The organism is Komagataeibacter europaeus, assembly GCF_002173515.1.
GTDB lineage: Bacteria > Pseudomonadota > Alphaproteobacteria > Acetobacterales > Acetobacteraceae > Komagataeibacter > Komagataeibacter europaeus.
In genome coordinates, this window is record NZ_CP021467.1 from 926,204 (window position 1) to 983,605 (window position 57,402).

Here is a 57,402-nt window from a genome sequence, read left to right on the forward strand (position 1 = left end):
GTAACCGCCAGACTTTCTCCCCCGAAGGCATGGCAGGTTCCGGGGAACCCCGCCGCCATCACGGTCGCGGTGGACACCACGGCGGTGGCCGCCGGGGCGGGCGTCACCGGCTGTTCGATTATGGCGAAATGCGGCTTCTGGTCCTCTCGCTGATCGCGGAAAAACCGACCTACGGCTACGAACTGATCCGCATGATCGAGGAAAAGTTCGGTGGCAGCTACGCCCCCAGCCCTGGCGTGATCTACCCCACGCTGACCTGGCTGGATGAAGCGGGCTATGCCCGGATTGTCGAAGCCGAAGGCCGCAAGAACTATCACATCACGCCGGAAGGCGAGGCGTTCCTGGCCGCCAGCCGTGCGGCCCTTGATGAAATCCTGGCCCGCGCGGCGACCGGTGCGGCAGAGGGCAGGGGAGGTCGCAAGGATGTCCCGATGCCGGTCATGCGCGGCATGGAAAACCTGCGCACGGCACTTCGGCTGAGGCTGCGCAACGGCGGCCTTGATAAAGACGCCGAGGAAAAGATCGCAGCCCTGCTGGATGACGCCGCCCGGGCGATTGGACAGGTCTGAACCAAGCTTTCCGGCGCGGTCGGCCAACAGGTCGTCCGGTCGGGGAACGCTCCATAATCCCGCTATGTACAAGATCTGTTTTTATGGAATGTCATGGCGTGGTTTGTGAGTGACCGGGCAAAGGTTACTCACGTTCCAGAATACGCGTTCGGATATCTGGAACATTAACTGGAATATTACCGGTCCATGAAGAAGTATAAACTTTGGACCAGATATTCTCGATACTATTTTTCACATCGTTCGACCTCACATGTCCGCTGATGCGGGACGATGGATCAGAGGCCGAATCAAAGGATATATCATGAAGCGTTCAATTCTGTTTGCTCTTGCCCTTGGCATCTCCCTTCCGCTGGCAGCCTAGGCCCAGTCCCCTGACCAGAACCAGGGCAGTGGGCAGGGCGAACATCGTGGCCATGGCCATCACGGTGGCAGGCATAGCGGCCACGGCAACCATGGGAGCCAGGGCGGCGGTCACCAGAATGGTGGTGACCAGAACGGCGGTCCCGGTGGCGAACGGGGCGATCGCGGTGGTGACAACCACGGCGACCAGAACAATGGCCCCGGCGAGCGTGGCAACCATGGCAGCGACGGCCAGAACGGTAACTGGGGTGAGCATGACGGTAGTCATGGCGGCGACCGCAATGGCGGCTGGAACCAGAACAGCAGCAATTCCAACTGATCACGTCCCTCCAGCGGAAGGCCCGGCGTATTGCCGGGCTTTTTTGTTGAAAAGACCAGGCCCGCACTATCTGAACATAACCGGCAGAAAAGCACGCTGACAGGCAGTGCCGTGCATGCAACCTGTCACCGGTCCTTTCCGTTGCACGTGGACCTGTTGGAGGAGGAACGTCATGTTCAGGATGCAGGTCAGAGATAAACCGGACATTCCCGTGCCATCTGAACCGCCGACCACGGTGCCACCACCCACACCCATTCCGGATCCCGGACCTGACCCGGATGACGATCCGCTGGATGATCCCCGACCGGATATACCGGACTGGGGCAGTGATGACGAACCGGTTGATCCGCCCACGGATGACCCGCTTGATCCGTTTGCACCCGATGAGAAAGACAGGGGAACCGTCGAAGACTGGTAAGCTGGGGCTTACATTTTGTGACGGGAACACAGCCGGTTAGCGGATTAAGGTTGGGGTCCCCACAGGTGAGATGCCGCTACTGTCCATGTCCAACCATAATACAGGACGTGCCATCACGTTCTTCCTGCCTGTCCTCATAGTAGCGATGTCAGGCTGTCACCAACCGCCAGACCGTACCGATAAATGCTGGCGCCCCCCATCGTCGCACAATAGTAGCGTGCATGGCAGCATAACCACCGGCTTTGGCGTCGGCAGCGGACGCGGCATGATGGGTGGTTTTCCCATGGGCGGCATGACAGGCGCAGGCGGTATGCCCGGCCCGATGCCGACGGGTATGGGGCCTGGCATGGATCAGAGTAGTCCCTTCACGGAAGAACAGACCGCCAGGAACAGCCTACCCAAAGACTGCATGCCGCCTGATTTCCCCGCGCACGTACAAAGTTCGTCCCGCCAGACGACCACGCTGCCAGCCCCGCCTGCGGTCCAGCAGGTGCCCGATACGGTAGACGTATCCGGCATCCGCATCGGTCCGTGAACTGATCCATGTCTTATGTCCATTCTGAATGGAAATGATCAGTTTTCATGTCGCATATACAGTACAGTCGCGACATAAAGTCAGAGGGCTGCGCGAGAGTTCGTGACGGGATGAGAAGAGGGGAGGGAGGCTCGCCTGCGCCCGTCAGGGAGTTCACCGCCATGACGATCCGAATGCCTGGATCAGACAGGATCCTACCTGATCCGTTAAAACCGATGTGCGATATCCGATTTCTGCCTCATCAGTCAGGCAGTCGGCCTGCAATCCGAAAACTCGGGGCAGGACATCCGGCACAGCCGTTTTTCAGACCGAAACTGGACAGGATTGCCGTGGAGGTCCTGCAGTCCGCGCAGGCTGCCGCCTGCAAGTCTTTCCATCCGGTTCCCCTATCACCGGCCAGATCGGTTGCGGCCGCACAGCTCCGTGCCGTCTTAATCAGTTCCGTTCCGTAACTGCTTCACAGGCAGTCGGGAACACTCCTGTACGCCCCGGAAGCAGCGTGGCATCACCATTCATACCGGGAAGTCCTGCAGACATCAGGAACACGAAACAGATTGATCCCAACAGACAAGACATGGAGGACCTGAACATGGACGCAACGGAATACAGACCCGACAACAGACTTTTACGTCTACGGGAGGTTACTGAAAGAACCGGACTGAGCCGGGCAACCATTTACCGGCATATCAGTAAAGGGACGTTCCCCAGACCACGCAAACTGTCCAGCGGCACAATCCGCTGGCATTCCGGCATTATCGAGGACTGGATCAATACCGCCGGTACGCCAGACAACTGACCGGTTTCTTGTTGCAATCAGTTCCCCGAGGCTGACCTGACCTTCTCTGACCAGGTCAGCCCAGACCTGCGCCAATTCACGCCGCCGCTCCAGATAGATCGCCCGATTGTACGCGCCTTCCACTTTATCCTTGAGCGAATGGGCCAGCATCACATCGGTCACCTGCCGGTCACTTCTGAAACCCTCGTTCATGATGGTGGACCGGAAGCCATGCGGTACATGGTAGTGATGGAAACCCGCGCGGTTAAGCAGATAACCCAGCGCGTTTTCACTCATGACCTGTCTGGGGCGACGCGTATTGGGAAACAGATGCGGCCATCGCCCGCTGAATGGCCGGAGCGCCACCGGGAATTGCAGGCATCCTGACCATACTGGCCGAAACCGGCATGCGCATGAACGAAGCCGTGAAGCTGGAACGCTGGCAGGTGGACAGCCGAAGCCGCCAGATCCTGCTGACCAAAACCAAGACCAGCAGGCCGCGCACCATCAGCTGGCACACGCCCGGCGGCAATGCCACCAGGGCGCTGGAGGAGGGGGCAGCAAATGGCTTCCTTTACACCAGCGGCACCACCGGCAGGCCGTTTGCCAATTTCTCATCCAACCATGCCCAGATCATGCGGCGCATCCTGCGTGACAATCCGCTATTCCGGCGCTTCGGGGTGCATGGCCTGCGACATGCCTTTGCCGTGCGGTGGCTGAAGGCAGGGGGAAACATCTATCGCCTGTCCCGGCATCTCGGACACAGTTCCGTGAAGGTGACCGAGCAGAACTATCTGGGCTTCCTGACCGTGGAGGAACAGGAACGGGTCCAGTTCCAGGCGGAGCAGATTTTTGCGGGGGTCCCCACAAATTCCCCCACAGCAGCCTGAAAAACCATCCTGAAACGACCAAAGCGCCCCGGAGGGCGCTTGGCAATTTCTTGTTTGTTTACAATAAGTTCTGGCGGAGGGGAAGGGCATCATTTATCTGTTGTAATACGCTGAAATACATAGATTTCAACATTCCACATTTATCGCCATACCCGGCATTATACCCATAAAATATTTTCACGATGCCACACCGACAGCGATGCATTTTGACCTGCCCATAGGCTGCGCCTCTATACAAACCGGAACCGCCATCAAACCAAGTGCGCATCCCACGCTTTGGAAAAGCGTTTTCCTGCCATGCTGGTTCAAAAGAATACATATCCAGAAATTATCATACATAATGTTTTTTAAATCCCGTTGCCAACGGGGAAATCGATGCTCTTTTCTCAGCAGAAAAATAGTCATCTCGCGTATAGGAAAAGTCATCCATAGCGAAAGCCGCATAAATGGTAGAAGCTCAATCCTGTCGCATCTGGCCTCAGAAAAGCCCGGTAAATCAATGTTGGGAGAAAAGGACCATGCCGCAGGTTTCAGAAGAACATGAGAGGAACAATAGCTTGCTCTCTGGGAAGGATTCTGCCATTAGGGCAGATACAGTCCTAGTCCACCGATATCGGAAACACCTTCATGCCCACGCGAACAGAATTCAGTCTCCTGCGTGACCGGGCAGGCCTTACGTTACATCAGGCAGCAGAAGAACTGGGGCTGGGAGAGCGGACGGTATATCGTTACGAGAACATGCCCGGTGCGGCGAGCCGCACGGCACTCAAACTGCTACGCCATATCGCCAATGAACGGCTCCGTGCGTTCGAAAAGGAAAGGGTCAACTTCCGCTTCATTGACCTGTTTGCCGGTATTGGTGGTCTCAGGATCGGCTTTGAAGGGATTGGCGGTCGATGCGTCTTCACCTCGGAGTGGGACCGGTTCTCCCGACAGACCTATGCACTCAATTATCCGGACAATCACGAAATCAGTGGGGATATCCGGCCGTTTGCCGATGATCCGTCGCTGATCCCCGAGCACGATATCCTTCTTGCCGGCTTTCCCTGCCAGCCTTTTTCGATCGCCGGCGTTTCCAAGAAAAATTCTCTGGGCAGACCCCATGGCTTCCTGTGCGACACCCAGGGAACCCTGTTTTTCGATACGGCCCGGATCATCGCCCATCACCGGCCAGCAGCATTCCTCCTGGAAAACGTGAAAAATCTGGAACGGCATGACAGGGGGCGTACCTTCGCCACCATCATGCACGTTCTTCAGGAAGAACTGGGCTATCATGTCCAGACGCGGGTGATCAGCGCGGCGTCTTGGGTTCCCCAGAAGCGGGAACGTATTTTTATCGTAGGTTTTCGTGAAAAAACGGAGTTTGAACTCGCGTCCCTGGCGATTCCGCCCGCGGAGCAGGGGCCCCGGCTCGGCTCAATCCTTCTGCCCCATGATGAAGTAGACCCGAAGTACACCCTCACGGAACATCTCTGGACCTATCTCCAGAATTACAAGGCCAAACATGCTGCAGCCGGTAACGGCTTCGGTTTCGGGCTGTTCGGACCGGACGATGTCGCCAGAACGCTGTCAGCCCGGTACCATAAGGATGGCTCCGAGATCCTGATCAGACAAGAAGGCAAACGTCCACGTCGCCTGACCCCGCTGGAATGTGCACGTCTGATGGGGTTTGACCGGGGAGCACGTCGTTTCCGCATCGGCGTTTCGGACACGCAGGCCTATCGCCAGTTCGGAAATGCGGTCGTGGTACCGGTCATCGAGTTTCTGGCCAACGCGATGAAACCCTATATCCGGTCAGCCCTGGCGCAGCAGTCTGCCGTGCCGGTATGGTCCCAGCCTGATATCCCGGGGCTGCCTCATGCGCATCAGCAGGTTGCCGTTGCCTGATATCGTCTCCCCCGAACAGCGGAGCCGGATGATGGCTGGTATCCGCGGGAAAGACACGAAGCCGGAAATGGTCCTGCGAAAAGGCCTGCATGCCCTTGGTTTCCGCTTCAGACTGCATGACAGAAAGCTGCCGGGTACGCCGGATCTGGTATTTCCAAAATACAGGGCCGTAATTTTCATCCATGGCTGCTTCTGGCATGGCCATGACTGCCATCTTTTCCGTCTCCCGGGTACCCGCACCGAATTCTGGCGCAGCAAGATCGAGCGTAACCGGGCTGTTGATGCCCGGACCGTCCCCACATTACGCAACTCCGACTGGCGCGTCGGAACCGTGTGGGAATGTGCAATACGGGGAAAGGGACGCATCTCACTGGAGGATGTCCTTGAAACCTGTGCATCATGGCTGAAATCGACAACAACTGAACTGGAGATAAGGAGCAGTAACACGTGAAACGCGGACAGCTTTCAGACCAGTTCGAGGGTGTCGTCGCAAAAAGACTGACCGAGGTTGAAACCCGCCCAGACAGATCAAACCAGCATGAACTCAATGGTTCACTACCTTTACGGAAGCTTCTGGGAGATGATGACCGGCGCAATATTTCCGCTCGGTTCATATGGTTGGGTGAAGAACAGGCAGCCGTTTCGGTTGATGGGGTACTAAGCTGGTATGATGCCCGCAGGAGACATCCCACCCGCACTGAATACCGCCTCTATTACAGTTCCAATGAGGTGACCGAAATCATGGCACCAGGGGACATATTTTTCCTTGCCATGCGCCAGGACGGGAGCGCTCTCCTGATCATCGTGCCGGCAGACAGCACTGTACAGAACCAGTTGTTCTGGCTTTTTGGTCTCGACAGCCTGTCCGAAACCGGTTTTGCCTTTCAGGAAATCGAGGGATCACACGATCCGGAACTGAATTTCGCAGCCCGTTATATCCTGGACGAACTGGGGGTGGAACCGGCGGAGCCGGAAGCAGACACACTCGATAGACTCATTGAGCCATTCGGTCTCAGGTTTCCCACCACACGGGTCTTTTCTGATCTCGCACGCAGATCCCTGCCGCATATTTCGGCACGGGACAATCCTGACAACGCCCTGGTCACATGGATGGAACGCGAAGAACAGCTATTTCGCAGGCTCGAACGCCGGATTGTAGCCGAAAAGATCAATGCCGGGTTCCAAGGCCACGATGGCGCGGATGTGGACGGTTTTCTCAGTTTTTCACTGAGCGTGCAGAACCGGCGCAAAGCCCGTGCCGGCTCGGCGCTGGAAAATCATCTCGAGGCGGTTTTTCAGGAAAACGACATCCGGTATGTGCGCGGCGCTGAAACAGAAAATCGCAATAAACCCGACTTTCTGTTTCCTGATAAGCAGGCTTATGCGGACCCTACATTTCCTGCTGACAGGTTGACCATGCTCGGCTCAAAATCAACACTCAAGGACCGCTGGCGTCAGGTTCTGTCAGAAGCGGTCCGTATCAGCCAAAAGCACCTTCTTACCCTGGAACCCGGCATTTCCGAAAACCAGACCGATGAAATGCAGGCTAAAGAGCTTCAGCTTGTTCTGCCAGAAACACTGCACACGACCTTTCGTCCAACACAGCAGGCATGGTTGATGAATGTTGCCGAGTTTATTGATCTTGTTCGATCCCGACAGAATACTTATCTACAAAATAATTTAATAGGTTTTCATAACCATGATAGCACCTAAATGGAATGTACGGACAAAAACGCATTGCCCTCATACATAAGGATCATTGTCCTTTAAAGGACAATCGCCCACACTGATTGCATGTTGCACGCATTCAACCACAAAGGTGTTCGACGCATTCTGGCTAGTCGGCACGATGACCATACAAATGACAGGAATGAAGATGCCATTACCTCCATGGTATTTTCACCGCTGACTTTCATGCGGACAGAAGATGTCTGGACCATCATAAGGAACCTGCTCGGTCTGAACATGCCTGACAGGTATCAGACACAAACGCCCACCACACACGAAATCCGGTTATGGCCCAAAGGGCTGAAAGCAAAATCATCAAACGGAGTCTTTGTATCCCGCTGCGAGCCTGACGTTGTGATGCGATTTCCCATGGTTGATCTCCCTACGCTGACCATTACATGTGAAATGAAATGGACATGGGCCATACACCCCGATGATCTGCTGCGTGAAATCAGACGCGAACGCGAAGCTGTACAACGGGACCATCCACACGATGCGACACTGCTGGTTGCATTGACACAGGCGGCCGATCCGATCAGGGACGCCGATGTGGTCAACATGCGGTGGGCACATGTGCATGGAGTTGCGCGCCATCTCGGTCGGGCTTCCGGACCATCACAGGTACAGGAATGGGGAAAACAGATTTCTACATTTCTTGAAAAAGCAGGACAGGTATCATTCGGTGGCTTCACCATTGATCCGGTCGATTTAATTTCAGAGTGGGTGACAGGAGAGAACTAATGAACAAATGCGATATTTTTACATCTTTTACAAACACAGATAGGATATGGCGGGCAGCAGACCGTCTGTCAGCAGAAGCGCCGCAACTATTCCATAATGCGGGTCTGTTACTGGATCTGCAAGGAGATGATTACGAAGAAAGGGCTGATCAGGATATTATTTCCAGTAGTGCAGCATATTCATATAAGCTTTTACTCTCCAAAAGTCGGCATCACAGGGCATTGATTCTCGCATTTGAAATGTATCGGCCTGTCAACGACCCCCAGTGGGAATATGCCCGCACATCCCTGCTTACATGCGCCTATTCACCCGCATATAAAAACAGGTGGGAACTGGACATGCTGTTAATCGATGAAAATGGACATCCCGTTCATGAAGATACACGGGAAGGTAGTTGTATTTACCCTCATGTGCCAGAACTGATAATCTGGAAGACTGACCAAAGTAGTGATCCTATCCAGCCATATGGCCCTCTTGACGCAACGGACTGGTTTTTTAGCGTACCTCTATCGCAAATTACCAGCCAACGGGACTTTGTGAAAAAAATCGTGCAGCCCTGCGCCAGCCTTCTGAAAGGGGACACACCTTCCACAGCACTAGCGGGAACGGGTGCCATCCAGTTCAACAATTGGTAGAAATAATAATGGGTAGCGGGGCAGGTATTTCAATAGAGAAGACAACGCCTCCTATCGGAACGCCCTGATCCAAGAATACTAATCTTAGTGTGCTACGTTTTTGTTGCAACTTAAAAAGAAATGTTAGGTTTTTATAGGATGTCCTTATCTGGCAACTCATGCAGGTGTGCTGCCTCCCGCGAGGTAAGCACGCCATTCCGTGAATTGACCAGTGAGAATGGGATGCCGGACTTTGCCAGATGGCTCTCCGACTGGTGATGGAAGCGACCGGTCTCCTCGAAGAGGACCTGCCCGGCATTGTCTGCCAATCTAGCGTAGAAGCGTTCTAAGGCCTTTTGTATCGTCCGAAGTCTGGATCAGGTCACCATGTTGATTTTCACTGAGAACTGGGGTCTTCCGCAAAGTGTGTGGTGATTTTTGCGCTATGAGATTGGAAGTACACGTGCCCTGAGGAGTTCGAAGCCTGCTCTCCCGAACATGGTGCGCTTTATCATTTTCAATCGACTGATCTGCCCCTCGACAGGGCTGGTTGTCCACGATGTCACAAGAGAAGCCCGAATGGCTGCGGCATCCCGTTCAAGGGCTGGAACCAGACGGGAGAACAGGGTATCCCTTCCTGCTTCCAGTAAAAGCCTGAGGTTGTCTTCTGATCTCCTGCAGAGCAGATTTTGCATTTTCCTCGCCCAGCTGGTCGTTTTTTCCAGTTGGGGTTCTGCTGCAAGAAGTTCCCTGACAAACAGGGTCTGCTGATCGGCAAGTGTTCCATGATCCGTCAATAAGAGGCGTGCCAGTTTCCGTCCGAGGGGAGGCACACCATAGCGTCGGGAGCGCTGTTGTGGAGACGCAGCCTGTCGTATCGTCAACCATTTCCACACAATCCCATATTTCCCGGTAAAGCCCTGACTGACCAACTCCCGCCACAATGTCGTGGCGTTATGGCATCCTTGATGCCATCGCCTGTCCAGATAATCCGTATAAGGCGCGAGGATACCGGGCTTTGTCGTGGTACGCTTCCATGTCGGGGCGTGCCCCTGCCTGAACCAACGCCGCAGGGTCTTGCGCTCGACACCGATCATGTCAGCTATGGCCTGAAGGCCATGCCCTTCGGCTTTCAGGGCAAGGGCATCATTGAATCGGGTTTCACGCCTTGACTGTGCGGCCTGGCTCGCATTCCGTGTGGGCGCCTGTGCTTTTTGCAGGCATGATGGCTGGGCACGTATCCCGGTATCCGTGGAGGCTGACTGACAGAGTTTCTGCGTGGTCTGCCGGGCTGTACGGGCATACCGGTCCACAACCGCCACAAAGGCATCCGAGAGGTTTCTGAGCAGATGCCATCTGTCTGTGACCTGAACGGCCGATGGTGCGCCTCTGTAACAGGCATCCGCGTAGGCTCCAGCCCGGTCTCTGGCAATGATCTCAATACCGGGATTTTGCACAAGCCATGCAGCAAGGGTATCCGCCTGCCGGTCTGGCAGCAGGTTGACCACATCATTTTTTTCCAGATCGACCAGGATGGTGCCGTAATGATGCCCCCGACGCCAGGCCCAGTCATCCACACCCAGAACACGGGGAGACCGCGCAGGGGGCTTCCCTGACATTCTGGAAAGGAGCCTGCGGATCAGAGTGTCTGCGCTGACCGGGCAACGCAGGCGTTCTGCCATTCTTGCACCTGCAGACCCACCCAGGGCATGGGCCACATAATGGTGAAGGTCTGTCAGGCGCATGGTATGCCGCCCATAGGGCACGGCCATATCAGAAAGCGGGATGACAAACGTCCGGCGACGACAACCAGCAGTGTTGCAGTAAAGACGGAACGAGGAAACCCGGAGCGTAACACGACGGCCCTGCCAGGGCAGATCCGACAATGTGCGGCGATAAAGACTATGGATCCGCTGCGTCCGGATATGACAGTCGGGACAGACAGCACTGCGATCACGTAAACTCGCTTCTATCTGCACCGTATTGTCGCTCGGCGTGACCTGATCAACAACGAGAGAGGGCGGAAGATCAAGGCACCGGAAGCGTGACACGACAGAAAAATCCCCAAAAGTTGCATACCTTCAGGATTTCTCGGCTTCCTTTCCGCAGTACAAGTCCTCGCGCCACACACTTTGCGGAAGACCCCAGTTCTCAGTGAAAATCAACAGCCTGGACGATGCCAGCCGTATGGCGTTGCTGGCCCATTGCCTGTCCTTCGGCATCAACGCGCTCTACGAGCGCATGCCCGCCTATGGCGCGGTGTCCCAGCGCAGCGTCACCGAGCGTCTCAAGCGTGCAGACCGTCTGGCATCGGCTCTCAGCCTCGATCTGGTCGAGGCGGGCTGGCAGCCCATGGTCGAGAACTATCTCGGCCGGGTGACCAAGGCCCGCATCCTGCAGGCGGTGCGGGAAGCACGCGGTGACGAGGCGGCCGAGCGCATCGCCCACCTGAAGAAGCCCGACATGGCCCGTGAGGCGGAGCGGCTGCTTGATGGTTCGGTCTGGCTACCCGAGGCGTTGCGGGCCGTAGGGCTGGCCGATCAGGCACGGGTTGAAACGGTGACGGCAGGCGGGGATATGGAGGCCATCGCTGCCGAATAGCGCAATGGATTTTTGGAATGGTGAGACAGCGGCTTCCGGTGCCCGGAAGCCGCTTTTTTCATGTCCGCCCTCCCGGGAAGAGGGAGAGGGCGGCTTCGCCTTGGGTGCCGAATAACCGGCATCAGAGGAGAGTTTTCCATGACCACGACCACCATCCTGCCCCCTGCGTCCCGTGGCGCCGGGTCTGGCGGCTTCCGGATTGATCCCTCCCGTGGCGAGCGCAATGTTCGCGTCTCGTCCGAATGGTTCTCGCGCCCCGATGACGAGCGCTACCTGTCGCTGTCCGATCTGCACGCCGCGACCCTGGCGCGCGCGGATCGGGCCACGGCCCGCACCGTGGAGAGTCGCGCCATTCGCGTCGAAGCGTCCCGCGACAATGCCGAACGCCTGACCCTGACCGTGCCAGGACAGAATGACCCGATTGCTCCCACCCACTGGTCCTTTGGCCAGATGTGCAGTCTTGTCGGTGCGCCATCATCGTATCTGCGCAATCTCCCCGCGCCTCTGGCGGCGATCAATCTGCAGCACGGGCTGCTGTCGCACCGCGCCGAGCTGGTCAAGACGCTGGAAACCGAGGACGGGCGCGTGGAACTGCGCGCCGTGACCGGTCCCGATTACGGCCGTATCTGGGATCATGAGCTGGTCGGCGCGGTGCGCAAGATCGCCGGCGATGGCACGGGTGATACCAACTGGAAGGTGCCCGGTGTGATCGACTGGGCCACCATGACCCATAATCCGTACGTGGATATCACCAAGGAAACCACCACGCTCTACGCATCGGATCGCGATGTGTTCCTGTTTCTTGTGGACGACACACACCCGATCGAAGCCGGACGCCTGCCCAATGGCGATCCCGATCTTTATTTCCGGGGTTTCTACGCCTGGAATTCCGAAGTCGGCAGCAAGAGCCTTGGCATTGCGTCATTCTATCTGCGCGGAGTGTGTCAAAACAGAATGCTCTGGGGCGTGGAAAATTTCGAACAGATCACAATCCGGCATAGCAAGTTTGCCGCCTCGCGTTTCGTGCATCAGGCCACACCGGCGCTCCGGAATTTCGCCACGGCCAGCCCGGCGTCGTTCGTCTCGGGCATCCAGGCGTCACGCCGGGCGCTGGTGGCCAGAACCGATGACGATCGCGAAAGTTTCCTGCGTCGTCGTGGGTTCTCCAAACCGGAAACCACCAGGATCATCGAAACCGTGCTGAACGAGGAGGGACGCAAGCCCGAGAGTGTGTTCGACTTCGTGCAGGGAATTACGGCACTGGCGCGGACGAAGACCAACCAGGACACACGGCTGGATCTGGAGGGCAGGGCACGCAAGCTGATGGAAAAAATGATCTGACACGTTCCGAGATGAACCATGTGGTTTCACCAGGCCCGGCCCTGCGCCGGGCTTCTGCGTTTTCATGGAGACAGACCATGGCGGACTTCTTTACGCATTTCTCGTGCGTTCTTGACGTCGGCTCCGCACGCAACGCCGCCCGCGCGATGACGATCTATCTGGATCTGCTGGCCGAGTACCAGATCGATGACGCAGGGGGGATACCGTTTGCCGTCTCGGTAGAACCTGCCCATGGAGCCGGCAGGCTGTGGATTCGGGACGATAGAACGGGTGAGCCCGCCCAGGTGGTCGTCTTTGTCCTGCGCTGCGCCCATAAATTCCGGCTCACTGGTCGCTGGGGCTTTCAATGGGCCAATACCTGCACACGCCCGCGCGTGAACGCCTTCGGAGGCGGTGCGCACGTCATTGATCTGGGAAGCAGGGAGACGGTGGCATGGATTGCTACTTACGGATGGCTGGAGGATACCATTGCCGGAAAAACGTAAAAGCGGATCAGGGGGCGCTGACCGACAGCGTGCCAACCTTGGTGGCCGCGCGCATGAAACGCCTGTCGAATGTCGCAAAACCGCTGCAGCTCTTTGCTGCGGCAAGATGGAGCGCGTCCGCAAAGTCCATGCCCGCTTCCGCCCAATCGAAGGCCTGGGCCACAAGCGTCGCATCCTCGACCGTGACCGTGGGCAGGCCCGCAAAGGCGCGCAGGGCCGGGATCACCCTGTTCTTCGGCATGTCATACACCCCGCGCAGAACCCATTCGGTTTCCAGCACGACGGTGCGTGGCACGAAGACCAACTCCCCGTTGACCACCGCACGCGCCTTTTCGGCCTGTTTCGGATCATCACCCGTCAGGTAGCGGACGATGATATTAGTATCGACCGCGCGCATGGCGTTGCCTGATTTCCGCGTCCAGACCTGCCTGCATCTCATCAATCGATTTCGGGCCGCCTGTGGGCGGGAGGCTGCCAAATACATCTTCGGGCCGGGTGGCCGCGAAAGCTTCCTGCAGCGGACGAAGCAGGACGCCGCGTTCGGTGTTTTCAACCACCAGTCGTGTTCCGGCGGGCCAGTGCAACTGTTCGCGCAGCGCCTTGGGCAGGATCACCTGCCCCTTGGTCGAGACGGTTGTGGTGAGGGGATCGGCTGGCATCACCTGTCTCCGTTGTAAGACAGGTGTAAGATAAAGATCGCCCCTGCCAGATGCAAGCCGATCCTTCCCAAGGGACGTTTATTTCCCGCCGTTCAACGCGTCCTTGAGCGCCTTGGCCGGGGTAAAGCCCAGCTTGCGTGAAGCCGCGATCTGGATCGTGGCACCCGTCGCCGGATTACGGCCTTCCCGGGCTGGTACATCCTTGACCTTGAACTTGCCGAAGTTCGGCAGGGTCACTTCCTCGCCCCTGATCGCAGCCTGGGTCATGGCCTCGACCACTGCGTCGATGACCTTGCGGGTGTCGGCATTGCTCAGGTCAGCCTCGGCGGCCACGATCTCGACGAGATCCGAAACCTTCATGATGATGTCCTTTCTAACGGCAAAAAATGCGGTCTTCTGATCACCCGTTATGGCCAAAATCAGGCATGGCACAAGCAACAGACTGTCGCAGGCTGGCTGACGGACACCGGTTGACAGGGAACAACCGTCCATTTTTTAGCCCATGGCCGCCGGTTTTTACATTCAGAAGCCAATACGCTTCCATCCTGCGTGGCCTCGAGGAATCTGGGTAACGCAGTCCCTTTCAACCATGATGTTCTCAGGAGGCATGATGCACCAGCACGATGCGGCCGACCTTGCCCGCCGTCTTGCCGGGCAGGCCGAAGCAGTCTGTCGGCATTATCTGCCTGCGGGACGCAGACAGGGTAATTACTGGCTGGTTGGCGACGCGCGTAACACCCCGGGTCGCTCCATGTTTGTCCGGCTACAGGGCAGCGCAGAGGGAAAAGGCGCGGCTGGTAAATGGACTGATGCCGCCAGCGCCGAACATGGCGACCTGCTTGACATCATCCGCGAGACGCGGGGCCTGACAGACTTCCGGGACGTGGTGGATGAAGCGCGCCATTTCCTTAGCCTGCCGTCGGCACATCTTTCATCGCGGCCTTCTCCGGGCGGCTTATCTTCCTTTTCCCGGAATAGTGGCGCGACAGGGTCAACGGAGGCGGCCCGTCGGCTGTTTGCCATGAGCAGGCCGATTACGGGCACAATCGTGGAAACGTATCTGCGTAAACGCGGCATTACGGAACTGCACGAAACCGCTTCCCTGCGTTTTCATCCGCGCTGCTACTATCGGGCAGATGATGGCGGTTCTACCGAAACATGGCCTGCCCTGATTGCTGCAGTCACCGATCTGGACGGCAGGCTGACCGGTGTGCATCGCACATGGCTGTCACCGGACGGGGAGGGGAAAGCGCCAGTCAAAACGCCACGACGGGCGATGGGACAACTGCTGGGCCATGCGGTCCGTTTTGGCGCGGCATCCGGCGTCATGGCTATGGGTGAAGGGATCGAGACGGTGCTATCGATCGGCATGGTCTTGCCGCAACTGCCCCTGGCGGCCTGCCTGTCATCCGCCCACCTCGCGGCCTCCGCATTCCCGGCCTTGCTCAGGCGTCTTTATGTTATCCGTGATGACGATCCGACAGGCGACCATACGGCGAAAGCCTTGTGCCAGCAGGCACAGGCTGTCGGGGTCGAGGCGATCGTGCTTTCGCCCCGGCTCGCAGATTTCAATGATGATCTCCGCCATCTTGGTCGAGGTGCGCTCCGGTCGGTCCTGCGTCCGCAGCTTGCCCCGCAGGACGTGGCACTCCTCATGGACGGTACGGTCTGATAACCGTTCGGTAGCGCAACAGGCCGGAATGTCCATCATCTCGCATGGTCAGGTCAAGGCTTCCCCGTTCGGCAGGGCGCGCCCATGGCCTTCCAGGAGGGGAGCGGGCGACAGCCGGGCCGGGCCTGCAATGCCCGGTGGCAACTATTTTCCGTCGCGCGGCCAGCCGCGCTTTACATCGCGAAACAAAATAGCCGCCACCGGTCATCCTCCGCGTTGCTTCGACCGCGCGAGCGCGGTTCCGGCCTGTCCCGACCGCCGCGTTCCGCCCCCGGGAAGGCCGCGATGGGCGCGGCCGACTGAAACCGGAGAGACCCCTCATGACCCGTACGCAGGATGACAGGTTCGAACCCGCCCACACATCGTCACCGACAGATCATGTCCTTACTGAACTCCAGCTCTACGGCTATCGCCCTTTCGAAGACGAACCCGACGCCAGGCCGTTACCGGAAGCCAGCACCATTGGCGGCGCAGTGGCCGATATCTTTGACGCCATGGTGGCGACGCTGAGTGAAACTCGTCTGAAACCCGTCTGAAACCCGTCTGAAACCCGACCTTGAAACCCTGCTCTGGTCCATGGTCAATGTCTTCCACCGCACGGTGGCGCAGGTCGAGCGTGAACTGGACCGGAACGAACAGGCGCAGAAGCAGGCGCAGCGGGAGCAGGATGGGAGCGAGATCCGCTCGGTCGAACTCGAACGCATGCTGGCCGAGGGCCAGACCCTGATCGAACGACGCAATGCCTACGAGATCTTCCGCGATCATGCTGCCGATCTCTTTGAACGCCATACCGGTTCATCCTGGCGCCCCGGACACGGCTCGTTGGTCAGTCGCCCCACCATGACCGCCACGATGGTGGACAGCCGGGATTTCCTGCATGCCCGTCGCAGGGCTGACACCGAGCTTCTGGTTCCTCCAGGTCCGAAAGTGGCCATTACCGGTGGCCTGGACTTCAATGACCACCAGCTGATCTGGGACCGTCTCGATCGGGTGCGCGGTCGGCATCCTGACATGGTCCTGCTGCATGGAGGCTCACCCCGGGGTGCCGAACTGATTGCGGCCCGCTGGGCTGAACACCGCAAGGTCACACAGATCGTCTTCAAGCCCGACTGGTCCAGACACGCCAAGGCGGCGCCCTTCCGGCGTAACGATGCCATGCTGAACGTCATGCCGATCGGTATCCTCGTTTTTCCGGGCACCGGCATTCAGGGAAACCTTGCTGACAAGGCCAGAAAACTCGGAATTCCGGTCTGGAAATTCGGCAGCGGTGGCGTGTAGGCGCCATCGTTTCCATAGCCGCATGACGGTTCCGTATCAGGACCTGTCATGCGGCCATACAGTCGGAATCATTAAATAAAACTTCGTAACGGATATCGGGACGGACAGCCCGATAATGTTCTGGCACCTTCCTGATGACTGTTGAAACCGAATGCTTCCCATCCGCCAGCTTCCCGCATCCCTCTGCCTGTTACTGCCTCTCGCGCTGGGGGCCTGCCATGGACAGGGCCATGATCATGACACCACCTGTCGAAGGGGGCCGCCACCGGGAGGACGCCCCGATATGGGGGGCGGATTTCATGGTGGCATGACAGAGGGTTTCGGGGGCGGCTTTGGTCCCGGCGGCGGTATGTCGGGCATGATGCCGGGTGGTGGACCCGGCGGCATGATGGGCGGGGGCATGGGCGGCGATGGGCCGCCCGATGATGACTTCGGGAGCCACAGGAGGCCGCCACCGGATATGGACCGCTCTGCCACCCGCTGCGGTCCGCCACCCCGCCCACGCGAAGGGCAGAGGCAGGGCGGAACACCACCTACAAACGTGCACGAAGACGTGGATGTATCAAAAATTCAGATCGGCGGATCGGATTGAATGGCGTGTACGGTATCCCGTTTCATGGCGATCCTTTGCTGTTTCTGCTGTCTCTCCGGATGTGCCGAGCACCGGCAACCCCTAGACGATGATGGCCTGCCCGTTACCGACGGATCAGAAACCGGCGGTCCACCAGGAGGTGGCCGAGGCGGTCCGGGCGGTGGAGGAGGAGGCATCTGGTCGGATGTGCTGGATACCGCCATGCAGACCGGCATGGGTTTCCTGCGTCACTAGAGACGGATCCGCATGGCGCGAACATGACCTGCATCGCGCCATGTTTTCAACGTGACGGCCTCCGCCGAATTCGGCTATAGTTTCGCTGCGTCGAGGTGGTGGTGGCAGACGCGATCGTTCAGCCGTGTCCAGCGGAGATCGCATTATGCTTGTTGTCGCACCCTTCCTCTGCGTCGCCAGCGTCGGCCTTCTGTGCTGGCTGGTCTTCACCCTTGCCATCTATGCCCTGCCTTTCGCCATTGGCGTGGTCGCCTTCCTGCATGCCATCCACGCCGGGAGTGGTGCGGTCGGCGCCATCGTGACAGGATTCATTACAGGCGTTGCGACACTGCTCGCAGGCCAGGTAGCGTTTGCGCTGGTTGCAGTCGTCTGGTTCAGGATGATGCTGGCACTGATCTTCGCCATACCGGCAGCACTTGCCGGTTACGACACGACGCTGGGACTGGCGCAGACCGGCCTGTCCTCCGGCGTCTGGGCACACCTGTTTGCCATAACAGGCGCCGCCTTCGTCGGGGGCACGGCATGGGTCCGTATGTGGGCGTTTGTCCCGGCCGATGCACAGGAACAGGATATGGACAGCCGCAGTTCCCGTTCGCACCCCGGGTAACAGGTGCGTCCAGACCAGGCTGTATTACCCTCGTTTCATCACGCGTTCCTGAAACAGGATCGAAGGGGAAGGGCGCCAGAGCGTCAATCGACCGCCCGTGGGACAGTGGTGCGCATGGGCTTGCCGGAATGCTGCCGAAAGGCAGCTTCGTTATCCCGGCATACCCAAACCTCAGTCGCAGCCTGATGTCATCGGCATGGCAGGTCAGGGGCAGGCATGCGGTTCCTCGTCGGGATCCGTAAGCGCGGGTGATACCCACACCCTGGCTTGAGCATCGGCCGACCATGAAGGAACAGCCAGTAAGGCCACGTCTTCTTCCGGGAATGCTGTCAGGCAGCGACCATCACGTCCTCTTCATTGGCTGATCTGCCCGAAGGACAGCTGCGCCTCGATCGCCCTTGGGCAACGGCACGTCGCAACTTTCTTCCCTTGGGGCTGCGCCCCATTCCTCGCGAGACAAGAAAGTTCCGCCGCTGCCGTCCTCCGCGATGCTGCGGTCCGCAAGCGGATGCCCGGTCGATCGCCTTCGGGCGGACGATCGCCATCGAGGCCGCGGTGGTCGCCGCCCGATAACAGCAGGAGAAGTCACATGGCCAACATCGGTTCCTTCAAGAAGGTCGGCAACGAAATCCAGGGCGAAATCGCCACGCTGTCCCTCCAGACGAAGAATGTCCGCATCGTGCCGGAAGCCAACCGTGCCAACGACAACGCACCCAGCTACCGGATCTTCGTGGGCCGGGCCGAAATCGGAGCCGCCTGGTCGAAGCGCTCCGGCGAGGGACGCGACTACCTGTCCCTCAAGCTCGACGACCCAAGCTTCAACGCCCCGATCTTCGCCAATCTGTTCCGGGACGAAGACGGCGAGGGATACAGCCTGATCTGGACCCGGCCCCGCCGGCCAAACGGGGACTGATCCCACCTAATACCCCGCCCGGTTGTCCGGGCGGGGTTCCTCCCACCAGACGGACCCGGCCCGTGCCCTGACAAAGGCGGCACCTTATGACATCGGACTTGAACGACTCGAAAGCGACTAATATAGTCGTATTTCTGGCACGGTCCGTCAGTCTGTCGGATGTGATCATGGATGATCACTGGCCGACAAGTCCGGGCGGCACGGGCCCTGCTGAACTGGACGCAGGAAGAGCTTGCCACGCACGCCCTTGTAGCGCTGACAGCCCTCAAGCGGCTTGAGTCCGAGCGCGGCCTGGCCGTTCATGAGAACACTGCGGATCAGGTCCGTCGCGCACTGGAAACAGCAGGGATCCTCTTCATCACATCCGACAGGGGCCATGGCGTCATGTTTCTTAACGGGACTTCCGATCCAGTGGCAGGGCAGACTGACCGTCATCGTCCCCGCAACCGCTCCTGAGTAACCTGCCATGGACAAGCCGCCACGCGACCCTGCGATTGCTGATGTCGCCCCTGAAGCCACCTATCTGACCGGGTATGACGAGCAGCACCTGATCACCTATCTGCGGCTACTGGATGCAGAAGCTGACCAGGCCGACTGGCAGGATGTTGCCCGCTTGGTCCTGCACCGTGATCCCGCGGTCGATCCGGAGCGTACCCGGCAGTGCTGGATGAGCCATCTTGCCCGGGCACACTGGATGACGTCTCATGGTTTCCGTCATCTCCTGCGTGGCGGTGCCCCCAACTGACCCTTGGCCCGTTGCATCAACCGCAACGGGTCTTGCTGTGCGTAGGGATAGCGCGAACGGTCATCTACGGACATAATCGGGCGGGGCGAATGCTCGCCCTGTTACCCCATTCTGCATCGGAGATGACGCCATGAGCCGCGCCAACTGGCGATCGGCGGGCGCGTACGAGAGCCTGCGGTCACTCAACGCCCCTGCCTTTGCCCTGCAGTTTCTGTGCCGTAATCCAGATTTCCAGCACGACCGGCGCAGGCTTCAGCTTGCGACACAGGCAGGAACGCTGCATCCCGATGACGCCGAGGCCTTCGCCCGGCACTGGGGGTTGCGATTTCGACCCTGCGGATCATGCGGAAGTGCCGTCATCTGCGGTTTGGACGGCGCGCGCGTTTCCGGGCGTGACGGTTCTGACCACGATGCCGGTGGACCTGACTGACGACCGCTTGGGTTTTCGGTCAACTCTGCCGGAGGCGACACAGGCAGTCGGAAACACCGAAACTGTCATTCATCTGGCTGGAACAACATTGCACGTCCTGGCTCTTGCTCCAGAGAGCCACGGGAGGGCAGTTCTTCTGCCCTTTGATCGCCTGTTTGAAATCCGTATTGCCGCTGCCCTGCGACTGTGGCGTGCCGCCATGGGGCAGAGGGCCGGACGTGATCCCACCGTACTGTCGCCAGCGCGCCGGGAACGCCTGATTCTTGCCCTGCGTTTTCTGGATGGAAGCGGGGCAGGGGCCAGTCGTCGCGAGATGGCACCAGTCCTGTTCCGGCGGGAAGCCGTTTCCGCACGCGACTGGATCGGGCATGACCTGCAGGCGCGCATGGATCGTCTGGCCCGGCTCGCCAATTCCATGAGACAGAAGAATTATCGCCGTCTGTTGCTTCATCCATTCCGTAAGCGGATACGCAGCATTGAATGATTTGAATGTCGACAAGGATATGAAGGTTACAGGCAGCTCCTCCATTACGTTACAAGTTTCGCAACCTTAAACCCAAGCGTAATAGATTGTCCCGTTCATGAAGAATAATCATTCAATAATCGGAATGTGAGGATGCAAAGAAGTTTATAAGTTCCTCTGCTACCCGCTGTGGTTGTTCAAGTGCCATGCTATGTCCACAGTGTTCAAGTTCGACAAAACGTATGTCCGCTGCAACATTTTCCATCTGCCGCAGTGGCTCATCACCCATGAAATAAGCGCTGCTGAGCGCTAGAACCGGAATGGTCAGCTTATCTTTTGACCACCCGAGAACGAGTTCCTGGTTTACGAAATGGGCTCGATAGACCTCAAAAATACCGCGTAAACCGCCAGGGCCAGATGCAGAACGGATCCAGTCAGCCGCAGCAACATTAGATATAGCTGACGGGTCATAAGTTTCGTTCTTCATCCAACTTGTCCAAAAAATTTCCTCTTTCCCACGAATCAGCATTTCCGGGATTTCCCGGAGAAAAAAGAATGCAACATGCCAACTCCAATGAACCGATTCCACATTTTCTTTATTAAGAAAGGACCACTTCTCAATGCCGAAGCCAGGAAGGAGCATCTCGCCGTAGGACAACTTTTTAACACGCTGCCGGTTTGTTGCCGCGACTGCATAGGCAAAGGCAGCTCCCCAGTCTTCCCCTGCAACAAAGAATGTATCGTGGCCCAGAGAAGTCATGAGTTCTGCAAGATCCGTTGCTATGGTCGCCATATCATAACCACCAATTGGCTTCTCCGAGTCACCGAACCCTCGGATATCCGGTGCTATAAGCGTGAAGTGGGATGTTAGAAGCGGAAAGATGCGATACCAATAAGTGGATGTTTTTGGCACGCCGTGGAGCAGTAAAAGTGGCGCACCTGTTCCTGCGGTCATATAGTGGAGTCGAACATCATTAACTTTGGCTTTGCCATGACGGACTGGCGCGCCCTGATGATCAAAAATTTGCAAAGAGGACATGATTCTTCTTCTTCCAACTTCTGTGGAGGAACCGTTGTCTTCGTCCTCCGCCGCCAGATCTATGGCTGACGTGGTTGAATGATGAGTTGTTCGTGACGATGTGTCTGTCCTTCATGACGTATCATTCGGGAGGCTTCATTGTTCCGCCATAACCTAGACGGTCGCGAACTATGTGCGGGCTGCCCGCTTTTGCGCTGTCGCAATCGCGCTTGATACAGTGAGTGTCGGAACCACAAGAGATCTATGGCGACAGTGGTTTCACCTGAGCAACCGCATGCTTAACTCTAACGCATACGTTTCGCTTAGCACTGTGTTCGCACCCGAAATTCTTCTGAAACTACAGAAGGACCATTTCAGAATATGAGGGATGCTATCAAAATGCAATGACTTTAAGAGCGGTCCCTACAAAAATCAGTAGTTGGATGATACAACGATGTGGTCCGCAGTGCACTTATCGTTGCGATAGCTGGACGTTGTGGAGCAAATACTATTTAATAGCTGCAGGGAGACTTCGAATGGCACGAACGGGACGTCCACGCGAATTTGACAGGGAGCAAGCCCTAGAAGCGGCGATGATGCTATTCTGGAAGCGGGGCTACGAGGCGACCTCGCTCACCCAACTTCAGGATTGTATGGGTGGTATCTCACCCGCGAGCTTTTATTCTGCATTTGGGTCAAAGGAGGAATTGTTTCGGGAAGCGGTTCACCGTTTTCTGGAGACCTTTGGAAAGGCAACCGAATCGCTCAGGAATGACTCTCTGCCTCCCCGTAAGGCTATTGAAGTGGCACTCCGGCGCTCCGCGCGCATGCAGACTACGGCGTCGCATCCATTGGGATGCCTGATCGTTCTGGGGGCAAGCAACTGTTCCCCGCAGAATGACCATGTAGTAGCGCTACTTGCTTCAGAGCGAGCACGCATTCGACAGGGCATTCGGCGACATATCACGCGTGCTGTTGAAAATGGCGATCTCCCGCCTACGACAGAGGTTGTTTCGCTGACCACCATGTTCAGTACTTTTCTGTTGGGAATTTCCTTCGAAGCCAGAGACGGCACTACCGGAAAAGACATTGATGCTGCAATCAGCAGACTCATGCGTCTGTGGGATGAGGCTCGGAATGATTGAAGAGGTGATCTCCCATTCGGCAGTCCTCGGCTTCTTTGACTTTCGGTGATCGCAATTGCGACAGACACTCCGACGGAGTTGACTAAAAAATCTTAGCATATTGAACATAACCGTCTTTTCGGCTAGAATCGTTTATCTGATAGACTATAGATTCTGGCTGTAGAAATCGTGAATAATATGGGATGTCATCAAGATAACGGCCCATCCTGATCACATCGAGCGCAAATATTCTAAGAAAACAAAAAGCTATATAGCCATAGCTCACGCGCGCCTTTCAGTGGAGGCATTTGCCTCTCCTGATCTGAAAACAAGTGTCATGACAAAGCCGGCTCCGGCCATCACCGCACCTGCCAATGAGACTGCTGGATATCCGAAGCCCCAATTAAGTACTGTGCCCCCAAGCGTCGCACCAATTGCATTTCCAAAATTGAATGCACCAATGTTCATGGCAGATGCGAGATTAGGGGCGTCGCCAGCGTTCATCATCACGCGCAACTGGAGCGGTGGCACAAGAGCGAATGTCGCAACGCCCCACAGAAAAATAAGTACCGCAGCAGGCGATGGCCAACGCATTGCCCATGCAAATAGCATCAACAAAACTGTGAGTGCACTTAGTGCAGTAAGTATGGTGGCATCAACTGATTTGTCCGCAAAATGACCGCCTAACCAGTTGCCTATAGTGAGACCTATCCCGTAAATAACGAGTGCTATCGATACAAATAAAGATGTTTCATGCGTATAATTTTGTAAAATAGGAGATATGTAAGTAAATACTGTGAACATCGCACTTGATCCGACCACCGTAATCGCAAGCGCGACAATTACGGGACGGCGTTTCAGGACACGGAGTTCCGCAGTCATGTCTACATTTTTCTTCGCAGGAGCGTCAGGCAGCACCATCCAGAGGAGCAAGATCGTTATCAACCCCATTGCGCCGATGCCAATAAATACCGCGCGCCACCCGAGCAACTCGCCTGCGCATGTCGCCAAGGGCACTCCGCCAACATTAGCAAGTGTTACGCCCATTAACACTGTAGCGACAGCGCCTGCCCGCCGACCTTCGGGCGCAATGCTAGCCGCGACAACTGCGCCAATACCTTGAAAGGCCCCGTGGCTAAGCGATGTTAAAATGCGGGCTGCCAGCAACATTCCGTACCCGTCAGAACTAGCCGCGAGAATATTGCCAGCCGTGAAGATGATCATGAGGAAAATCAAGAGCGCACGTCGCGGCATCCGAGCGGTAGTGAGGGTCATTAGCGGTGCACCGATCACGACGCCAACCGCATAGGCGGTTACCAAAAAGCCTGCAGTCGGGATCGAGACATTAAGCCCCGTTGCGATTAATGGTAATATTCCCATAGGGCTAAATTCTGTTACAGCGATACCGAACGTGCCGAAGGCCAGCGCAAGAGTAGGCAGGAGCGCACTATGCTTTTCTTTCATTGCCGGCATCCCAAAAGTTCATATATTATGAAGTGGTCGCTCTACAATATATCACCTCGAGATGACTGGCAATGAATTCTGAAGTGACCCCTCCATAATAAAGGAGGAAGCGGGTAAGGCGACCTCGTTTTTGCACCTTGATCGCTTCGAATCTCCCTGCCTGAATGGGCTATTTTCACTACCGACAGCTTCACGCTGTAGCGCGCTTCCATTGGTGGAAATTATGTGCTGGAAGACCGCGTTCGTTCCCGAATGTTTAAAGCTGCATTATGGAATTCCGGCATTACGTGCCGATTTCCACACATGGGTTAATCGGGATTTGGGCTTCCTTCAGCCTTACTATCGTACCATGCGCGAACCGAACCGCGTCAAGGACGCGCGGTCCCCCCAATTTTGTCTGGCGCACCCATGCCGGGCGCGTCAGACAAAATCGGCTCCCCCACACGCCGGCAAGCCGGTCGCCTGCGGCGATCCCTGACCCGGTCCACCCGGGCATGAGCCGTCTGTCCTGTCTTCGAAAAACGAAAGGAGCAGGACAATGATCACACTCAACGATACCATCCACGCACTGCGTAACGAACTGACCAGCTTTCACCTGAGCCGCCGCGAGCGCCGACAGGTCGAGCGGGAACTCAGGGAAGCGCTCGCACGCCGTGATGCCGAGGCCCCCGTCTGACGGGGGCTTCTCTTTCCAGTTTTTTGGTCAGCCCGCATTACCGCTGACAAAAGCCTGTGACTTTCGTTCCTGATCCCGGACGATCACACCCGGACAGAACGCGCATTATCGCCAGCCTTACCCTGTCCAGTTGCGATCTCGCACCTCCACGAGATCGCAGCTGGTCCCGATACAGGCCGTTTTGTCACGCTGTTCCCCACAGGCCGCACCTGTCCCGCGACCTGCGATAGCTACAGGGAGCCGTCCGATGACATCCAGTTCCGACGTCACCATGCCACCGCGCTACCTGCGCACACCCGACGCCTCGAAATTTGTCGGTCTGTCCATCCGCACACTCGAAAAACACCGGATCTACGGCACCGGTCCCCGCTATTCGAAGCTGGGCGGTCGCGTTGTCTATCGGGTGGATGAACTGCAGGCCTGGGTGGACAGTGCCGCCCGCGCCCATACATCCGATACCACGGCACGCGTCATTCCGGCTGCCGCACGACGGAGTCCGCTGATCCCGCCGTCTCCCGTGCGACGGGAGGAGCGCTGATGGACGCCCCGCTTCCGCTGCGCTCCGAGCGGGCGAGCCTGCACCTGTTCCGTACGCTGCCCGGTGACATGGCGCCACGGGACATGCAGGATCTCATGGCCTTTCCCTTTTTCAGCCTGGCCAAGTCGCCCCGCATCGTTCCGATCGATTTCGCGGCTGGCGGCGTCACCATCCGGGTGGAGGCGTCGGCCGAACACGGCCTCGCCACGATCTGGGATGCAGACATCCTGATCTGGGCCGCGAGCCATATTGTCGAAGCCCGGGACGCAGGGCGTCGGATATCGCGTCGCATGGTCGCAAGCCCCCACGAAATCCTGCGTTTCATCGGCCGGGGCACAAGTATCCGCGACTATAACCGGCTGCGGGCCGCGCTCAACCGCCTTCAGGCGACCTCCATCATGACATCCCTACGTCAGTCCGCCGAAAAACGCCTGCATCGGTTCTCATGGATCAACGAATGGGCCGCACGCACCGATAGCGGGGGGCAGAGCGATGGGGTCGAACTGGTGCTCCCGGACTGGCTTTATGCGGCCCTGCTCGATGACGCGCTCGTGCTGACGATTGACCGGGCCTATTTCTCCCTGACAGGCGGGCTGGAGCGCTGGCTCTACCGCGTCGTGCGCAAGCATGGTGGCCATCAGCGACGTGGCTGGCGCTTCGAATTCCGGCATCTGTACGAAAAATCGGCCAGCCTGTCGTCCTTCACCCGGTTCAGCCTCGAACTGCGTCAGATGGCACGCCGCCAGCCACTTCCGGGATACCGGTTATCGGTGGAACGCAACCGCGACAGGGTCGAAATTCTGGTGTTCGCCCGCGCCAGGTTATCCACAGCATCCTGTGGACTTCCTGTGAATCCGCTCGTGCCATCATGTGTGGATAAGCACGTGCCATCACGTCATCGGGACACGTGCTATCATGCATCGAAAACGCCGAATCAGAACGTAAAAACCGATGGTTACGGCGCCCTTAACTTAGACTCTAACTTAAAAGAATCTAACTTTGTCGATGTTGCTGGCGCTTCGGGCCTGTGGATAAGTCGGGAGGGCACGCCATGATCGTGGCCTTCCTTAACCAGAAGGGTGGCGTCGGCAAGACTACCCTGGCACTGCATCTTGCCGGGCAGTGGGCTCGGGAAGGGCGACGCGTGACGGTCATCGACGCCGACCCGCAGGGTTCGGCGCTGGACTGGTCGGAACAGCGTGCCCGTGAAGGCCTGCCCCGGCTGTTCGGGGTCATCGGGCTGGCACGCGACACGCTGCACCGGGAAGCACCCGAACTGGCCCATGATGTGGATCACGTCGTCATCGACGGGCCGCCCAGGGTTGCAGGCCTGCTGCGTTCGGCCCTGCTTGCGACCGATCTCGTGCTGATCCCGGTCCAGCCCTCCCCGTTCGATGGCTGGGCTTCGGCGGAGATGCTGCGCCTGCTCTCCGAGGCACGGCTGTTCCGTCCGACGCTTCTGGCCCGCTTCGTGCTCAACCGCTGCGGGGCGGGGACCACCATCGCCCGCGAAACCGGTCTGGCGCTCGCCGATCACGATCCACCCGTGCTGGCGACACGGATCGGGCAGCGTGTCGCCTTCGCCGATACGGCGCGCACTGGACGCCTGGTCATGGACTGGCGCCCGCGTGGGATAGCTGCCCGCGAGATTGCCGCCCTGTGCTGCGATGTGGGGAGGCAGGTATCATGACCCTCCCGACGTCGTTGAGACTGTTTCCCGGCCTTCTGCGTGGCGCTTTCGGCATGGTTGGCTGGTGCCGTCCTCTCGCCCCGGACGCAGGGGACGGCGCTGACGGGTTTCATGGCCCATGAGCATCCCCGCCCGCAAAGGTCCGTTTGCGACCCGACCCGGCGACGCGGATCGCTGGATCCGTGCGCCCCGGACCGGTCCGGCCGCGCCGGTCCATACCGCCCGGCTGACCATCGATGTCACCCCGGCCCTGCGCGCGCGCATCAAGGTGGTGGCCTTCCGGCGCGGCATCACCGTTGCCGACATGCTGCGCGCATGCCTCGAACGTGAATTCCCCGACTCCCCCGGAGAAGACCCATGATCCACTCCCAACACGATACCACGGCCCATGTCGAACTGACCTGGGTCGAGAAGCGGATCGAGCACTGGATCCGTTTTGGTCGCGCCGCGCACGAGCAGATCCTTGACCGTCGGCGCCGTATCCTGAGCTTCCCGCCTGACAGCGTCTTCGGCTTCGTGCGCTGGGCGTCGAATGACTATGGCACCGTCGTCTCCCGCCTTGACATCGTGCGCGTCCCGCTGCCCGGCGAGGGCTGCGACCGTGTGCCGTTCGTGTCGCCGGGTGGCCATCTTCTCCTGCGGGTGAGCGGCTGGCCGCATGTCCGCAGGGTGCTGCAGGTCGTGGATGCGATCGAGGCCATGGGGCTGGATGCAGCCACCGTGTGCCCCGATCACTGGCGCCATGTCCATAACCGCATGGCGGCCGGACAGGTGGCCCGCCCCTACACGCCCGAGCGTCATGCGGCATGGCTCCAGCGGCGGAGTGTCACGTCATGACCCGGTTCGGCGCATTCTTCTCCACGTATTTTGCCTGTCTTGGCATTGGCCTGTCATCTGCCTTCCATCCGACACCGTGGCTGCTCTGGAACGCCACGGCCAGCACGCCGGTGGGCCTCTACCGGCTGCATGCCGCAAGCGCGCTTCATGTGGGAGATCTGGTGGCGATCCACCTGCCTGACGGCATTGCCGATCAACTGGCCCGGGGCGGGTACCTGCCGCGTGGCGTGCCGCTGCTCAAGCCGGTCGCAGCCCTGCCGGGGCAGACGGTATGCCGGACAGAAAACACGATTTCCGTCGACGGCGTCACACGTGGCACGGCTCTTGTCCGCGATCATCTCGGTCTCCCGCTACCGGTCTGGCGGGGTTGCCAGACAGTCTGGCCCGGTCAGGTGTTTGTCATGAATCCGGACATGCCGACCAGCCTGGATGGCCGGTATTTCGGTCTCCTGCCGGCTGCCAGCGTCCTCGGTCGCGCAACACCTGTCTGGACGCGGTCCGCTTCCCTCCCTGCACACCCCTTGTCCCGTGGAGCCTGACATGCCCCAGATCGGAACCTTTACGCGCACGGTGGACGGCTTTGCCGGACGTCTGCGTACGCTCGCCCTTGATGCCGAACTGACCTTTGTCCCGGCAGCACCATCGGATGCCAGGCATGCACCCGATTACCGTATCCATCTCGGGGAAGCTGGCAACGGCATGGAGATCGGCGCGGGCTGGAAACGCACCGGCGAGAAGGCAGGAGACTACATCTCCATCGTTCTCGATGATCCCGTTCTGCCACAGCCGATTCATGCCAACCTGTTCCAGTCCGACCGGCAGGGGCGTGTCTTCCATCTGGTCTGGAACCGTCCGGTGGCACGTCATGATCGGGCGTGACAGGCCCATGCGGCGACACTGGTGGACTCTGTCAGCCGCTATCCTGACGGCAGGGACACCGCACGTAGTCTGTGCCGATCCCTATGCAGGTTTCGTAGCGGAGGCGGCAACAAAAGTGCAGATTCCCGTGACATGGATCAGCGCAGTGCTGCAGGCGGAAAGCGCGGGCAATGTCCATGCCGTGTCCGACCGGGGCGCAATGGGCCTGATGCAGGTCATGCCCGTAACGTGGTCGTCTCTGCGCATCGATCTGGGGCTGGGCCAAGATCCGTTCGACCCGCATGACAACATCCTGGCGGGCGCGGCCTATCTGCGGCAGATGCATGACCGCTACGGTGATACGGGATTTCTGGCAGCTTATAATGCTGGTCCCGCACGCTATGAAGACCATCTCCTGACCGGCCGCCCGCTGCCTGACGAGACGCTGCATTACGTCGCATCCGTCCGCAATCTTGCAGGCGGAGTGCACGGGGCGGACATGCCAATACACGCGGCAATAACCCCGTCATGGCAGGTTTCTTCCCTCTTTCCGGCCCTTCGCTCCACTGATGCCGTGCAGGCCAGTCCGCTTTCCGACGGTGTGCCGGTCGCCGCATGGTCTGGCCTCGCACCGCAGGCGCCGGGACTCTTTGTGCGCCCGGCTGCTTCAGGAGACCATCCATGACCGGCGGTTCAGGCGATCGGGCGCTGGCAGGCTGCGGGACAGGTCAGGCTGGGGGGCAGGGGGTTTGCAGGGGAAGGAGGAAGGGATGGCAAGTTAAAAGCACCGCCCTTGCGGGGGTGCAAATGGTTGAGGGGGTTAAGGAATTTGTTAGTTCTGATGGTAGGGTGGCTGGCATGCCGGCCTGTTCCTGCCCTGTTATCAATGCGTTGCGTGCCAGCCTCCCATGAGTGCCGGTGACGATGATCTCCGGGTCCGGCCCGGCCGGATCCAGCATGGCAACCAGGGCGGCGGCCGTCCGAAATCCTTTGTCGGTGAGGTCACGCGCGCGGCCAGAAAGGCCGGTCATGTCGGTCGACGCTTTGGCGGCGGCGGCCGGCGCGGTGGCCGCGGCGGCGGTTCGCATCTTGCCCGCGGCCGCCGCGCCGCTCTGTCCACGCGCCTGCGCAGTAACGCCCGGCGCGTTGTGGTCAAGGCACGGGTGGTCCGCCAGCGCGGCGCGCGGTTCCGCTCGGCACCACTCGCCCGCCACATCGCCTATCTGCGCCGTGAAGGGGTGACGAAAGATGGCGCGAAGGCGCATCTGTTCGATGCCGGCACGGAGGAGGCCGATGGAAAGGCGTTTGCCGAACGCTGTGCCGATGACCGGCATCATTTCCGTTTCATCGTCTCGCCAGAAGATGCCGCCCGCATGGAGGATCTGAAGGGCTTTGTCCGTGACCTGATGGCGGACATGGAGCGAGACCTGGGCGCGCGGCTGGACTGGGTTGGCGTCGATCACTGGAATACCGACAATCCGCATGTCCATATCCTTGTCCGGGGCGTGGCCGATGATGGCAGGGATCTTGTCATTGACCGGGATTATATCAGTCGGGGTCTGCGCGACCGGGCGGCCGGGCGGGTCACGCTGGAACTCGGACCACGCAGCGAACATGAAATCCGCACTGCCCTGGAAAACGAGATCGGCGCTGATCGCTGGACCAGCCTTGATCGCGCCCTGCAGGATGTCTGCGACGAAGGCGGCGGTGTGGCCGACCTGCGTCCTGGTGCCGGGGGAGAGGATCCCCAGTTGCGCCGACTGCTGGTCGGACGGGCGACCCGGCTTGAAAGCCTTGGCCTGGCCGAGAAGGTCGGCGTGGCCCAATGGACTCTGAAGCCCGGTATGGAAGCGACCCTGCGGGATCTTGCCACACGGGGCGACATCATCACGACAATGCACCGCGCCATGGCACGTGAGGGAGATGCGCCCGACGTGGGTGGCTTCGCCATTCATGGCGAACAGGTGCACGATCCGGTCATCGGGAAACTGGTCGAGCGCGGGCTGGATGATGAACTGAAAGGATCAGGTTATGCCGTGATCGCTGGTATTGATGGACGGACCCATCATATCAGGTTTGCGGAACTGGATCTTACCGGGGATGGAAAGGCCGGTGCCATTGTCGAAACCCGGTCCTGGCAGGACGGGAAGGGAAACGCGCGCCTCTCGCTGGCCACCCGGTCGGACCTCACCCTTGCAGAGCAGGTGACGGCGCCGGGTGCCACATGGCTGGACCGCCAGATGGTTGCGCGTGACCCGCCACTCGCCCACGCAGGTTTCGGGGCCGAGGCGCGCCAGGCGATGCAGCAGCGGGCAGAGCGCCTGGTAGCGGAAGGGCTAGCCCGTCAGCAGGGACAGCGGCTGGTGTTTGCCCGCAACCTGATCGATACCCTGCGCCAGCGCGACCTGGATCAGGCGGCCAGCCGCATCGCGGCCGAGACCGGGCTGATCCATCATACGGGAAAGGAAGGAGACACGGTGGCTGGTATTTACCGCCAGCGTGTCAATCTCTCATCAGGGCGCTTTGCCATGATCGATGACGGGCTAGGTTTCCAGCTCGTGCCCTGGCGGCCGGCGCTGGAGCAGAAACTGGGCCAGCATGTCAGTGGTACACTGTCACCCGGTGGCAGCGTTGACTGGACGTTTGGCCGCAGGCGGGGTCTGGGCATCTAGGTCGGAAGCGGGGGAACGGACCTCTGGTTCGGCTTCGGTGATGATCCGTAGGAGATTTTCAGGGATTGGTTCACGAACGACTTCATTGAACAGGGCACGCAGACCGGTCTTCAACCAGTGGTTGAACGGCGCATTGTCATCCGCAATAGACATGTCGTTCGTCATTAGCCCTGCAATCCGTCATTCCGTGCCTCTTATCAACGATAAGGGAATGTTTTCGTTGCGGATATGAACTGGGTATGAGTCGGGCCTGAGTCGCTCTTCTCGCATGGCATGTGGTCATGTGGGCGTTCTCTGGCGGCCGAACCGTCCTGTTTCTGTCCGTTTCCGTCCCTTCGCTTCTGAGCATGCGGATAAATCTTGATCGGTGCAGGGAATGGTCGAATTCACTTCTCCATGAGCGCTACAAGAATTCTGTGGAGTTCCGTATTGGCTGTCACCTTTGTCGTGCTGGCCTCAATGTGGGCCGCCACGCAGTGGACAGCATGGCGACTGGGCTATCAGGCCCAGCTTGGCGCGCCCTGGTTCATGCTGGCAGGGTGGCGGATTTATTATCCGCCCACGTTTTTCTGGTGGTGGTTTATTTTTGACGCCTATGCCCCGGATATTTTCCAGACGGGCGGCTATATCGCAGCTTCTGGCGGCATCGTTGCGGTGATTGTTGCCATCGGCATGGCGGTGTGGCGCGCGAGGGAGAAGAAACGGGCCACGACCTACGGTTCAGCCCACTGGGCCGATTCGCGTGACATGCGCCATGCCGGCCTGATCGATAATGACGGTGTCGTGCTGGGCCAGATGGCGGAACGCCGTTATCTGCGTCACGATGGACCGGAGCATGTCCTGTGTTTTGCGCCGACGCGTTCGGGCAAGGGCGTGGGACTGGTCGTGCCAACGCTGCTGACCTGGCCGGGATCGGCCATAGTGCATGATATCAAGGGGGAAAACTGGCAGCTGACCGCAGGCTGGCGCGCACGGTTCGGTCGTGTGGTCCTGTTCGATCCCACCAACATGGCAAGTCACGCTTACAACCCGCTTCTCGAGGTCCGGCGCGGTGAGTGGGAAGTGCGCGATGTGCAGAACATCGCCGATGTGCTGGTTGACCCGGAAGGTGCGCTGGAAAAGCGTAATCACTGGGAGAAGACCAGTCACGCGCTGCTGGTCGGCGCCATCCTGCATGTCCTTTATGCCGAGACCGACAAGACGCTGGCCGGTGTTGCCAACGTCCTGTCCGACCCGCGACGCTCGATCGAAGCGACATTGCGGATCATGATGACAACACCGCATCTCGGGAAAAAAGGGGTGCATCCTGTCGTCGCCAGTTCCGCCCGCGAATTGCTGAACAAGTCCGATAACGAGCGTTCCGGCGTCCTGTCCACCGCCATGTCATTCCTGGGCCTGTACCGGGATCCGGTCGTGGCGCATGTTACAAGGCGCTGTGACTGGCGGATCGCAGATCTGGTCACGGGGCCGCATCCGGTCACACTGTATCTGGTTGTCCCGCCATCCGACATCAGCCGCACCAAGCCGCTTGTCCGGCTCGTGCTCAACCAGATTGGCCGAAGGCTGACGGAAGAACTGAGCGGGGCCAGGCATCGGCAACGCCTGCTGCTCATGCTGGATGAATTCCCGGCCCTGGGGCGGCTGGACTTTTTTGAGAGCGCCCTGGCTTTTATGGCAGGATACGGGATCAAGAGTTTCCTGATCGCCCAGAGCCTGAACCAGATCGAGAAAGCCTACGGCCAGAACAATTCCATCCTGGATAACTGCCATGTACGGGTCAGCTTCGCGACCAACGACGAACGTACCGCCAAGCGTGTGTCTGACGCCCTTGGCACCGCCACGGAAATCCGCGATGCGAAAAACTATGCCGGGCATAGGCTGTCGCCATGGCTGGGGCATCTCATGGTGACCCGTCATGAAACCGCCCGGCCTCTGCTGACACCGGGGGAAATCATGCAGTTGCCCGACCATGAGGAACTGGTCATGGTGTCCGGATGTCCGCCCATCCGGGCACGCAAGGCACGATATTTCGAGGATCCTGAACTGGCCCGACGTGTCAGCACGCCGCCAACGCCTGGTAGGGAACAGGCGATCGAAGACCCGGAAAAGCCGATTCAACCCGGGGACTGGGCCGACACCATTCAGCCGGTTGCACCTCAAGGCAGCGGCGGAAGCGATGACGATGCAGCCAATGCCGGGATCCGACGTGAACCGGAATTGCCCGAACATGAGGAAATCGTCCCGGAACCCCGGCGGGCGGTGCATGAATTTGAACCACCCGATGAAACCGAAGATGAGCAGGTCGTCAAAAATACCGTGCTGCGGCAGCGCGGTTTCGCGCGACAGGTTTCGCTAGATCCGGGCGATCATATGGGGCTCTGATGGTCGTGCGCGGCAAATATACCTTCCGGCTTCCGCCCGATCTCGTGGATCGCATCGCCGAATATGCCACGCGACGGCATGTTACCCAGGCAGCGGTCGTCGAGGCGGCTCTTGCGTCCTTTTTGTCTCCCGATGGCCCGGATCGCCTGGAAAGTGCCTTGTCCCGCAGGTTGGATCGCATGACGCGCGAGATCGAGCGGCTGGATCGCCACGTCACGATCACCAATGAGACGCTGGCCGTGTTCGTGCGTTTCTGGCTTACCAGCACGCCGCCATTACCCGATGGGGCCATGGCAGCCGCGCAGGCGAAGGGTAGGGAACGCTATGACGGGTTTGTCGAGGCTGTCGGCCGCCGTCTGGCAGGCAGTCAGAGGTGGTCCCCATTTTTCGGACAGGGCGATAAGCTATCATCTGGCCTGAACGAGGACGGGTTTTATGGGCAAGGTTACGCGGAAGAGGTATGCGGCAGAGTTCAAGTCACGGGTTGCGCTGGAGGCGATCCGTGGGGAACTGACGCTGGCGGAACTGGCTTCGAAACATGGGGTACATCAGACGATGATCGCCCAGTGGAAACGGCAGGCGATCGAGGGGATGGCGGCGACCTTTTCCGGGAAGACGGTGGCTGAGCCCCCGGTCAGCCCAGCTGACGTGGAGAAACTGCACGCGAAGATAGGCGAACTTCTCGTGGAACGGGATTTTTTACGCGATGCCTCTGCTCGGTTGGGCGTGATCAGAGGCGGCAGATGATTGACCCGAAGAGAGCATGCCTGCCGATAATCCGGCAATGCACGCTGCTGCAACTCAACCGGTCGGGCGTCTACTATCGGCCTGTGCCACAGAGCGAAGCCAATCTGGAGCTGATGCGGCTGATCGACGCCCAGTTCCTGGAAACGCCGTATTATGGCTCACGGCAGATGACATGGCATCTGCGCCGCCAGGGACATGAAGTGGGCCGCAAGCGGGTCCGGCGGCTCATGGCGATCATGGGCCTGCGGGCGATCTACCAGAAGCCGCGCACGACCGTGCCCCATCCGGAGCATCGGAAATATCCATATCTGCTACGGGATCTGGTCATCAATCGGCCTGACCAGGTCTGGTGTTCCGATATCACATATATTCCCATGAAACGGGGATTTCTCTATCTCGTGGCGATCATGGACTGGTTCACGCGCAAGGTCCTGTCCTGGCGTCTGTCGAACACGATGGACGTGGAGTTCTGTATCGAGGCGCTACAGGATGCCCTCATGCGCTATGGCGCCCCGGACATTTTCAATACTGACCAGGGGTCGCAATTTACGACACCCCGTTTCAGCGGGATACTGGAAGAGCGTCAGATCCGCATCAGCATGGATGGGCGCGGTCGCTGGCTGGACAACGTGTTCATCGAGCGTCTGTGGCGGTCGCTGAAATACGAATGCGTCTACCTGTACGCGTTCGAGACCGGATCAGAGCTGAGGGCCGGGCTTGGCAGATGGATCGCCCATTATAACGAAAGGCGTCCGCATACGGCGCTGGCTGGACGAACGCCCGATGAGGCGTATCATGACGTGCCGACGCCATCTGGTCCGGGGTTAACCCCGGACCAGATGGCCAACAGCAACGCCGTCAGAAGGGCGGCATAACAACAACCGGGTATAGCTTATCAAGCCCGCAAAACTGTCCGAACGGACGGGACCACCTCACATAGACGGTAGTTCCTGTTTCCCCGAAAACGGACGGGCGGATTTTTCATAAATAGGATAACAATCGATCTGTTATCTTTCGTTTCTAGCAGTGAGTGGACGCACAGCCGACTATGAGAAAAATATTGCTGAGCAAAGTCTGTCGGAAAGATGCTGTTGACCTTATTAAAGCTAATATAGAGAGCCGTTCTTATCACGCCCCCTGGACTCACCCCTTCATAACGCGTGAAGGCTTTGATACGTGGTTCGATGAACAGATGTCAGGCGCCAATATGGGGTTTGTTGCGCGCGATTTGGATACTGGACGTATTGTAGGCATCACCCATCTCAGCCAGATTTTCATGCGTGGCTTTCAGAATGCATATCTGGGCTATTATGGAATGATAGAGTTCTCTGGACGTGGCTTGATGACCGAAGCAGTACGCCTGACGGTAAAGGCTGCTTTCGATGACGTCGGACTGCACCGCCTGGAAGCAAACATTCAGCCTGGGAATATGAAATCTATAACGCTGGTTCGAAGGCTGGGGTTCCGTAATGAAGGCTTCTCACCCCGTTATCTTCGCATAAATGGGGAATGGCGTGACCATGAACGCTGGGCGTTGCTGCGAGATGAATCCTGATTTCTGAGTATTGGCCTTTTTCCATTTTTCTCAGAAGGCCGATATCCCAATTCATCAGTTTAAGTCGTCTACTCACCTATCAGACGTAACAGACGGACGGCGGTCGCCTCATAGCTGTCTTCTGTTGGATATCGTGCGAAGATGGGAAGCGGACATCAAAAAACCTTAAAACTTAAAAGCTCCACATCAGAGTTTTTTGAATTACGTACAGTTAGAGTATCTGGTATTTTTTGTGGTTTTTACGGCAATGCCTGTAAATTATATCTGATACTTCATTTCATATATACTTTTAGTGAAGCGGTTATATAAAATTTTCGATATTATTTACCATTAATTCCTATTATAAATAAAAAATAATCATTATTGCGCAGAATATTGACGCCAATAACGGAGAATATTATGATTGGTAACACATCGAAGCGGTTTTCATAGTGACGCACGAACTAACGTTATCTTGTCATCGAACCGAAGATTCTCTCAGGAGGGTTCTGTCCAGTGAAGCGACAGTACTTTAAAGATCTTCCAAGCGGTTATAGGCGCTCCTTTTGGAATTTGCCGCAGGGAGTTTCAAGGCGAGAGGATAATTGCTAATGTAACATTTTGGATGTCATTCTAGACGAATAGGCTTAACGAATATGATCCTGAAATCTGTTAGCGTTCTTGGTCTATTTGGATCAAAACCCGAAGTAAATTATATATTTAATGACGATTTAAATATAATAACCGGAAGAAATGGCTCCGGAAAAACTACAATAATGAAATTAGCTTGGTTTATAGTGAGTGGAAATATACTAAACGCTTTGAGGGAAATAGAATTTAGGTCAGTTACTGTTGAAACTGATTTATATAAGTGTTCGGTATTTAGAACTGGCCCGTTGACGTGCCGTATTGAACTAACCACCAGAAAAGGTACTAAAACTTACGAGGATAGTGAAGTCTTTGATGGAGATAGAGATTTTTTCACCCCCCCCAAGGCCGCAGAAGACCAAGTAAATCCCATTTTGCGGAATGAGGGAGGGTCAATATTTTTTCCGACTTTCCGTCGAATCGAGGGTGGGTTTTCCATGCAACAATCAACATCGTCAAATCGATCTCGCCCTTGGGCAATAGCTGAAGCTGAAATAGACGATATATTATCGTCACTTTCAAGAAGATTGACGAACAAAAATCACGTTTTTGTTTCTGCAATATCTACAGAGGACGTCGTTAGCCTACTAAGGAAAAGGTTCTCAGAGTTTTCCGAAGAAATCAATAAATATCAAGCGAAAATTTCAAAAAATGTTATCGACAAAATAAAAGTTTACCAGCGGGAGGAAAGCAATAGAGAGTATGCTGATACTTTATTATCAGAGACAAGGGAAGAAATTGAGAAAATAGAGTCGTTTAGATCGGAAAAAATGAGACCATTTGACGCGGTTACGAAGCTCGTCGAAAACTTATTTCAACATTCGGGAATATCTTTTGGCCCAAGACTGAATTTTGGCGATGCCGCTGAAGCTGTAAATAGTGACGTCCTATCTGCCGGCGAAAAGCAAATGTTGAGTTTTATATGCTACAATGCATTTACTAACGACTCGATAATATTCATAGATGAACCAGAATTAAGCTTGCACGTTGATTGGCAGCGAAGATTATATCCAATATTGCATAAGCAAAATCCAAAAAATCAGTTTATTTTTGCGACGCACTCACCTTTTATTTATGGAAAATATCCAGATAAGGAGGTTGCGCTTTCAGCTGATCGTGGAGCATCAGATGTCTGAGCAAAAGCCTATGCCTACCCCTTTAGAAATTTACGAACTACTTAAACGAAGTTCGCTTGATACCGTTTTGGTAGAAGGAAAAGACGATATTATATTTTATAGAAAAATAGAAGAAAGTCTTGAGGAAATAGATGTTGATATGCTTCCAGCTGGAAACAAAGAAAATGTATTGCTGGTTAAGAAAATGATTGAAGATTTCCCGATAAGTACAAGAGTTTTGTTCGTTGTCGATAAAGATTTGTGGGTTCATAAACTTCCAATACATATAAAAAATGTAGTTACTTCCTGCGGTTATTCTGTAGAGAACGATGCGTTTTGTGATGGACAGATAGAGGATCTTCTTACTCGTGCCGAAAGAGAAACGTTTGAAATAGAACTTGATAAATTCATAAAGTGGTATGCTTTGGCGGTCGACCGCACTCTTCGAGGAGAGCAGGCTGGATACCGCCATCACCCAAACAAGATACTCGATGATGATGATGAATATGCTAGACTGTGTGAGTTACGAGACGGAGAGTCTTATCCTGAAATTTTATATCGTGAAATAAAAAGAGAATATCGAAGCCTTCTGCGAGGAAAATCATTAATCCATTTAATTTTGAGACAACTATCAAAACGAAGTAGACCGGTAAAATTTTCTTCAAAACAAATAATATATTTAGGGTCATCGAGGATGGGAGATAAATTCTCTTTAATCAGGGGAAATATATCAAAATATTTTATGTAAATAAATTATTTATCATTGTAGGGTAAATTTTATTTTACTTTTATTATTACGTTTCTATGACGTCCGCTAATCAGAATTCTTTTCTAATAGCGGACAGTCTGAAATCCCCCCGTTGCCGACATTTAATAACTGCCTACCGGGGAAGCATGTACCATCTTTAGGGCATTGTCAGGTAGGGGGCGCTGCAGTTGTAGCGCATCGTCCAGAGGCCCCTTCATCCACAGGTCCAGTTCTTCCGGCCGGGTCAGGATTACCGGCATAGCTTTCGGATGAATGGCGCCGACTTCCCGATTGGCCGTGGTGGTCAGGAAGCCGAACAGGTCATCCGTCGTCTCGCCATCCGCCAGTTTTCGTACTGACGTCCACTGGCACCAGATTCCGGCAAAGAAAGCCAGCAGCTCCCCATCGCTGCGGGCAAACCAGACGGGCCTGCTGGTCCCATCCGGCAGGCGCTCCGGTTCGGAAAAGGCCGTGAGCGGCACGAGGCAGCGATGCGCCACACCTTCCCAGCGTTTCCACCAGGTCGAGGTGGGATTGCGGATATTGGTCACACCCCGATCGACCCTGTGGCCTTTCAGGTAGCCCGGCGGGGTCGGCATGCCCCATCGCGCCATGACCAGTTCACGCCCATCCGGCGCGTTCCGCACGATGGGCGCCATGGTGTTGGGCCAGATCTCGGGCAGGGGTTGGAGATTGCCGGTGCGGTCGGTCATGACCCGGGCCGCCTCCCGGATCGCCTGCTGACTGCTGGTCATCGCATAGAGGTTGCACATCACGCCATCCTTTCGCGATTCTCGATATGGGTGTCCTGCCGGACGGTATCCACCCTGCAGGACGGGGGTGGCCGGACTGTTCCTGATAAATCCCTGTACTTCAGACAGTTTTCATCAAGCCTGGACCGTGTGGCAGGCCTGTGCCCGCGTCCGGATCGCAACCACTTTTCCAGAATGGGTTGACATTCGTCACCGTGCCAGAACAAATAACGAACATAATCGCTAATTCCGTGCCAGAAACACCCGAATGGATTGTCCGACCCCATGCCCGCACCCCAACCCCGTCCCGCGCTGGAGGCGCTGAGAGCACAGGTCAGCCGCCTCGAAGGCCAGGGCCGGCGCAGGCGGGGCGTGCTGCCCTTCCGTGTGCCCGAGATTGACGATCGCCTGCCAGACGGCGGACTGGCGCTGGGCGCGCTGCATGAAGTGGCCGGCGGCGGCCATGACGCCCTGAATGCAGCGGCGTCCGGTCTGTTTTCTGCCGGGATCGCGGCCCGGACACGGGGCAAGGTGCTATGGATCGCCACCCGTCAGGACCTGTATGCCCCGGCACTGCAGCAGGTCGGGCTGTCGGCACGACGGACCATCTATGTCGCGGCCAGTTCGGACGTCGATGTGCTGGCCTGTTTCGAGGAAGCTCTGCGCCATCAGGGGCTGGGGGCGGTCGTGGCCGAGGTCGCCCGCCTGTCCATGACCGCGTCACGCCGCCTGCAGCTGGCGGCCGAGACATCCGGCGCGCTGGGCATCGCCATACGGCGCTGGCGGCGACAGACGGATGCGGCCGATTTTGGCCAGCCCACGGCGTCGGTCACCCGGTGGCGGGTCTCGGTCCTCCCATCCGTGTCGCTGCCAGTGCCCGGCGTCGGCCGGTCCCGCTGGCTGCTCGAACTGATCCGTGCCCGCGCGGGCGAATGCGCCGATTTCGAAGTGGAGGCCTGTGATGCCAAAGGGAGACTGGCACCGTGTCGTCTCACTCTACCTGCCGCTCTGGCCGACAGACCGGCTCAGGAAGCGGCTGGGAACCGACGCGCCCGCGCCTGACTGCCCATTGGTACTGGCCGGACGGGAAGGGCGGCGACGGGTCATCCTGTCGGTCGATCTCGCCGCCCGCAGGCTGGGCCTGCGCCCCGGCACGCCTGTCGCGAAAGCGCAGGCGCTCCATCCCGATCTGCTCATCATGGATGCCGACTTGGACGGTGACCGGGCAGGGCTGGAGCGGCTGGCGCTGTGGTTCCAGCACCGCATCGCCCCCATCGTGGCACCCGATCCGCCAGACGGCATCGTGCTGGATACGACCGGTGCCGATCATCTGCATGGGGGCGAGGCCGTCATGCTGGAGAACATGGTCACCCGCCTGAAGGAGGCCGGGATCACGGCCCGGGCCGCGATTGCCGATACATGAGGTGGTCCCGTCCGTTCGGACAGTTTTGCGGGCTTGATAAGCTATACCCGGTTGTTGTTATGCCGCCCTTCTGACGGCGTTGCTGTTGGCCATCTGGTCCGGGGTTAACCCCGGACCAGATGGCGTCGGCACGTCATGATACGCCTCATCGGGCGTTCGTCCAGCCAGCGCCGTATGCGGACGCCTTTCGTTATAATGGGCGATCCATCTGCCAAGCCCGGCCCTCAGCTCTGATCCGGTCTCGAACGCGTACAGGTAGACGCATTCGTATTTCAGCGACCGCCACAGACGCTCGATGAACACGTTGTCCAGCCAGCGACCGCGCCCATCCATGCTGATGCGGATCTGACGCTCTTCCAGTATCCCGCTGAAACGGGGTGTCGTAAATTGCGACCCCTGGTCAGTATTGAAAATGTCCGGGGCGCCATAGCGCATGAGGGCATCCTGTAGCGCCTCGATACAGAACTCCACGTCCATCGTGTTCGACAGACGCCAGGACAGGACCTTGCGCGTGAACCAGTCCATGATCGCCACGAGATAGAGAAATCCCCGTTTCATGGGAATATATGTGATATCGGAACACCAGACCTGGTCAGGCCGATTGATGACCAGATCCCGTAGCAGATATGGATATTTCCGATGCTCCGGATGGGGCACGGTCGTGCGCGGCTTCTGGTAGATCGCCCGCAGGCCCATGATCGCCATGAGCCGCCGGACCCGCTTGCGGCCCACTTCATGTCCCTGGCGGCGCAGATGCCATGTCATCTGCCGTGAGCCATAATACGGCGTTTCCAGGAACTGGGCGTCGATCAGCCGCATCAGCTCCAGATTGGCTTCGCTCTGTGGCACAGGCCGATAGTAGACGCCCGACCGGTTGAGTTGCAGCAGCGTGCATTGCCGGATTATCGGCAGGCATGCTCTCTTCGGGTCAATCATCTGCCGCCTCTGATCACGCCCAACCGAGCAGAGGCATCGCGTAAAAAATCCCGTTCCACGAGAAGTTCGCCTATCTTCGCGTGCAGTTTCTCCACGTCAGCTGGGCTGACCGGGGGCTCAGCCACCGTCTTCCCGGAAAAGGTCGCCGCCATCCCCTCGATCGCCTGCCGTTTCCACTGGGCGATCATCGTCTGATGTACCCCATGTTTCGAAGCCAGTTCCGCCAGCGTCAGTTCCCCACGGATCGCCTCCAGCGCAACCCGTGACTTGAACTCTGCCGCATACCTCTTCCGCGTAACCTTGCCCATAAAACCCGTCCTCGTTCAGGCCAGATGATAGCTTATCGCCCTGTCCGAAAAATGGGGACCACCTCTACATGGGGTGCTGCCCATGCGCTGGCGCGCTATGGCCGGGGACGCATCACCCTCGTGCCGCCCGGTGAGACGGCGGCAGCGATTGCCGACCTGCCCATTGAGGCCCTGCGCCTGCCAGCGGATATCATCGATGGCCTCCATGGGCTGGGCGTGTCACGCATCGGGCCGCTGGCCGGCATGCCGCGCGCGCCGCTGGCCCTGCGCTTCGGCCCGGATGTCGCCCGCAGGCTGGACCAGGCTTTCGGGCGGCAGGCGGAAGCCATTGTCCCGGTCCGGCTGCAGGCACCGGTGCAGGTCAGCCGGAACTTTGCCGAACCGATCAGTGCCGCCGAGACCATAGCCCGCTACATCACCAAACTCGTGCCGCCCCTGTGCGCCGGGCTGGAGGAACGCGAACAGGGCGTGCGCCGCCTCGACCTGCTGCTGCACCGGGTGGACAGCCACACCGAGGCCGTGCGCGTGGCAACGGCCATGCCGGTGCGGGACGTCAGACGCCTGACCCGTCTGCTCTGTGACAGGATCGAGACCATCGATCCGGGCTTCGGGATCGAGCGCATGGTGCTGACGGCTTCGCTGGCCGAGCCGATCCTGCATCGCCAGGGTGTGTCCACCCTGATCGAAGAAGAAGAGGCCGACGTCTCCGACCTGATCGATACCCTGGCCAACCGCGTCGGCACGCAGGCCCTGTATCGCTTTGCCCCAGTGGAAAGCGACGTGCCCGAACGGGCTGTCTGCCGCGTGCCCGCCCTTGCAGCCGAGGACGGAAAGGAGTGGCCGGATCACTGGCCACGCCCCACGCGCCTGCTGCCCCGTCCCGAGCCGATCCAGACCATGGCGGTGCTGCCCGACCATCCGCCGGTCTTCTTCATCTGGCGCGGCATCCGCCGCCGGATCAGATGCGCAGATGGCCCTGAGCGGGTCTTTGGCGAATGGTGGAAAGGGGATGCCGAACTGACCACCGTGCGGGACTATTTCCGGGTGGAAGACACCAGCGGGGAAACATTCTGGGTTTACCGGACAGGGGATGGCGAACATGGAGAGACCGGTTCGCAGGGCTGGTTCCTGCATGGTCTCTTTGAATGAGCATGCCATACGCCGAACTGCAGGTGACGAGTTATTTCTCGTTCCTGCGCGGCGCATCCTCACCGATTGAACTGTTCGAGCAGGCAAAGGCCCTTGGCATTGAAGCGCTGGGGATCTGCGACCGCAATTCGCTGGCAGGCATGGTGCAGGCCCATGTTGCCGCGAAAGAAACCGGCATCCGCCTGGTCGTGGGCTGCCGTCTCGACCTCGCCGATTTTGCGCCAGTGCTGGTCTACCCGACGGATCGGGGCGCTTATGGCCGATTGTGCCGATTGCTCACCCTTGGCAAGGCCCGGGCCGGGAAGGGGAAATGCCATCTGCTCTGGGAGGATCTGGTCACATGGGGCGAGGGCCTCCTTGTCATCCTGCTCCCGGATACGGCGGATGATGCCTGCGCCCTGCAGCTTCGCAAGCTGAAGGACGCCTTTGTCGACCGGGCCTATATGGCGCTGACCCTGCGGCGTCGGCCCAATGACCAGATGCGGCTGTATGAACTGGCGAACTTGGCCCATCAGGCGCGGGTGCCAGCGGTCGTGACCAATGACGTGCTGTTCCACACCCATGACCGGCGCATCCTGCAGGATGTGGTGACCTGCATCCGCAACCACACCACCATCGACGAGGCCGGCTTTGCCCGTGAGCGCCATGCGGACCGCTACCTCAAGCCGCCCGCGGAAATGGCCCGGCTGTTCAGCCGCTATCCCGAAGCGATGGCCCGGCCCATGGAGATCGTGGCCCGATGCCGCTTCAGCCTTGATGACCTGGCCTACCAGTATCCCGACGAGGTCTCCGTCCCGGGCCAGACGCCGCAGCAGGCGCTCGAAGCCCTGACCTGGGAAGGGGCGGCAACGGCCTATCCCGAAGGGATTCCGCCCGAGGTCAGGAAAACCCTCAGCCATGAACTCGCCCTGATCGGGCGCATGGATTATGCCCCGTATTTCCTTACCGTCCACAGCATCGTCCGCCATGCCCGATCGCAGGGCATCCTGTGCCAGGGGCGGGGATCAGCGGCCAATTCCGCTGTCTGCTACGTGCTGGGCATTACCGCCATCGATCCGGCACGGACGTCGCTGCTCTTCGAGCGGTTCGTCTCCGAAGAGCGCCGTGAGCCACCGGATATCGACGTGGATTTCGAACACGCGCGCCGGGAGCAGGTGATCCAGTGGATTTATGGTCATTATGGCCGCAACCACGCTGCCCTTACAGCTGTAGTCACACGTTATCGCGCCAAGGGCGCGCTACGCGATGTCGGCAAGGTCATGGGCCTGCCCGAAGACTTGATCCGCACCCTGTCCGGCCAGATCTGGGGCTGGGGGCGGAAGCTGGATGAGGACGCGCTGAATGAGACGGGGATCGATATGTCCGACCGGCGCATCCGGCTGACGCTGGATCTGGCCCGCTGCCTGATCGGCGTGCCGCGCCACCTGTCGCAGCATCCCGGCGGGTTTGTCCTGACCCGTGACCGGCTGGATGAACTGGTACCGATCGAACCGGCGGCCATGGACGCTCGCCAGATCATCGAATGGGACAAGGACGATATCGACGTCCTGAAATTCATGAAGGTCGATGTGCTGGCGCTGGGCATGCTGACCTGCATGAAGAAGGGGCTGGACCTTCTGGCCGAACACAAGGGGCAGCATTACACGCTGCAGACCATCCCGGCCGAGGATCCCCGGACTTACGCCATGATCCGGAAGGCCGACACGATCGGGGTGTTCCAGATCGAGAGCCGCGCGCAGATGTCCATGCTGCCACGTCTCAGGCCCCGGGTGTTCTATGATCTGGTGATCGAGGTCGCCATCGTCCGGCCCGGCCCCATTCAGGGCGACATGGTGCATCCCTATCTGCGCCGGCGGGCCGGGCAGGAAAAGGCAGTCTACCCGACGCCGGAACTCGAAAAGGTGCTCAGGAAGACGCTGGGCATTCCGCTATTCCAGGAACAGGTGATGCAGGTGGCCATGGTCTGTGCCGGGTTTTCGGCATCCGAGGCCGACCAGTTGCGCCGCGCCATGGCCACCTTCAAGAATACCGGCACCGTCTCGCGCTTCCGCACGCGCCTGATCGAGGGGATGACGGCGCGCGGTTATCCCGAGACCTTTGCCGAGCGCATCTTCCAGCAGCTTGAGGGGTTTGGCAGTTACGGCTTTCCCGAAAGCCATGCCGCCAGCTTCGCCATTCTGGCCTATTCGTCATCCTGGATGAAATGCACCCATCCGGATGTGTTTCTGGCAGCACTCCTGAACAGCCAGCCCATGGGCTTTTATGCGCCCGCACAGCTTGTGCGCGACGCGCGCGAGCATGGGGTCGAGATCCGGCCGATCTGCATCAACGCTTCGCGCTGGGACAGCACGCTCGAAGGCCCGGAGCGGGATGACGGGCTGTTTGCCGTCCGCCTGGGCATGAAGCTGGTGAAAGGGCTGGCCAATGAAGATGCGGCCCGCATCGTAGCGGCTCGGGGCGACCGATCCTTTGTCTCGGTCGACGATTTGTGGCGTAGGGCAGGGGTGAAGGGGGTGGCCCTGACCCATCTGGCCGAGGCGGACGCTTTCCGGCCGGGGCTGGGCCTGGCCCGGCGCGAGGCGCTGTGGGCCATCAAGGCATTACGTGACGAACCTCTGCCGCTGTTTGCCGCAGCCGCCGTCGTGCGTGAGGCGGAAGAACCTGATGTGCTGCTCCAGCCCATGCGGGACGGGGCCGAGGTCGCGCGCGATTACAACCACACCGGCCTGACCCTGCGGGATCATCCCCTGGCCTTCCTGCGTGCCGACCTTATCGAGCGTGGAATGGTGACGTGTCGGCAGGCGTTCGAGGCAAGGGCCAGGAGCAGCCTGTCGGTGGCTGGGCTGGTACTGGTCCGCCAGCGGCCCGGTTCGGCCGAGGGCGTGGTGTTCATGACGTTGGAGGACGAAACGGCGGCGATCAACGTGATTATCTGGCCCGATATTTTTGAACGTTTCCGCCGGATGGTCCTGTCAGGACAGATGCTGGGGGTTGTGGGGCGACTGCAGAAGGAAGGAGAGGTCGTTCATCTGGTAGCGCGTGAGATTGTTGATCTTTCCCACTTGCTGGCCGATATGGGGAACCGGTCGCTACAGGTCTTCCCCGACCATGACCAAGATCGCTGGCCAGAAAATATCGTGGTAAAGGCGCGGAATTTCCATTGAATGTTGTGTCAGCAGGATAATCCAAGTTCGTGATGTCTGCTTACGCCTCATAGCAGACTTATTTGCGTGAATGCAGTTATCCCGTAAGTGGACACTGTACGTAATCGGCTGTAGGCGGATTGAGGTACATAACGGAAGGCGCGAGCTAAGCTATCGATCCTTACCACTGGCCAAGTTAGCAAAAGAATGCTTATTTGTTGTGCAGACTGCAAGAGTATGTGCACGGGAAGGTTTTGAAGCAATGGATTTAAAGCAGCAACTTGAGCTGCTTCTGGGTAATTTCACGCATCTTGAAAGTCGGCTTCGACATCTGAGTTATGATACCACCGCGTGTGGTAAGCGGATCGAAGTGCGATGCAGCTACGTGTCTTTCCAGGCCGGTGTGCAAACAATCGATGATTTTATCGACTTGTTAGCAAACCATATCGTTCCGTTTTGTCTTCCACGGTCCGCCATCAGACATGCTCAAAATGCCATCATCAGCGGCGACTATGTTACCGCGGGTCGTATTGCTTCTGAGCTTGTCAATAAAGCTAATGCTCTGTTTATCAAAGCCAAAAAAGGCAGTCACCGATCCGGTGAGGCGGCAGAGATCCTTTTGTATATTTTGAACGAATGGATCTTGAAGGCTCCGCAAATTGTTTCAAAAATGTATTTAAAGACCAACAACAATATGCCCGTCCATGGTACGGATGGCATCCACGCACGTTATGATGAAGACAGCAAAAAATTATATGTGTATTGGGGTGAGTCAAAAGCGCACAAGACACTAAATGGTGCTCTTGACAGTGCACTCTCGTCTATCGACGAATTCATTAAAGACGGCCAAGAGAAGCGTGAAATCGACATTATCTCCAGTTACTCTGACTTAGCGGATATAAAGGACGAGGCTAAGAAAGCCCTTCTGGATTACGTGGATCCGTGAGGTGGTCCCGTCCGTTCGGACAGTTTTGCGGGCTTGATAAGCTATACCCGGTTGTTGTTATGCCGCCCTTCTGACGGCGTTGCTGTTGGCCATCTGGTCCGGGGTTAACCCCGGACCAGATGGCGTCGGCACGTCATGATACGCCTCATCGGGCGTTCGTCCAGCCAGCGCCGTATGCGGACGCCTTTCGTTATAATGGGCGATCCATCTGCCAAGCCCGGCCCTCAGCTCTGATCCGGTCTCGAACGCGTACAGGTAGACGCATTCGTATTTCAGCGACCGCCACAGACGCTCGATGAACACGTTGTCCAGCCAGCGACCGCGCCCATCCATGCTGATGCGGATCTGACGCTCTTCCAGTATCCCGCTGAAACGGGGTGTCGTAAATTGCGACCCCTGGTCAGTATTGAAAATGTCCGGGGCGCCATAGCGCATGAGGGCATCCTGTAGCGCCTCGATACAGAACTCCACGTCCATCGTGTTCGACAGACGCCAGGACAGGACCTTGCGCGTGAACCAGTCCATGATCGCCACGAGATAGAGAAATCCCCGTTTCATGGGAATATATGTGATATCGGAACACCAGACCTGGTCAGGCCGATTGATGACCAGATCCCGTAGCAGATATGGATATTTCCGATGCTCCGGATGGGGCACGGTCGTGCGCGGCTTCTGGTAGATCGCCCGCAGGCCCATGATCGCCATGAGCCGCCGGACCCGCTTGCGGCCCACTTCATGTCCCTGGCGGCGCAGATGCCATGTCATCTGCCGTGAGCCATAATACGGCGTTTCCAGGAACTGGGCGTCGATCAGCCGCATCAGCTCCAGATTGGCTTCGCTCTGTGGCACAGGCCGATAGTAGACGCCCGACCGGTTGAGTTGCAGCAGCGTGCATTGCCGGATTATCGGCAGGCATGCTCTCTTCGGGTCAATCATCTGCCGCCTCTGATCACGCCCAACCGAGCAGAGGCATCGCGTAAAAAATCCCGTTCCACGAGAAGTTCGCCTATCTTCGCGTGCAGTTTCTCCACGTCAGCTGGGCTGACCGGGGGCTCAGCCACCGTCTTCCCGGAAAAGGTCGCCGCCATCCCCTCGATCGCCTGCCGTTTCCACTGGGCGATCATCGTCTGATGTACCCCATGTTTCGAAGCCAGTTCCGCCAGCGTCAGTTCCCCACGGATCGCCTCCAGCGCAACCCGTGACTTGAACTCTGCCGCATACCTCTTCCGCGTAACCTTGCCCATAAAACCCGTCCTCGTTCAGGCCAGATGATAGCTTATCGCCCTGTCCGAAAAATGGGGACCACCTCTCCGTATTCTCAGGCCTCGCTCAATCGAGTGCCATGCTTCTCTTGCCTGCTGATCCACCAGTTTGACCACAAGAACGATCCGCAACTCTCAGACGAAGATATTGAAGCAGCATATGTCAGCGCAGTAAATGCTTCGTTCCATGCGTTCATTGATGACATAAAATCCAAGATCGAGGCAAAGGGCTTATCCTTGCGTCGCTTTGAGTTTTTCCTCGTGCCGGTTCCTTCTGCTCAGGATTTCCGCGACAAGTTCCAAGCTAAAATTGGGTGGCCCAATGATTGAAGAGCTATCCAGTCGAATCTGGAGCCATGACCAGTTTCATCAGGAAGTTGGTAAGCTGCGAGAGATGATTCTTCGGCATCGCTTTGTTGAGCCTATTTCCTCAGATGGGATATCCGAAGACATGCTGGTGCGGCTTCTACAGTGCTCGATGACGCTTTCCGCGTCGTCTTCACTCGAACACAGACAGACTGCCTACCAAATAGCGACAGCGGCTGCAGAGATGTCGGCTCAATTCCCCGGCGCACGATATGCGCTGCTACTCGTTCTGAACCGCCTCAGCAACTTCCCAACCCTCGCTTATGCACGACGCCGATTTGACGTCACGGAAACAGGCCTGCCAGTTCGTTCATATGCAGAAACCACCGACCGAGCTGCAGCAAACACAATACACCTCGCGGAACGCGACGTTGCTCTCACCGACTTTCAGTTTAAGCTTTGGGCGCACCTGACAAGCGGCAAGAACGTCGGCATATCCGCGCCAACTTCTGCTGGAAAGTCGTTTGTTCTCCAGGCATACGCCCAGAAAGTTCTAATTGCAGGCACCGTGAATAACGTGGCGTTTCTGGTGCCGACGCGCGCGCTTATCAATCAGGTATCTGACGATGTGTCCGCTTGGCTCTCAGCTTCGGACTTGGATGTTGAGCTTGTGACAACACCATTTCCAAGTGGAAGCGTGAGGTGGTCCCGTCCGTTCGGACAGTTTTGCGGGCTTGATAAGCTATACCCGGTTGTTGTTATGCCGCCCTTCTGACGGCGTTGCTGTTGGCCATCTGGTCCGGGGTTAACCCCGGACCAGATGGCGTCGGCACGTCATGATACGCCTCATCGGGCGTTCGTCCAGCCAGCGCCGTATGCGGACGCCTTTCGTTATAATGGGCGATCCATCTGCCAAGCCCGGCCCTCAGCTCTGATCCGGTCTCGAACGCGTACAGGTAGACGCATTCGTATTTCAGCGACCGCCACAGACGCTCGATGAACACGTTGTCCAGCCAGCGACCGCGCCCATCCATGCTGATGCGGATCTGACGCTCTTCCAGTATCCCGCTGAAACGGGGTGTCGTAAATTGCGACCCCTGGTCAGTATTGAAAATGTCCGGGGCGCCATAGCGCATGAGGGCATCCTGTAGCGCCTCGATACAGAACTCCACGTCCATCGTGTTCGACAGACGCCAGGACAGGACCTTGCGCGTGAACCAGTCCATGATCGCCACGAGATAGAGAAATCCCCGTTTCATGGGAATATATGTGATATCGGAACACCAGACCTGGTCAGGCCGATTGATGACCAGATCCCGTAGCAGATATGGATATTTCCGATGCTCCGGATGGGGCACGGTCGTGCGCGGCTTCTGGTAGATCGCCCGCAGGCCCATGATCGCCATGAGCCGCCGGACCCGCTTGCGGCCCACTTCATGTCCCTGGCGGCGCAGATGCCATGTCATCTGCCGTGAGCCATAATACGGCGTTTCCAGGAACTGGGCGTCGATCAGCCGCATCAGCTCCAGATTGGCTTCGCTCTGTGGCACAGGCCGATAGTAGACGCCCGACCGGTTGAGTTGCAGCAGCGTGCATTGCCGGATTATCGGCAGGCATGCTCTCTTCGGGTCAATCATCTGCCGCCTCTGATCACGCCCAACCGAGCAGAGGCATCGCGTAAAAAATCCCGTTCCACGAGAAGTTCGCCTATCTTCGCGTGCAGTTTCTCCACGTCAGCTGGGCTGACCGGGGGCTCAGCCACCGTCTTCCCGGAAAAGGTCGCCGCCATCCCCTCGATCGCCTGCCGTTTCCACTGGGCGATCATCGTCTGATGTACCCCATGTTTCGAAGCCAGTTCCGCCAGCGTCAGTTCCCCACGGATCGCCTCCAGCGCAACCCGTGACTTGAACTCTGCCGCATACCTCTTCCGCGTAACCTTGCCCATAAAACCCGTCCTCGTTCAGGCCAGATGATAGCTTATCGCCCTGTCCGAAAAATGGGGACCACCTCTGCGATCTTCCGAAGCGTGCAGCTTATGTCGTTACTCAGGAGCGTATGCAGTTGTTGCAGATCGCGCACCCGAGCTTGAGCTTTGAATTAATGGTCGTCGATGAAGCGCAAAGCATCGGTGACGGTCCGCGCGGAGTAATTTTATCGTCTGTCATTGAGGAAGCTCTGGAACGGAATGGTCTTATGCAGCTTCTTTTTGCAGGCCCCAACCTGAGCAACCCCGACCGTCTGGGGAGACCATTCGGATTCGCACCTTCCTCAATCCGGACTGAAGAAGCGTCGGTTACTCAAAATATAGTCTTCGTTGACTGCGATGACTCGCGTCCAAGCTATGCAAAGCTTGCCCTATGGGCTGAAGGTCAAAGGATTCCATTCGGACAAGTAGACTGCGAGCAACCGTTAACTGATCATCGAAATAAGCTGGTAAACGTGGCTTTCAGGTTGGGTGCTGGGGGCCAAAACCTTGTCTATGCCCTCGGGCCTGCAGAATGCGAACAGATTGCGTTTGGCTTGGCCGACCGTGAAACTGCATCTACGAGCTACTTGCAGGAGCTGGCTGCCTTTATCAAGGAAGCCGTGCATGAGAAATACCCGCTGGCACAGAATGTTATGAGACAAGTTGGCTATCACTATGGACGCCAGCCCTCGCTGGTGCGCAAGGCGATTGAGGATGCTTTTAGCGAGGGTCATCTTCAGTATCTGGTAACGACAAGCACACTTCTCTATGGCGTAAATCTGCCCGCGCAAAACCTGTTTCTTCACAATCCCGAAAGGGGGTCTAACCAGCCGATATCTTCCAACGATTTTTGGAATTTGGCGGGACGGGCTGGTCGGATGGGCAAAGAGTTCTCTGGTAACATTTTTTTGATTGATTATGGGGACTGGAAATCCGATCCGATAAACGGACCAAAGGATGCAGAAATTATTCCTTCAATTGAGGACCATGTAGTCTCGCGGGTCGAGGAACTAATCACTTATATTAATGATCCCGAGCGTATTCCGGACCGGGACAAGCCGGATGAGTTGGAGAATACATTTGTAAAGCTCGTGCGGGACCATTTCGATGGTCGGTTGGAAAGTACTCTTTCCAATCTTGGGCTGGATATAACGTCGGAATCAGCTAAGAAACTCGCTCAAGCAGTCGCCGAATCAGTGGTTGGGAAGGATATCGGCCGGGAAACGCTTTTAGCTTCCCCGACAGTTTCTGTACACCGCCAGCAATCGTTATACGACAGACTGGAAGTAAGCCTTACCAAAAAAGGCCCCTCTTATATCATTCCAAAGCATCCGCGCGATAGCGGCGCTTATCAGTCATATCTCGCAGCTATCCGTCGATGCCATTCTGAAATTCTCAAATATCCCTCGTCCGACAAATCAGAGCGATACTATGCCCAAATAGCTCTCCGGTGGATGAAAGGGGATCCACTACCGCAGATTATCGACGAGAGCTATAATTACAAAATCCAGCAAGGGCTATCGCCCAACTATCCGACAGTGATTCGTAGTACCCTGACAGAGATAGAAAAAGATCTTCGCTTCAAGTATGTACGCCTGTTCTCATGTTACAATGCTGTGCTCGAACTGCTGCTCAGAAACAAAGGTATGAACGAATTGACCGTGTCCATTCCGGCATTGCCTATGTATCTAGAAGTAGGGGCATGCTCCACTACAATGATAAGCTTCATGGGCCTCGGGCTTTCCCGATTTACCGCAGGGAGGTTGAGCGGTCTTCCGCGCCAGCAGGATATGACTCAATCAGCTGCAAAAGTTTGGCTCAAGCGCCAGGATCTCGACACACTGGAATTGCCCCAAGCGTCTGTTAAAGAAATACGGCGACTGGTGTCTTAATTATTCTGGTAAATGACATTCGTACATTTATGCTAGACCACCTAAAATAGGACATCTTATGGTGATGTTAAGTGGTCCTTTGATACTCGATTGAGATGTCTACTTCATGGTAGGAGCAAGCATGCGCGGCGGCTGATGCGAACGACCGGCTCGTATTTAGCCGGAATAGTCGCCAGTTATACTGGATGAATGAACAGAGAGTGAAGTTAAAAAGCGGCTGGGCCGCGTGTCTATTCAGTGAACATAAAGCTGACAGGCAGTAATCGTCTTCATATTGGTCATATGAGCTGCTACATCCTTTCCACATAGCGGACATAATTAGTTCAAAGCACTGCTGCTGATTCGGGTTGTTAGCCGCCTGGGCGAAGTTGGGAAGGATGTTCTACTTCCGTTCAATCGGCACATAAGGTATATCGGAGCTATGGTTACTGCGACCCAGATTGCGCGTTGGGCGGGGACAACGCCAGCTCAGTCGGATTTGCCGCGACTCATTCGGCGGTTGATTCACTGCGCTGCGACGACGACCGAAATAGCCATGCCCGCCGGAGATTCGGTGACTCTCCCAGGCTTTGACGGCGAGCTACACAGCAAGCATGGTAATGCGTGGGTGCCCGCCGGGCATTCTTGCTGGGAGTTAAGCTGTCGGGCCGACGTGGTCGTCAAAGCAAATGAGGATTACGCCAAACGAAGCGCTTCACCGCCGGATCATCGGGCGACCCGGACGTATATTGCGCTTACCGCGCGCCGCTGGCCTGGCAAGGCACGCTGGCGCGCCGAAAAAATCGCCGAAGGCGCTTGGAATGATGTACGCGCCTATGATGCCGACGACCTCGAGCAGTGGCTCGAGCAGGCGGCTGCCGTGCGGCTTGCTTTCGGGGAAGAGCTTGGCCTGTCCGGCGCCGGTGTAGACAGCCTCGGCGCTTATCTCGAGAAATGGGGAGCGCAATGCACGCCGCGGATCACGCCCGCCGCGCTGCTGACCGGGCGCGGCGACAAGGCTACAAAGTTGATCCAGCGCGTCGGGGATATCCGCGACGGGTCCGCGATCGAACCGCTGGCGATCAAGGCCGATAGTGTTGAAGAAGCGGCGGCCTTCGCGGCGGCCGCGATACTCGAACAGCCCAACCTGGCGAACGTCGCTGTCGTCGTGACAAGCGTCGAGGGTTGGCGCTTCGTGGACACCAACGACGCCATCGGGGTCGCGGTTGCTGCGACACCTTCCATAGCTGAGGCGCCCCCGATTCGCGACCGACTGGCCGTGGTTGTTCCCTACGCATCCGGTGATATGGCGCGTCAGTTTAAAGGCGTTGCCGGAAAACTCCATGATGCCGAGCTTCTGCTCGACCGCGCCTTACCGTCCGAATTCGAAAAAGCACTGAAAATCATTGGCCTAGACGAAAACGACACGCGGCGGTTGTCAACGTCCTGCGGCCGATCTTGGTCCGTGTTCCGCCGCCAACATGCCGTTAATCCTTCGATCCGAAGACCGGCCTGGCTCGACCACCCTGCGGCCGACGCGTTGGCGACCATCTGCCTAACGGGCGGCTGGTCGACGGGTAAGGACGCTGACACTGAGATCATCGCGCGGATCAGCGGCCGCGCTTATGCTGAGCTTGAAGCAGATCTTCTCGCACTGGAGCGTCTTGACGATTCGCCGGTACTTCACATCGGCACGGTCTGGAAAGCGAAATCGGCGCTCGAACTACTCGCGATCTTCGGTGACCGGATCACGTCAGCCCAGCTTCGGCGCTATTTTGCTGAACTGGAAACCGTCCTGGCAGCGCCGGACCCGCAGCTCGAACTGGCAGATGACCAGCGCTACGCCGCAGCGATCCATGGCAAGGTGCGGCCGGTCAGCGGCCTGCTTCTAAATTCGTTGTGCGATACGCTGATAAAATTAGCTGTGCGTGGCATGGACGTCCCGACACTTGCCGCTAACGATATTCAGGGGCGTGTTGATCGTCTTGTGCGTACGCTGTTGCGGGGCAGCGACCGTGTTCGCTGGCTGTCGCTTGCCAGCCAACTGCCGGCGCTGGCTGAGGCCAGTCCCCACGAGTTCCTGACAGCCGTCGAGACCGGGATTGCGCAACCAGATGGCGGCGCGCTTGCCGTGTTTCTCGAGACCAGCGGATCTGGTTTCGGTAGCCGCTGCTGGCATGCAGGTATGCTCTGGGCGCTCGAGACGCTGGCCTGGGCACCAAATCGGCTACGCCGTGTTTCGCTGCTCCTCGCTCGGCTCTGTTCCGTCGAGATCCATGGCAATTGGGGAAACAATCCCCAAAGCTCGCTTCTCAGTGTCTATCGGTCATGGCTCCCGCAGACCGCGGCCACCATCGAGCAGCGCATCAACGCGATAGACTATCTGATCGATCAGATGCCCGATGAGGCCTTCACACTTCTCGACAGCATGACCAGTCCATGGTCGGACATGGCGTGGCATATCGCGCGGCCCAAATGGCGCGACGACGATACGGGCGCTGGCTATGGTGCGACCGGTCTTGAGCGTCACACCATGGACGTCGCCGCGATAGACCGGCAGATCGCGATGTCGCCTGGCAATGCTGCGAGAATCGCCAAACTTATCCCGAAATATACGACCCTCGATGCTTTCCGGCAGCAGCGCATCATCAAATTTTTGGCCGACTGCGTCGATTTGGGTGACACAGACAAAGAAGTATTGCGAGCAGCGCTGCGGCACAAGTTGCACTGGCACCGCAACTATGACGAGCGCGACGACACGGCGCTCTGCGCTTTGCTCAACCCGCTCGAGGCCGCATATGCCGCCCTAGAACCGGATGACCATATCGTTCGCCATGCCTGGCTCTTTAAAAATGGCTGGGTCGAGCTGCCGGTCCGGACCCGCGGTGAGGCGCTCGATGCCGGTGAGCGGCAGGGCGCGATCGCTGCCCGCGCTGCGCTCAAGGAGATTTTTGATAGCGACGGCTGGCCAGGTGTCCTCGAACTTGCCGAAAAGCATGGCGATCCCTGGACGATCGGCTGCCATCTTCCACATATCGGCTTGCCGGGCGACGCGCTGTGCCGCTGGATCGTCGAACAGGCAGGCGACCTTGATTGCGGCGCGGTGAGAACGATACTCGCTGCCGCCATTTTGGGCTGCACGCTGCCCGACCAGCGCGAGGACACCCTCGATACAATCTTCGCGGCGGCGCCCGCAAGTTGCCGATCGGTCGAGTGGCTTGCCCGCCTGCTCATACTGTGTCCGCACGATCCCGCGGTCTGGCGACGCGCGGAAGAGATCGGACAGGCCGAATATTTTTGGTCGAACTGCATGAGCAATCTATGGCTCAATGATCCGGCAGACATGACGCATGCGCTCGGTAAATTGGTCGAGCACGGACGACCGGTATCGGCGCTGAAGGCGTGTCACTTCAAAATCTCAGATTATGATCCCAAGCTCACCATGACCATGCTTGAGGGCATCGTGAAAGGTCAGGAGCTCGAGCAGAGTCAGATGCCGCAGAGCTATGTGTTCCAGCAAGCGATCGACTTCATTGAGGACGCCGGGACCATCGACGAAATGCAGCTCGCTCAGCTTGAGTTCGCGCTCATCCGGGCATTTGGCTTCAGGGGCGAGCATCACGCCAAAACCCTATATCGCCTCCTAATGACTAGACCCGAGATTTTTGTCGAACTGCTCTGCCTCGTATACCCCCGTAATGGGCCGCGGCGTGAAGCTGACGAGGCGCGGAAAGACGCCGCTCAAAATGCATGGCACATTCTGCACGCTTGCCGCCGGCAGCCGGGAACCGGAGCGAACGAAATCATCGACTCCGCTCAAGCGGCCAGCTTTGTAACAGAGACAAGGCGTCTCGCAGCGGAGCAGGATCGATTGGAGGTCTGCGATATCACACTCGGCGCAATCTTCGCTCATGCGCCAACTGGGGCAGACGGCATCTGGCCAGGGGAGAGTGCGCGGTCGCTGCTTGACGGCACAGGGTCGGAGGAGATGCTGCGCGGATTCTATACCGGAACAATCAACAAGCGTGGCGTCTCCTCGCGCGAGGCCTATGAAGGCGGCGATCAGGAACGCGAGCTTGCCGCCCATTTTCGCAACCATGCGCTCGCGCTCGAGCCGACCCATTCGCAATTGGCAGTCGCTCTTCACGAGCTTGCCAAATCATATGACCGGCACGGCCTCTTCGAGGATATCGATGCGCAGTTGCGCATTGAGGAGGGGTAGAGGGGCGTGCCTAAAGACCAGTGTCGGCGAGGCATTCTATTCGATAGGCGACATTTCGCGTGTCCGTCCATTAACGCAAGTCTTCTGGAAGAAGAAAAACAGACAGACGACACTCGCCTCTTTGCGGACATTCAGCGCCCAGCTTGCACTTCGTAAAACGGACGTGGGCGAATAACAGAACGCTCCTACCGGGCACTGGCAGCAAGAGATT

The 57,402-nt window shown here is 57.9% G+C and carries 55 protein-coding genes and 4 pseudogenes (1 of these 59 running past the window's edge); 46 read left to right on the plus strand and 13 right to left on the minus strand.

What is annotated here, in order from left to right:
* Positions 1–569 carry the 3' portion of a PadR family transcriptional regulator gene (locus S101446_RS04090; RefSeq protein ID WP_208620551.1) on the plus strand. The gene continues 31 nt to the left of window position 1, outside the view, so 569 of the gene's 600 nt are visible here — the last part of the coding sequence; its start codon lies beyond the left edge, outside the window; the stop codon is at positions 567–569.
* Between the two features lie 310 nt (positions 570–879).
* Here S101446_RS04090 and S101446_RS04095 read toward each other — a convergent pair whose 3' ends face one another.
* On the minus strand, positions 880–1,185 hold the full coding sequence (locus S101446_RS04095; protein ID WP_244184491.1) for a hypothetical protein: 306 nt from the start codon (positions 1,183–1,185) through the stop codon (positions 880–882).
* 274 nt (positions 1,186–1,459) lie between these two features.
* Here S101446_RS04095 and S101446_RS04100 point away from each other — a divergent pair, with 274 nt between their 5' ends.
* The 9 genes from S101446_RS04100 (at position 1,460) to S101446_RS17635 (ending at position 8,857) form a co-directional block, all read left to right on the plus strand.
* The gene (locus tag S101446_RS04100) at positions 1,460–1,666 is read left to right on the plus strand and encodes a hypothetical protein (RefSeq protein WP_235450143.1); all 207 of its coding nucleotides are present in this window, start codon (positions 1,460–1,462) and stop codon (positions 1,664–1,666) included.
* A gap of 265 nt (positions 1,667–1,931) precedes the next feature.
* Positions 1,932–2,201, plus strand: a complete 270-nt coding sequence (locus S101446_RS18355; RefSeq protein ID WP_244184493.1) for a hypothetical protein — start codon at positions 1,932–1,934, stop codon at positions 2,199–2,201.
* A 589-nt stretch (positions 2,202–2,790) separates the two neighbouring features.
* The gene (locus tag S101446_RS04110) at positions 2,791–2,997 is read left to right on the plus strand and encodes a helix-turn-helix transcriptional regulator (RefSeq protein ID WP_087608826.1); all 207 of its coding nucleotides are present in this window, start codon (positions 2,791–2,793) and stop codon (positions 2,995–2,997) included.
* A gap of 329 nt (positions 2,998–3,326) precedes the next feature.
* On the plus strand, positions 3,327–3,866 hold the full coding sequence (locus tag S101446_RS04120) for a tyrosine-type recombinase/integrase (protein ID WP_244184496.1): 540 nt from the start codon (positions 3,327–3,329) through the stop codon (positions 3,864–3,866).
* 627 nt (positions 3,867–4,493) lie between these two features.
* Entirely contained in the window at positions 4,494–5,753 is a 1,260-nt protein-coding gene (dcm, locus tag S101446_RS04125) for a DNA (cytosine-5-)-methyltransferase (RefSeq protein WP_087607705.1), read from the plus strand.
* On the plus strand, positions 5,725–6,204 hold the full coding sequence (locus S101446_RS04130) for a very short patch repair endonuclease (protein WP_341865151.1): 480 nt from the start codon (positions 5,725–5,727) through the stop codon (positions 6,202–6,204). Before dcm ends, S101446_RS04130 begins: the two co-directional genes overlap by 29 nt.
* Positions 6,201–7,466, plus strand: a complete 1,266-nt coding sequence (locus S101446_RS04135; RefSeq protein WP_087607706.1) for a type II restriction endonuclease — start codon at positions 6,201–6,203, stop codon at positions 7,464–7,466. The genes S101446_RS04130 and S101446_RS04135 overlap by 4 nt, the downstream gene beginning before the upstream one ends.
* Before the next feature lie 81 nt (positions 7,467–7,547).
* On the plus strand, positions 7,548–8,222 hold the full coding sequence (locus S101446_RS04140; protein ID WP_157684816.1) for a hypothetical protein: 675 nt from the start codon (positions 7,548–7,550) through the stop codon (positions 8,220–8,222).
* The gene (locus S101446_RS17635; protein WP_157684817.1) at positions 8,222–8,857 is read left to right on the plus strand and encodes a hypothetical protein; all 636 of its coding nucleotides are present in this window, start codon (positions 8,222–8,224) and stop codon (positions 8,855–8,857) included. The genes S101446_RS04140 and S101446_RS17635 overlap by 1 nt, the downstream gene beginning before the upstream one ends.
* A 422-nt stretch (positions 8,858–9,279) precedes the next feature.
* Here S101446_RS17635 and S101446_RS04145 read toward each other — a convergent pair whose 3' ends face one another.
* Entirely contained in the window at positions 9,280–10,887 is a 1,608-nt protein-coding gene (locus tag S101446_RS04145; protein WP_157684818.1) for an ISL3 family transposase, read from the minus strand.
* Positions 10,888–10,996: 109 nt separating this feature from the next.
* On the opposite strand from S101446_RS04145, the pseudogene S101446_RS04155 reads away from it, so the two are divergent.
* The 3 genes and pseudogenes from S101446_RS04155 to S101446_RS04165 form a co-directional block, all read left to right on the plus strand.
* Positions 10,997–11,437: pseudogene (locus S101446_RS04155) on the plus strand (chromosome partitioning protein ParB); the annotation flags it as partial.
* A 138-nt stretch (positions 11,438–11,575) separates the two neighbouring features.
* Positions 11,576–12,778 carry a DUF932 domain-containing protein gene (locus S101446_RS04160; protein ID WP_087607710.1) on the plus strand — a complete coding sequence of 401 codons (1,203 nt, stop codon included), beginning with the start codon at positions 11,576–11,578 and terminating at the stop codon, positions 12,776–12,778.
* A gap of 77 nt (positions 12,779–12,855) precedes the next feature.
* Complete coding sequence (locus S101446_RS04165) at positions 12,856–13,263, plus strand: hypothetical protein (protein ID WP_087607711.1); 408 nt, start codon at positions 12,856–12,858, stop codon at positions 13,261–13,263.
* A 7-nt stretch (positions 13,264–13,270) separates the two neighbouring features.
* Here S101446_RS04165 and S101446_RS04170 read toward each other — a convergent pair whose 3' ends face one another.
* From S101446_RS04170 to S101446_RS04180, 3 genes are all read right to left on the minus strand, one after another.
* A complete protein-coding gene (locus S101446_RS04170) occupies positions 13,271–13,660 on the minus strand; it encodes a type II toxin-antitoxin system VapC family toxin (RefSeq protein WP_087607712.1) in 390 nt (129 codons plus the stop codon).
* Entirely contained in the window at positions 13,641–13,922 is a 282-nt protein-coding gene (locus S101446_RS04175; protein WP_208620552.1) for an AbrB/MazE/SpoVT family DNA-binding domain-containing protein, read from the minus strand. The genes S101446_RS04170 and S101446_RS04175 overlap by 20 nt, the downstream gene beginning before the upstream one ends.
* 78 nt (positions 13,923–14,000) lie before the next feature.
* A complete protein-coding gene (locus S101446_RS04180) occupies positions 14,001–14,282 on the minus strand; it encodes an HU family DNA-binding protein (RefSeq protein ID WP_087608829.1) in 282 nt (93 codons plus the stop codon).
* A gap of 250 nt (positions 14,283–14,532) precedes the next feature.
* Here S101446_RS04180 and S101446_RS04185 point away from each other — a divergent pair, with 250 nt between their 5' ends.
* Both S101446_RS04185 and S101446_RS04190 read left to right on the plus strand, forming a co-directional pair.
* Positions 14,533–15,594: a DUF7146 domain-containing protein gene (locus S101446_RS04185; protein ID WP_087608830.1), complete on the plus strand. Its 1,062-nt coding sequence runs from the start codon at positions 14,533–14,535 to the stop codon at positions 15,592–15,594.
* Between the two features lie 320 nt (positions 15,595–15,914).
* Positions 15,915–16,872, plus strand: a pseudogene (locus S101446_RS04190) (DUF2493 domain-containing protein).
* A 190-nt stretch (positions 16,873–17,062) separates the two neighbouring features.
* Here S101446_RS04190 and S101446_RS18185 read toward each other — a convergent pair.
* Positions 17,063–17,314 carry a hypothetical protein gene (locus S101446_RS18185; RefSeq protein ID WP_010510536.1) on the minus strand — a complete coding sequence of 84 codons (252 nt, stop codon included), beginning with the start codon at positions 17,312–17,314 and terminating at the stop codon, positions 17,063–17,065.
* Between the two features lie 529 nt (positions 17,315–17,843).
* Here S101446_RS18185 and S101446_RS04205 point away from each other — a divergent pair.
* The gene (locus tag S101446_RS04205) at positions 17,844–18,305 is read left to right on the plus strand and encodes a hypothetical protein (protein WP_087607716.1); all 462 of its coding nucleotides are present in this window, start codon (positions 17,844–17,846) and stop codon (positions 18,303–18,305) included.
* A gap of 589 nt (positions 18,306–18,894) precedes the next feature.
* On the plus strand, positions 18,895–19,218 hold the full coding sequence (locus tag S101446_RS04210) for a DUF736 domain-containing protein (RefSeq protein WP_087607717.1): 324 nt from the start codon (positions 18,895–18,897) through the stop codon (positions 19,216–19,218).
* A gap of 165 nt (positions 19,219–19,383) precedes the next feature.
* Here the strand turns inward: S101446_RS04210 and S101446_RS18845 are convergent, their stop codons facing one another.
* Positions 19,384–19,653, minus strand: coding sequence for a hypothetical protein (locus S101446_RS18845; RefSeq protein ID WP_208620553.1), 270 nt, complete (start codon positions 19,651–19,653; stop codon positions 19,384–19,386).
* 31 nt (positions 19,654–19,684) lie between these two features.
* On the opposite strand from S101446_RS18845, the gene S101446_RS04220 reads away from it, so the two are divergent.
* The 3 genes and pseudogenes from S101446_RS04220 to S101446_RS04230 all read left to right on the plus strand — a co-directional run bounded on the left by S101446_RS04220 (position 19,685) and on the right by S101446_RS04230 (position 20,877).
* Positions 19,685–19,963 carry a DNA -binding domain-containing protein gene (locus tag S101446_RS04220; protein WP_087607719.1) on the plus strand — a complete coding sequence of 93 codons (279 nt, stop codon included), beginning with the start codon at positions 19,685–19,687 and terminating at the stop codon, positions 19,961–19,963.
* Positions 19,964–20,093: 130 nt separating this feature from the next.
* Positions 20,094–20,234, plus strand: a pseudogene (locus tag S101446_RS18365) (transcriptional regulator domain-containing protein); the annotation flags it as partial.
* A 16-nt stretch (positions 20,235–20,250) separates the two neighbouring features.
* Entirely contained in the window at positions 20,251–20,877 is a 627-nt protein-coding gene (locus tag S101446_RS04230; protein WP_087607720.1) for a DUF2285 domain-containing protein, read from the plus strand.
* Positions 20,878–20,989: 112 nt separating this feature from the next.
* On the opposite strand, the gene S101446_RS04235 is transcribed toward S101446_RS04230, so the two are convergent.
* Positions 20,990–21,895: an alpha/beta fold hydrolase gene (locus S101446_RS04235; RefSeq protein WP_087607721.1), complete on the minus strand. Its 906-nt coding sequence runs from the start codon at positions 21,893–21,895 to the stop codon at positions 20,990–20,992.
* A gap of 515 nt (positions 21,896–22,410) precedes the next feature.
* Here S101446_RS04235 and S101446_RS04240 point away from each other — a divergent pair.
* Positions 22,411–23,019, plus strand: coding sequence for a TetR/AcrR family transcriptional regulator (locus S101446_RS04240; protein WP_087607722.1), 609 nt, complete (start codon positions 22,411–22,413; stop codon positions 23,017–23,019).
* A gap of 261 nt (positions 23,020–23,280) precedes the next feature.
* Here the strand turns inward: S101446_RS04240 and S101446_RS04245 are convergent, their stop codons facing one another.
* Complete coding sequence (locus tag S101446_RS04245; RefSeq protein ID WP_087608831.1) at positions 23,281–24,462, minus strand: MFS transporter; 1,182 nt, start codon at positions 24,460–24,462, stop codon at positions 23,281–23,283.
* A gap of 538 nt (positions 24,463–25,000) precedes the next feature.
* Between S101446_RS04245 and S101446_RS17990 the strand changes: the two genes are divergently transcribed.
* The 16 genes and pseudogenes from S101446_RS17990 to S101446_RS04330 all read left to right on the plus strand — a co-directional run bounded on the left by S101446_RS17990 (position 25,001) and on the right by S101446_RS04330 (position 38,907).
* Positions 25,001–25,138, plus strand: a complete 138-nt coding sequence (locus tag S101446_RS17990; protein WP_167376419.1) for a hypothetical protein — start codon at positions 25,001–25,003, stop codon at positions 25,136–25,138.
* Positions 25,139–25,385: 247 nt separating this feature from the next.
* Positions 25,386–25,676 carry a helix-turn-helix transcriptional regulator gene (locus S101446_RS04255; protein ID WP_208620554.1) on the plus strand — a complete coding sequence of 97 codons (291 nt, stop codon included), beginning with the start codon at positions 25,386–25,388 and terminating at the stop codon, positions 25,674–25,676.
* A complete protein-coding gene (locus S101446_RS04260) occupies positions 25,676–26,731 on the plus strand; it encodes a replication initiator protein A (protein ID WP_087607723.1) in 1,056 nt (351 codons plus the stop codon). The genes S101446_RS04255 and S101446_RS04260 overlap by 1 nt, the downstream gene beginning before the upstream one ends.
* Positions 26,728–27,366, plus strand: a complete 639-nt coding sequence (gene parA / locus S101446_RS04265; protein ID WP_087607724.1) for a ParA family partition ATPase — start codon at positions 26,728–26,730, stop codon at positions 27,364–27,366. Before S101446_RS04260 ends, parA begins: the two co-directional genes overlap by 4 nt.
* A gap of 118 nt (positions 27,367–27,484) precedes the next feature.
* Positions 27,485–27,727: a hypothetical protein gene (locus tag S101446_RS04270; RefSeq protein WP_010510516.1), complete on the plus strand. Its 243-nt coding sequence runs from the start codon at positions 27,485–27,487 to the stop codon at positions 27,725–27,727.
* Entirely contained in the window at positions 27,724–28,203 is a 480-nt protein-coding gene (locus S101446_RS04275) for a DUF2840 domain-containing protein (RefSeq protein WP_087607725.1), read from the plus strand. Before S101446_RS04270 ends, S101446_RS04275 begins: the two co-directional genes overlap by 4 nt.
* A complete protein-coding gene (locus tag S101446_RS04280) occupies positions 28,200–28,742 on the plus strand; it encodes a S26 family signal peptidase (protein ID WP_087607726.1) in 543 nt (180 codons plus the stop codon). Before S101446_RS04275 ends, S101446_RS04280 begins: the two co-directional genes overlap by 4 nt.
* Position 28,743: 1 nt before the next feature.
* On the plus strand, positions 28,744–29,082 hold the full coding sequence (locus S101446_RS04285; protein ID WP_087607727.1) for a DUF736 domain-containing protein: 339 nt from the start codon (positions 28,744–28,746) through the stop codon (positions 29,080–29,082).
* Positions 29,083–29,089: 7 nt separating this feature from the next.
* On the plus strand, positions 29,090–29,746 hold the full coding sequence (locus S101446_RS04290) for a lytic transglycosylase domain-containing protein (protein WP_167376456.1): 657 nt from the start codon (positions 29,090–29,092) through the stop codon (positions 29,744–29,746).
* Positions 29,747–29,969: 223 nt separating this feature from the next.
* On the plus strand, positions 29,970–31,733 hold the full coding sequence (locus S101446_RS04295; protein WP_087607729.1) for a relaxase/mobilization nuclease domain-containing protein: 1,764 nt from the start codon (positions 29,970–29,972) through the stop codon (positions 31,731–31,733).
* Positions 31,734–32,129: 396 nt separating this feature from the next.
* A complete protein-coding gene (locus tag S101446_RS04300) occupies positions 32,130–34,115 on the plus strand; it encodes a conjugal transfer protein TraG (RefSeq protein ID WP_087607730.1) in 1,986 nt (661 codons plus the stop codon).
* Positions 34,115–34,477 (plus strand): annotated as a pseudogene (locus tag S101446_RS18370) (CopG family transcriptional regulator); the annotation flags it as partial. The gene S101446_RS04300 and the pseudogene S101446_RS18370, both read left to right, overlap by 1 nt.
* A 73-nt stretch (positions 34,478–34,550) precedes the next feature.
* Positions 34,551–35,737, plus strand: a protein-coding gene (locus S101446_RS04315) for an IS3 family transposase (protein ID WP_118963845.1) whose coding sequence is annotated in 2 segments (ribosomal slippage) — positions 34,551–34,809 and positions 34,809–35,737 — 1,188 coding nt in all. Because the reading frame shifts where the segments join, the coding sequence is not laid out codon by codon here.
* A 173-nt stretch (positions 35,738–35,910) separates the two neighbouring features.
* Positions 35,911–36,417 carry a GNAT family N-acetyltransferase gene (locus tag S101446_RS04320; protein WP_087607731.1) on the plus strand — a complete coding sequence of 169 codons (507 nt, stop codon included), beginning with the start codon at positions 35,911–35,913 and terminating at the stop codon, positions 36,415–36,417.
* Positions 36,418–37,052: 635 nt separating this feature from the next.
* Complete coding sequence (locus S101446_RS04325; protein ID WP_087607732.1) at positions 37,053–38,180, plus strand: AAA family ATPase; 1,128 nt, start codon at positions 37,053–37,055, stop codon at positions 38,178–38,180.
* Positions 38,173–38,907, plus strand: coding sequence for a DUF4435 domain-containing protein (locus S101446_RS04330; RefSeq protein WP_087607733.1), 735 nt, complete (start codon positions 38,173–38,175; stop codon positions 38,905–38,907). The genes S101446_RS04325 and S101446_RS04330 overlap by 8 nt, the downstream gene beginning before the upstream one ends.
* A gap of 122 nt (positions 38,908–39,029) precedes the next feature.
* Here the strand turns inward: S101446_RS04330 and S101446_RS04335 are convergent, their stop codons facing one another.
* The gene (locus S101446_RS04335; protein WP_087607734.1) at positions 39,030–39,680 is read right to left on the minus strand and encodes an SOS response-associated peptidase; all 651 of its coding nucleotides are present in this window, start codon (positions 39,678–39,680) and stop codon (positions 39,030–39,032) included.
* Between the two features lie 264 nt (positions 39,681–39,944).
* Here S101446_RS04335 and S101446_RS04340 point away from each other — a divergent pair, with 264 nt between their 5' ends.
* A complete protein-coding gene (locus S101446_RS04340) occupies positions 39,945–40,721 on the plus strand; it encodes an ImuA family protein (protein ID WP_087607735.1) in 777 nt (258 codons plus the stop codon).
* A gap of 7 nt (positions 40,722–40,728) precedes the next feature.
* Entirely contained in the window at positions 40,729–41,082 is a 354-nt protein-coding gene (locus tag S101446_RS04345) for a Y-family DNA polymerase (protein ID WP_456303539.1), read from the plus strand.
* 57 nt (positions 41,083–41,139) lie between these two features.
* Here S101446_RS04345 and S101446_RS04350 read toward each other — a convergent pair.
* A protein-coding gene (locus S101446_RS04350; protein ID WP_118963845.1) for an IS3 family transposase occupies positions 41,140–42,326 on the minus strand; the annotation gives its coding sequence in 2 pieces (ribosomal slippage) (positions 41,140–42,068 and positions 42,068–42,326; 1,188 coding nt in all).
* A 51-nt stretch (positions 42,327–42,377) separates the two neighbouring features.
* Between S101446_RS04350 and S101446_RS04360 the strand changes: the two genes are divergently transcribed.
* The 3 genes from S101446_RS04360 (at position 42,378) to S101446_RS04370 (ending at position 47,564) form a co-directional block, all read left to right on the plus strand.
* Positions 42,378–43,475, plus strand: a complete 1,098-nt coding sequence (locus S101446_RS04360) for a Y-family DNA polymerase (protein ID WP_341865152.1) — start codon at positions 42,378–42,380, stop codon at positions 43,473–43,475.
* A complete protein-coding gene (locus S101446_RS04365) occupies positions 43,472–46,639 on the plus strand; it encodes an error-prone DNA polymerase (RefSeq protein ID WP_087607737.1) in 3,168 nt (1,055 codons plus the stop codon). The genes S101446_RS04360 and S101446_RS04365 overlap by 4 nt, the downstream gene beginning before the upstream one ends.
* Before the next feature lie 241 nt (positions 46,640–46,880).
* Positions 46,881–47,564 (plus strand): HamA C-terminal domain-containing protein, encoded by a 684-nt coding sequence (locus tag S101446_RS04370; RefSeq protein ID WP_157684819.1) that lies wholly within the window; start codon positions 46,881–46,883, stop codon positions 47,562–47,564.
* Between the two features lie 57 nt (positions 47,565–47,621).
* Here S101446_RS04370 and S101446_RS04375 read toward each other — a convergent pair.
* Positions 47,622–48,808, minus strand: a protein-coding gene (locus tag S101446_RS04375) for an IS3 family transposase (protein WP_118963845.1) whose coding sequence is annotated in 2 segments (ribosomal slippage) — positions 47,622–48,550 and positions 48,550–48,808 — 1,188 coding nt in all. Because the reading frame shifts where the segments join, the coding sequence is not laid out codon by codon here.
* Positions 48,809–48,832: 24 nt separating this feature from the next.
* On the opposite strand from S101446_RS04375, the gene S101446_RS04385 reads away from it, so the two are divergent.
* Both S101446_RS04385 and S101446_RS04390 read left to right on the plus strand, forming a co-directional pair.
* The gene (locus S101446_RS04385) at positions 48,833–49,156 is read left to right on the plus strand and encodes a hypothetical protein (RefSeq protein WP_157684820.1); all 324 of its coding nucleotides are present in this window, start codon (positions 48,833–48,835) and stop codon (positions 49,154–49,156) included.
* Positions 49,149–49,907 (plus strand): DEAD/DEAH box helicase, encoded by a 759-nt coding sequence (locus S101446_RS04390; protein WP_157684821.1) that lies wholly within the window; start codon positions 49,149–49,151, stop codon positions 49,905–49,907. Before S101446_RS04385 ends, S101446_RS04390 begins: the two co-directional genes overlap by 8 nt.
* Here the strand turns inward: S101446_RS04390 and S101446_RS04395 are convergent.
* Positions 49,891–51,077, minus strand: a protein-coding gene (locus S101446_RS04395; protein ID WP_118963845.1) for an IS3 family transposase whose coding sequence is annotated in 2 segments (ribosomal slippage) — positions 49,891–50,819 and positions 50,819–51,077 — 1,188 coding nt in all. Because the reading frame shifts where the segments join, the coding sequence is not laid out codon by codon here. The genes S101446_RS04390 and S101446_RS04395 overlap by 17 nt on opposite strands.
* A gap of 116 nt (positions 51,078–51,193) precedes the next feature.
* Here S101446_RS04395 and S101446_RS04405 point away from each other — a divergent pair.
* The gene (locus S101446_RS04405; protein ID WP_157684822.1) at positions 51,194–52,990 is read left to right on the plus strand and encodes a helicase-related protein; all 1,797 of its coding nucleotides are present in this window, start codon (positions 51,194–51,196) and stop codon (positions 52,988–52,990) included.
* A gap of 535 nt (positions 52,991–53,525) precedes the next feature.
* Positions 53,526–57,191 (plus strand): hypothetical protein, encoded by a 3,666-nt coding sequence (locus S101446_RS04410; protein WP_167376420.1) that lies wholly within the window; start codon positions 53,526–53,528, stop codon positions 57,189–57,191.
* Positions 57,192–57,402: the final 211 nt, after the last annotated feature.

Coding starts and splice junctions, on each gene's coding strand:
- S101446_RS04095 (WP_244184491.1), bottom strand. CDS start 1,185: ATGCTCACCCCAGTTACCGTTCTGGCCGTCGCTGCCATGGTTGCCACG.
- S101446_RS18355 (WP_244184493.1), top strand. CDS start 1,932: ATGATGGGTGGTTTTCCCATGGGCGGCATGACAGGCGCAGGCGGTATG.
- S101446_RS04110 (WP_087608826.1), top strand. CDS start 2,791: ATGGACGCAACGGAATACAGACCCGACAACAGACTTTTACGTCTACGG.
- S101446_RS04120 (WP_244184496.1), top strand. CDS start 3,327: ATGGCCGGAGCGCCACCGGGAATTGCAGGCATCCTGACCATACTGGCC.
- dcm (WP_087607705.1), top strand. CDS start 4,494: ATGCCCACGCGAACAGAATTCAGTCTCCTGCGTGACCGGGCAGGCCTT.
- S101446_RS04130 (WP_341865151.1), top strand. CDS start 5,725: ATGCGCATCAGCAGGTTGCCGTTGCCTGATATCGTCTCCCCCGAACAG.
- S101446_RS04140 (WP_157684816.1), top strand. CDS start 7,548: ATGTTGCACGCATTCAACCACAAAGGTGTTCGACGCATTCTGGCTAGT.
- S101446_RS17635 (WP_157684817.1), top strand. CDS start 8,222: ATGAACAAATGCGATATTTTTACATCTTTTACAAACACAGATAGGATA.
- S101446_RS04160 (WP_087607710.1), top strand. CDS start 11,576: ATGACCACGACCACCATCCTGCCCCCTGCGTCCCGTGGCGCCGGGTCT.
- S101446_RS04165 (WP_087607711.1), top strand. CDS start 12,856: ATGGCGGACTTCTTTACGCATTTCTCGTGCGTTCTTGACGTCGGCTCC.
- S101446_RS04170 (WP_087607712.1), bottom strand. CDS start 13,660: ATGCGCGCGGTCGATACTAATATCATCGTCCGCTACCTGACGGGTGAT.
- S101446_RS04175 (WP_208620552.1), bottom strand. CDS start 13,922: ATGCCAGCCGATCCCCTCACCACAACCGTCTCGACCAAGGGGCAGGTG.
- S101446_RS04180 (WP_087608829.1), bottom strand. CDS start 14,282: ATGAAGGTTTCGGATCTCGTCGAGATCGTGGCCGCCGAGGCTGACCTG.
- S101446_RS04185 (WP_087608830.1), top strand. CDS start 14,533: ATGCACCAGCACGATGCGGCCGACCTTGCCCGCCGTCTTGCCGGGCAG.
- S101446_RS04205 (WP_087607716.1), top strand. CDS start 17,844: ATGCTTGTTGTCGCACCCTTCCTCTGCGTCGCCAGCGTCGGCCTTCTG.
- S101446_RS04210 (WP_087607717.1), top strand. CDS start 18,895: ATGGCCAACATCGGTTCCTTCAAGAAGGTCGGCAACGAAATCCAGGGC.
- S101446_RS18845 (WP_208620553.1), bottom strand. CDS start 19,653: ATGACGGTCAGTCTGCCCTGCCACTGGATCGGAAGTCCCGTTAAGAAA.
- S101446_RS04220 (WP_087607719.1), top strand. CDS start 19,685: ATGGACAAGCCGCCACGCGACCCTGCGATTGCTGATGTCGCCCCTGAA.
- S101446_RS04230 (WP_087607720.1), top strand. CDS start 20,251: ATGACGCCGAGGCCTTCGCCCGGCACTGGGGGTTGCGATTTCGACCCT.
- S101446_RS04235 (WP_087607721.1), bottom strand. CDS start 21,895: ATGTCCTCTTTGCAAATTTTTGATCATCAGGGCGCGCCAGTCCGTCAT.
- S101446_RS04240 (WP_087607722.1), top strand. CDS start 22,411: ATGGCACGAACGGGACGTCCACGCGAATTTGACAGGGAGCAAGCCCTA.
- S101446_RS04245 (WP_087608831.1), bottom strand. CDS start 24,462: ATGAAAGAAAAGCATAGTGCGCTCCTGCCTACTCTTGCGCTGGCCTTC.
- S101446_RS17990 (WP_167376419.1), top strand. CDS start 25,001: ATGATCACACTCAACGATACCATCCACGCACTGCGTAACGAACTGACC.
- S101446_RS04255 (WP_208620554.1), top strand. CDS start 25,386: ATGACATCCAGTTCCGACGTCACCATGCCACCGCGCTACCTGCGCACA.
- S101446_RS04260 (WP_087607723.1), top strand. CDS start 25,676: ATGGACGCCCCGCTTCCGCTGCGCTCCGAGCGGGCGAGCCTGCACCTG.
- parA (WP_087607724.1), top strand. CDS start 26,728: ATGATCGTGGCCTTCCTTAACCAGAAGGGTGGCGTCGGCAAGACTACC.
- S101446_RS04270 (WP_010510516.1), top strand. CDS start 27,485: ATGAGCATCCCCGCCCGCAAAGGTCCGTTTGCGACCCGACCCGGCGAC.
- S101446_RS04275 (WP_087607725.1), top strand. CDS start 27,724: ATGATCCACTCCCAACACGATACCACGGCCCATGTCGAACTGACCTGG.
- S101446_RS04280 (WP_087607726.1), top strand. CDS start 28,200: ATGACCCGGTTCGGCGCATTCTTCTCCACGTATTTTGCCTGTCTTGGC.
- S101446_RS04285 (WP_087607727.1), top strand. CDS start 28,744: ATGCCCCAGATCGGAACCTTTACGCGCACGGTGGACGGCTTTGCCGGA.
- S101446_RS04290 (WP_167376456.1), top strand. CDS start 29,090: ATGCGGCGACACTGGTGGACTCTGTCAGCCGCTATCCTGACGGCAGGG.
- S101446_RS04295 (WP_087607729.1), top strand. CDS start 29,970: ATGAGTGCCGGTGACGATGATCTCCGGGTCCGGCCCGGCCGGATCCAG.
- S101446_RS04300 (WP_087607730.1), top strand. CDS start 32,130: ATGAGCGCTACAAGAATTCTGTGGAGTTCCGTATTGGCTGTCACCTTT.
- S101446_RS04320 (WP_087607731.1), top strand. CDS start 35,911: ATGAGAAAAATATTGCTGAGCAAAGTCTGTCGGAAAGATGCTGTTGAC.
- S101446_RS04325 (WP_087607732.1), top strand. CDS start 37,053: ATGATCCTGAAATCTGTTAGCGTTCTTGGTCTATTTGGATCAAAACCC.
- S101446_RS04330 (WP_087607733.1), top strand. CDS start 38,173: ATGTCTGAGCAAAAGCCTATGCCTACCCCTTTAGAAATTTACGAACTA.
- S101446_RS04335 (WP_087607734.1), bottom strand. CDS start 39,680: ATGTGCAACCTCTATGCGATGACCAGCAGTCAGCAGGCGATCCGGGAG.
- S101446_RS04340 (WP_087607735.1), top strand. CDS start 39,945: ATGCCCGCACCCCAACCCCGTCCCGCGCTGGAGGCGCTGAGAGCACAG.
- S101446_RS04360 (WP_341865152.1), top strand. CDS start 42,378: ATGGGGACCACCTCTACATGGGGTGCTGCCCATGCGCTGGCGCGCTAT.
- S101446_RS04365 (WP_087607737.1), top strand. CDS start 43,472: ATGAGCATGCCATACGCCGAACTGCAGGTGACGAGTTATTTCTCGTTC.
- S101446_RS04370 (WP_157684819.1), top strand. CDS start 46,881: ATGGATTTAAAGCAGCAACTTGAGCTGCTTCTGGGTAATTTCACGCAT.
- S101446_RS04385 (WP_157684820.1), top strand. CDS start 48,833: ATGATAGCTTATCGCCCTGTCCGAAAAATGGGGACCACCTCTCCGTAT.
- S101446_RS04390 (WP_157684821.1), top strand. CDS start 49,149: ATGATTGAAGAGCTATCCAGTCGAATCTGGAGCCATGACCAGTTTCAT.
- S101446_RS04410 (WP_167376420.1), top strand. CDS start 53,526: ATGCCCGCCGGAGATTCGGTGACTCTCCCAGGCTTTGACGGCGAGCTA.